Consider the following 57,671-nt stretch of genomic DNA (forward strand, 5'->3'; position numbering starts at 1 on the left):
TGAGGCAGTGGTTGTGCCTTCCGCCGTGCAGCTGTTTGACGCGGGAGGCATTGACGCGCAAAACTTCCGGATAGGTTTGCGACAGCCAGGCCGGACGGGCTCCGCTCGGTGTTGCTAATATGACCCGGCCGCCTATACTGTGAATCCGCTCAAAAATATCATCCAGCCATTCAAATTGATATACGCCCTCCTCCGGCTCAAGTGCGCTCCATGCAAAAATGCCGACAGAAAACGTATTCGTATGAGAAAGCTTCATCAGCTTGATATCATCGGCTAAAATATCGGGCCGATCCAGCCACTGATCGGGGTTGTAGTCTCCCCCATGGAGCATAAATTTTGCTTTTGTTACGTGCGTTTTTTCAAGCTTTGACATCACATTCTCCTCCTTGTTCTTTTAGCCCTTCGTTCCGCCTGCGGTTAATCCGGACACAAAATTCTTTTGCAGCATGATAAAGATGACGGCAACCGGTATGCTGATAAGCAGGGCTCCGGCCGCAAATGTCGTATAGCTGGCCCCCATGACATCATTCACTAAATTGAATAGACCGACGGGCAATGTATATGATTCAGGCGTTCTCAATATGGTTGAGGACAACACAAAATCTCCGAGCGGACCGGTAAAGCCGTTCATGGCCACGACTGCCGCCATCGGTTTTGATAATGGCAGAATGATCTGGAAGAAGATTCTGGTGCTGCTGGCTCCGTCAATCTTGGCGCTTTCGTCTAAATCCATCGGAATGGAATCCATGTACCCCTTCATCAAATATGTATTCATAGGGATCAGGCCGCCGATATAAAGCAAGATTAGCAGCCAGTGGCTATTGATCATTCCCAAGATTTGCGCCAACACAAACAAGGCAATTAAAGCTGAAAACTGAGGAATCATCTGCAGCAATAAAAAGAGCGTTAAAGCGTATTTCCTGCCTTTGAAGCGAAAGCGCGAAAACGCATAGGCTGTAAACGTCACACAGAGCAAAGACCCTGCCATTGTAAACAGGCTGATCTTCATTGAGTTGAGATACCACTGCACATATTGAAGGCTTTCTTTGCCCGCAAATAATGCTTTGTAATGGTCGAATGTTGGATGCTTCGGAATGATGGATGTACTGATTAAGCTGTTGCCAGGGTTAAAGCTTGCGCCTGCCGTCCAAAGGAGAGGATAAACAATGATGACCGCCATAAAGGCTAACAACAAGTAAGAGAAAAGGAGACGGATATATTTCCTGACCTTCATATCTGCCAGCATGCCTTATGCCTCCTCTTTAAAAGACTTTGTCTTTCTGAACTGCCACAATGCGATGGAGATAACAAATACAGATAATAAAATGGTTAAAGCCGCAGCAAGTGAATATTGGCTTGACTGCATTGTCAATTTATAAATCCATGAAACGAGGATATCTGTCCCGCCGGCTGTTGATCCGGTTACAGCCGGACCTCCGCCATTGAATAGATAGATAATATTAAAGTTATTAAAATTAAACGTAAACTGGGTAATGATAATCGGAGCCATTGCAATGAACACCATCGGAAGCGTGATGTATCTCAGCTTTGAAAAGACAGAAGCGCCATCTATCGTAGCTGCTTCATACAGATCGTCCGGGATGGATTGCAATACGCCTGTTGAGACGAGAAAGATGTACGGAAACCCAAGCCAGCCCTGCATGAGAATCAACGCAAGCCTCGACCAATTGGCATCTGTCATCCACGGAAGCGGATCTATCCCGAAGAAAGCCAAGATGTCGTGATTCATCGCACCGAAGCTATCATTAAACAGTCCCGCAAAAATTAAAATTGTCACAAAACCGGGAACGGCCCATGGCAAAATCAGAATCGTCCGGAAAAAACGTTTAAACCGAAGGTCTTTCTGGTTAACAATGATCGCGAGAAAAATCCCCAAGCTGACTTGCAGTGTGGATGCAGCAAGTGTCCAAACCACCGTCCAAGCCAGTACATCAAAAAAAGTCGACCTCCAAATATCAACTGTGAAAATATTTGCGAACGTTTGAAAACCGACCCAATCAATTAATTTTGCAGGAGGAGAATGATACAAATCATAGTTTGTAAACGCTAATGCAAAGCTGAATAAGATAGGAAAGATCACGGCGAAAATTAAAATAAACAAAGATGGGCCGCTGACGACATATGGATAGCCCTCAGAAATGATATGCTGGTATTGTTCCTTTAAGGAACTTAATGGCTTGTTTTCATCACGCTGTTTTCCGCTTTGGAACGCATCGCGAAGATTCACGTAATACACCGCAAGGCCAAAGCAGGTCACGATGACAGCAATAATCCCTTCCGCCAGCAGAAAAACGGAATTATCCCGCGGCACTTCTGTTCCCAGTGTAAAGATTCCCCAAAACCCCATACTGAGCAGATCTCCAAAGACCGCAAAAAACGATGCGCCTAAGAAAAGAAAGACAATACCTTTTATCCATTGCTTGTTATAAAATTGCCCGAGTCCCGGAATGATAGAAAGCAACAAAGCGACTTGACGATGCTGCACCGTTTTCACCTCTCTTACAATACAAATCTAGCTTTCTCTTTATTTTCCGCTATGCTTTGCCTTAATTTGTCCTTTGGCCGTTTCAGCTGCTTGGTCCAATGCTTGTTTCGGATCTGCCTTCCCTGTTGCAACCGTCTGTAATGCTGAATCAGCCGGCGTCCATATTTCATTCATTTCCGGAATATTTGGTGTTGGCTCTGAGAAACGGGATTGTTCAGTAACAGCCCGTGCCGCCTCGCTTTTCATAATAGCCGGGTCATTGGCTAGGGATTTCACAGCAGGAACTTCTTTCGTTTCTTCATATCGTGTTTTAGAATTTTTTTCATTTGCCAGGAAAACGGCTAATTCTTGCGCCAGCTCTTCATTCTTTGAAAATGCACTAACGTTGTAGCTTTTGACGCCGATAAAGGAGCTCATGTTTTTCCCATTTTCCAGCTTCGGCAGTTTCGTAATGCCATAATTGATTCCTGCTTTCGAAAAAGCTTCTACATTCCATGGACCAGAAATAATTGCGGCGGCTTTTCCTTCTGTGAACAGCGATTCCAATACGTTAATCCCTTGTTCTCCAATAATGCCAGCCGGGAACAGACCATCTTTGTAAAACTTCTGAATCAGCGCCGCACCTTTGACAGCTCCTTCATTATTGATTCCAATGTCTGACGGGTTATAGCTCCCATCTTTGGCCTTTCCAAAAATGTATCCGCCATATCCGCTCATCACACTTTCTGCATAATAAATTTGATCGAATAGGGCTAAAAAGCCAAATTTGCTGCCATCAGCAGTCTTTTTGGAATAGCCGTACCACTCTTCCAGTGTTTTGGGCAATTCCTTTTCGGAGATGAGATCTTTGTTGTAAAAAAGCACAGTCGTTTCGACCGCTTTTGGCAGTCCATAAAGCTTTTGATCTACCATTTGAGACTGAATGGAAGCGTCAGTATAAAGTGATTGAACGTCTTTTTTGACATGTAATTCCTTGAGTAATCCTTCCGTGACAGCGGTTCCGATTTGGTCCCCTGGCATTGTTAACACGTCAGGGCCTGTGCCGGCCGGTCCGTCCATTCGCAAATCTTCAATCTGCTTGGCATACGGTTTTTCAACGACTTTTACCTTCACATCATGCTCTTTTTCAAACGCAGCAACGGCGTCTTTAATGCCGATGCTCTTTTCTTTATCCTCCCATACAACAAGCTCTGACCCTTTTGAACTCGATTTGGCGCTGCTGCTTTCCTTTGGGCCGCAAGCCGCCAAGGATAAACTGACAGCTGCGCAGAGCATGAATACGGAACACTTTTTTGCCATTTTCATTGATTGTCACCCTTTCGGTAGGAATGAAAGCGCTTTAAAGATAATATAGCACGCCTGAGAAAATGTGTAAACAAACTATTTACCTCTTTGAGTAAATTTTTTTACCTAAATAAAAAATGACTTAGTTGTCCTAAGTCATCCTTCATTCATACTCTTCCTGACGATTAATTCTGCGCCCACATATAATGTTTTTACCGTTCTTCTCTTGTCCTGCACTTGTTCAAGCAGTAATTGAACAGCATTTTTACATAATTCATGTATATCAATATGAAACGTCGTCAGAGGAGGCGAGACATACTTCGCGAAGCTGATGTTGTTGATACTCACAATGCTTACCCTGTTTGGTATGGCAATTCCTTTTTCGTTCAGGGCTTGCAGGCAGCCCACTGCAATCGGGTCCGCTGCAATCATAAAAGCAGTCGGAAGCTGATCGCCTAATGTGTCGATCGCTGCTGACATCAGGCGGTAGCCGTTTTCTACAGAGAATCCGCGATGACAGAAAATATAGCGCTCGTCCAGCATGGCTTTTTCCCTCATATAGGATCTGAAGGTTTGTTCACGGATGTCCATTTCATCCTGATTGGTATTCGGATTTTTGTATGTGCCGCCGATAAAACCGATGCTCTTATGCCCCTTCTCAGTCAGGATGTTTACCGTCTTCTTTGTCATTTGTGCCAAATCGGGCCTTACCGAGTCAAAATGATCGGGATCAGGAGTTGAATCGATGAACACGCCATTTTCAGTGAGATTTCTGAGGAAAGCCAGCTCTTCATCTGAAAATGTGCCAACGGCAATAAACCCTTCCGTATGTTCAGGAATGCTCTCGATTCCATCCGCTATTTTATAAGTGGTCATATCGACATTGAATGCTTTCGCCAGTTTCTCTACTTCTAATCTCATCGTTTTAAAATAGACATCTTCTAATTCTTCTTTCTCTGTCAGCCAATATAAAAACGCAATATGTTTCACCAGCGGCCTTACTGTTTTTTTGCGGTAATTGAGCTTTTCCGCCGCTTCATAGATTTTCTCCCGTGTCTCATCAGGAACAGAAAGGCTTTCATCGTTATTTAAAACGCGGGAAACGGTTGAGATTGAAAATCCCGCTTCCTGCGCGATATCTTTAATTGTCGCCATTGCATCTGCCTCCATTATTCAGCTCGCATTGATTTAGTAAAATATTTTACTTTCTTTTTCACAAATGTCAAGTGCACAAAGCTCTCTGGCTGCCTCATGTAAAAAGACTGAACCATTTGCGGCTCAGTCTCAGTTGTTCGTATCATTCGGAACCGGCGGAATTGCCCGGGAAATGAGTTGGTTATTGCACATTTTCCTCGAAATATCCCGAAAGCACATCTTCCACATTCGTCAAATGCGCCAGCATGGCGGCTTCCGCCTGTGCACCGTTCCCGGCAGCCACAGCATTGTAAATCCGTTCGTGCTCCTCATACAGCCGCTGAACGGAGGTCTTCTTGGAAAACAGCCAGATTTTCCTCGTTTCCCTCATTGTTTCCAGCAGCAATGATGACACGTGATTCATCAAGTGTTTAAGAAGTTCATTTTGAGAAGCGTCCGCAAGCGCAAGATGAAATGCAAAGTCTGCTTTCTCTCCCAACTCCCCGTCCGCTTCAATGCTGCCCATTTCCTTTAGTGCATCCTGAATTCTTTCGAGATCTGCTTCTGTCCTTTTTTCAGCCGCTAGTGAAGCCACGCCGATTTCAAGCAGTTTTCTGACCTCGAGCAGCTGCTTGACGTCCTCTTTTTTCATCAGAAGGGCGGCTGAGAGCGGCTGAGAAATTTGATTGAGCTCAAATTCCTTCAGATACGTGCCTTCTCCCTGTTTCATTTCGACAAGCCCCATCGCCTTTAGCGCAGAAAGTGCTTCGCGAACCGCTGAACGGCTGACTTGAAAGCTCTCAGCAAGCGCCTGAACAGAGTCCAGTTTATCCCCTGGCTTCAATTCGCCGTTTTTGATCATATCTAATAGTGCATCCGCTACTTCTTCATATATTTTTTTTGTTTTAATCTGTTTGTATTTCAATGCAATTCACCCCGTAACTTGTAGGTCTGGCTGTTTACGATCTATTATACTCTGTTTTGTGGGCCGCCAAAAGATTTTGACTATTTTGTCAAAAAGTCTTGTACTTTGATTTTTTTCAAAATATAATGCTAGGTAACTGGTCTTATTACCCAGTCATCAGATGATCATATCATCTATAGAAACCGCTTACATATGGCGCCAGTTTATGTTTCAAGGAGGGGTTTGGGATGCAATGGACACAGGCATATACGCCTATAGGGGGAAATTTGCTATTATCAGCGCTTGCCGCACTTGTACCGATTATTTTCTTTTTTTGGGCACTCGCGATTAAACGGATGAAGGGGTATACAGCAGGCTTGGCCACATTGGGGATCGCCCTTATCATTGCTGTATTGGTTTATCGGATGCCGGCGGAAAAAGCGCTGATGTCCGCGACACAAGGAGCCGTATACGGATTGTTGCCGATCGGCTGGATCATTGTGACGTCTGTTTTTTTGTATAAAATCACTGTGAAAACGGGACAGTTTGATATCATTCGCAGCTCTGTTCTCTCGATTACTGATGACCGACGGCTTCAAGCTCTCTTGATCGCTTTTTCATTCGGGGCTTTTTTAGAAGGGGCAGCAGGCTTTGGAGCGCCGGTCGCCATTTCTGCCGCGCTGCTGGTCGGTCTCGGCTTTAATCCTCTTTATGCTGCGGGGATCTGTTTGATCGCCAATACGGCGCCGGTTGCCTTTGGGGCAATTGGGATTCCAATTACAGCCGTAGAAGGGCCGACAGGGATTCCGGCGATGGAGATTTCGCAAATGGTTGGGCGGCAGCTGCCGTTTTTATCCGTATTTATTCCTCTTTATTTAATCATCATCATGAGCGGGTTCAGGAAAGCCTTGGAGATCTGGCCGGCGATTCTCGTATCCGGTGTTTCCTTTGCTGTTGTTCAATATCTCAGTTCCAATTTTTTAGGGCCTGAGCTGCCCGATGTTTTGTCAGCTCTTGTTTCAATGGCTGCGCTTGCTGTGTTTTTGAAATGGTGGAAGCCGAAAACAACATTCCGGTTTGCCGGTGAACAAGAGTCGGCCGCCTCAATTGAAACGGCGCGCACAAATCCGGCAGCGCCTGCATACAGCGGCGGACAGATTTTTAAGGCTTGGTCGCCATTTCTGCTGCTGACGGCGATGATTTCCGTATGGGGCATTCCATCTGTCAAATCTGCACTGACCGGGCATTATGAAGGCTCTGCGGTGTTCTTGAAATGGCTGAATGCTGTTGGAGAAAAACTGACTTTTGCCCCCGGTGTGCCTTTTTTGAACAATCAGATTGTCAATGCTGACGGTACGCCGATTGAGGCGGTTTACAAGCTTGAGGTGCTTGGTTCGGCCGGCACCGCGATATTGATTGCCGCAGTGCTGTCAAAGTTCATCACGGCGATTTCGTGGAAAGACTGGGGAGCCGTTTTTAAAGAAACAGTCCAGGAATTGAAGCTTCCGATTTTGACCATCGCTTCTGTCGTTGGTTTTGCCTATGTCACCAACTCCTCGGGAATGAGCACGACACTCGGGATGACACTCGCGCTGACAGGTTCGATGTTTACCTTCTTTTCGCCCGTTCTCGGCTGGCTCGGCGTCTTCATTACCGGCTCGGATACTTCCGCCAACCTGCTGTTCGGCAACCTGCAGAAAGTCACCGCATTATCAGTCGGCATGGACCCCGTTCTGTCTGTGGCCGCCAATTCTTCAGGCGGTGTCACAGGAAAAATGATTTCACCGCAGTCGATAGCGGTGGCGTGTGCCGCCGTAGGACTCGCCGGAAAGGAGTCAGATCTTTTCCGCTTTACCATTAAACACAGTCTGTTTTTGCTGCTGCTCGTTTGTATCATCACCTTTTTGCAGCATCACGTATTCAGCTGGATGATTCCTTAAAAAAATCCTCCCGTCTAGGGAGGATTTTATTTATATCGCTTTCTCGCTGCCGATGACGGAATATTCATTTGATCGCGATATTTTGCCACGGTGCGTCTCGAGATTTGGATGCCGTGTTGTTCATACAGCAAATCGACAAGCTTTTGATCTGAAAGCGGTTTTGTTTTGTCCTCTTGATTGATCAGGTCTTCAAGATGCATTTTGACTGCATAATTCGACGCATCTCCCTCTCCAGAAGCCTCGGCTTTTGCTGAGAAAAAGAGTTTCATCTCAAACAGCCCGTAAGGCGTTTGTATTGTTTTCCCTTTAATGGCCCGGCTCACAGTTGATTCATGAAGGCTTAGACAGTCCGCCACCTCTCTGAGAGTCAGCGGCTTCATTGCGCTTCGCCCTTTCATAAAGAAATCCTTTTGGCGTGTGATCAGTTCATTGATAATTCTCGTGATTGTCTGTTTTCGCTGCCGCAGCGCGCGGCTCAGCCAGCGCCACTCCTGATATTTCGCAGATAAATAGGAGACAGTATCCTGACAAGAGCCGGATGATAAAAGCGTTCTGTACTGCGGATGCAAATCGATCTCGGGAAACGAGCGGGTATTCAGTTCCGCTGCGATGTGCCCGTTTTTTACAGTGATAAAAATGTCAGGCTCAATATACACATCTTGCTCTGGCCGGGCAAACAGAAGACCAGGTCTAGGATGAAGAGCCGCGATATCATCTGAGATATCTTGAATGGTATGAAGCGGAATTCCTGTCTCCACTGAAAGCGCTTTCCATTTTTTTTGCGCAAAAGCATCAAAATGAGCTGAAACCAGCATTTCCGCTTGTTCATTTCTGTTCGGCAGCCGCTGTAATTGAAGAAGGATGCATTCCTGCAAAGATCTCGCGCCGATTCCAGCCGGTTCTAATGACTGGAGTTTTGCCAAAACAGCCTCCGCTTCCTTGGCCGATACAGATAATCGCCGTGCTGCCTCCTCTATATCTTCTTCCAAGTACCCGTTTGAATCAAGCGAATGAATCAGATAATTAAAAATCTTTTTTTCAGTGTTTGTCAGATTCATATCGAGTGACTGCTGTTTTAACGCATCCTGCAATGTTTTTTGCGGATCACTTAATTGAAGGCCCGCTTCCTGTGCATTCATCCTGTTTTTGTTTGTTTTATGGTAAGATAGTGGCGGTGTGTCTGTTTCCTTTCGTTCAATAAGAGGGTTTTCCAGTGAGAGCTCATCAATGTACTCGGCGAGTTCTGCCGAATGATAGCCAAGCAGCGTGATGGCCTGCCTGAGCTCCTGTGTCAGTTGAGGCTTTAATACTTGTACTTGCTGAAGTTTCATATCCATCTTGCTCACTCCCCTTTCTTCATTGTACATGATTGAGATCACACCGTATACATTTATGAAAAAGGAGCTGCCAAAGAAATGTCTGAACTTTTTTCCGTCCCTTATTTTATTGAGAATTTAAAACAGCATATTGAAATGAATCAGTCTGAGGATAAAATCCACGCGATGAACAGCTACTACCGTTCCGTCGTCTCAACACTCGTGCAGGACCAGCTGACGAAAAACGCAGTTGTCCTGAAACGGATTCAGCATTTAGATGAAGCATACAACAAAGTCAAACGTGGAGAATCAAAATAAACCTTCCGCTCACATGTGAGCAGGAAGGTTTTCCTTCTTTGAGGCGTTCTGGATGAGCCGGGTGCTTGGCACTCCTTCCATCCAGGTATGAAAATAATTGGCGTTTTTCCCATAGGAATTATCAATGACCGTATTTTCTTTTTGAAGAAGAGAGGACAAGATGTGTCCGTGCAGCCTTGACGTTTCCACCGATTCGTAACGGCTGAAGAACCGAATCGCTTTTTGGACGATATAATCCGAGTATTTTTCCCATATAAACGCGATCGGCAGAGGGTTGCCCGCTTTTTTGTTCAGGACGTTCAGCGTTTGGAGAAAAGCGATCGTCCGGCGGTCTGAAGCTGACAGGACCGTGCGCCAGTCGTAGCTTTCCGCTTCTGCGTGTTCCTGGAGCGCCTGGTTTGCTTCATGATCTGTTCGGATAAATCTCAGCTTTTGATTGGACGGCTGCTGCGTGGGAACGACGGGAAACAGCTGATGAGCCATATCAGGCAGAAGCTGAATGTGATTTCTTGTAAAATAAGCCTGCGCCGTAGCATAGGAGGCTTTTTCCCTTGTCATGATGTGAAGGTTCGCATGCTTAGAAAATATCTCTGCCGTCCGTTTGAGGTTGTCTTTGTCTTGAAAATAAATCGATTGCGGCAGGATCACAATTTTGTGGTTCGGATAGGTTTGGACGATTTTCTCTCTAAAGCCTTGATAATACGGATACAGATCCCCGAAGTTTCCGCCTCCCTGGCAGACGATGATGAGATTAGGATCCAGCTTTCGCCCGACTGGAAAATTGTCAGGATTCCAGCGTTTTCTGACCCGAATCCCGTATTCTTTAAAGAAGGCTTCTGTTCCTTTCATAATAAATAAATCCCCTACATTCCCATATAGAGGATAGTCAGCATATATAATCTCTGATTGTTTCGGAATGACGTCGAGCAGCCCGGACAGTTTCTGTTTCAGGCCGATCATCGAATGCTTGCTGTCCATTTCTTCACCTCGGCAGTTTGGAATAAGTGCAGTAGCACATCAATGACCCGGTCTTGCTCATCTTCTGTCATATTTGACCCTGAAGGGAGACAGATTCCCCGCTTGAACAAATCTTCGCATACGCTTCCTGTATCTTCATGAGAATAAAATAAAGCCGGATCGAACAGCGGCTGGGTATGGAGCGGCTTCCACAGCGGACGGGCTTCAATGTTTTCTTCAGCAAGACGTTGAACTACGTCATATGGGCTGAGCCCGTTATCAAGTGTGAGCGTGGTGAGCCAGCGATTGGATACGCCGGCTGCGTACTCCGGCATAAAGCGGACGCCGTCTATGAGACCAAGCGCATTTTTGTATCTCGTGAAAATGGTCCTTCTTTTCTCCACACGCTCATCCAGCACCTCAAGCTGGGCAATGCCGACGCCGGCTAAGATATTGCTTAGCCTGTAATTATGTCCCATTTCACTGTGCTGATAATGAACAGCCGGCTCTCGTGCCTGCGAAGCGAGAAATCTTGCTTTTTCAATTGCTGCTTCATCATTTGAAACGAGCATCCCTCCCCCTGATGTGGTAATGATTTTGTTCCCGTTAAATGAAAAAATGCCGAAGCGCCCGAAAGTTCCGCTTTGCTTCCCTTTATAGAGTGTACCCAGAGATTCGGCTGCATCCTCAATGACAGGAACTCCGTATGCATCACACAGGCTTACGATTTCATCCATTTTCGCACTCTGCCCATATAGATTGACGGCAATAACCGCTTTTGGCAGTGTTCCGTTTCTTTTCGCTTCCTCCAATGCTCTTTCAAGGGCTGTCGGCGACATATTCCACGTATCAGGCTCAGAATCAATAAAGACGGGCACCGCTTTTTCATATAAAATCGGATTGGCGGTTGCTACAAATGTGAAGGACTGGCAAAACACGCTGTCACCTTCTTTTACCTCGAGTAAACGCAGCGCGAGATGAATCGCCGCCGTTCCTGAGCTGACCGCAGCTGCTGCTTTTACACTGACTCGTTCTGCCAGCTGTTCTTCAAATGAATTCACGAGCGGCCCAAGCGGCGCAATCCAGTTTGAGCGAAAGGCTTCTGAAATATAGTGCTGCTCCCTGCCGCTCATATGAGGGGGAGATAAGTAGATTTTTTTATGCATAGAATCATCCTTTGTTTGATGTTTGAATGGAAGAAATGATGCGTGCCGGAGCACCGGCCGCCGTTACCCTGTCCGGTATGGGACGGATCACCGCGGAGCCGGCTCCGACAATGCTCCAAGCCCCGATTGTGATCTGCGGTATGACGGATGCACCAGTTCCGACGTGAGCGCCTTCCTGAACGGAAACCGCTCCTGACAGCGTGACACGCGGGGACAGATGAACGTAATCGCTGATTTGATTATCGTGCTCTGCCACTGCACCCGTATTGATGATGCAATGAGCGCCGATGCGCGCATCCGCCTGAATGATCGCGCCCGCCATAATTACTGTCCCTTCCCCAATGACAGCCGACCTGCTGACGATGGCTGACGGGTGAATCAATGTAATAAAATCATCTTTCCTCAGTCCCAGTCGCTCCGCCAGCTGTTTTCTGACACTGTTATTCCCAACAGCAATCAGAAACAGCACATCAGGAATGAGCCTGCGTAGTTCAGTAACGGCTTCCGGCGGTCCTGTGTACCATTCTTTTCCGCCTTCGAACGTTTTGAATTTATCATCCAGCACCGCGGCTAAGCGCGTATCTGAGCGGGCGTTTATCAGCTCTCTGATCACCTTTCCGTGTCCGCCGTCACCCACAATGGCCACGTTTTTCATGAGGACACATCTCCGCTTCCGGTAAACCGTTCCGCGGTCACATGATTGGTTTGCTGAATCCCTTCTGAAACAAGGACCTTTCGCACCGTCAAACATAAAATTTTCAAATCGAGAAAAAATGACCGGTTGTCAACGTACCAAACATCTAATTCAAATTTCTTTTCCCAGGAAATCGCGTTTCTGCCATTGATTTGCGCCCAGCCTGTGATACCCGGCTTCACCTCATGGCGCCGTGCCTGTTTTTCTGTATAAAGAGGCAGATAGTCCATCAAAAGCGGCCGCGGCCCGACAAGGCTAAGATCGCCCTTCAGGACATTCAGGAGCTGCGGAAGCTCATCAATGCTCAGCTTTCTGATCAGCCTGCCCGTTTTCGTCAGCCGGACTTCATCGGGCAGCAGATTTCCCTCACTGTCCCGTTCATCCGTCATTGTCCGGAACTTGTATAGGGTGAACGGTTTGCCGTTCAGGCCTGGCCTTACTTGCTTAAAGAAGACAGGTGATCCTATTTTCAGCCTGACAACGGCGATGGTGAACAGAATGATCACACTCGTACAGCACAACAAAAAAATGGCGGCCGTCAGATCAAAAAGTCGTTTCAGGATCAAAGATTCACAGCTCCTTTCGTTTTTCGAAACCGTTTTAATACCAGCTGTCTTTCCTCTTTTGTACAAACGAGCATAAAAGCGAAAACAGCGTAGCAAAAGCTGACTGCCACTCCCGTCGCTATCAGTGACGGCCAGCCGTCAATCTTCACAACGAACTGAATTGTCTTACAGACCGTCCAGGCAAATACAGCGGCTGAAAGAGGCCCGATTATGCCTTTAAAGAACACGTGCTTTTTGTAGCCTGTAATGCGGGATACGTAAAGCGGCGTAAAGATGGCATTTTTTAAAATAAGAGAAATGGCCCCTGCCAATGTTATGCCGTACAGACCGAGATGAGCTGGCCCGCTCAGCGTGACCGCCAGCACCACATTCACCGCACCTAACAGCAGGGTAACAATTGCCGGTGTTTTTTGTTGATTAAAAGCGGTCCATATATAAAACAGCGGCATAAAGGCGAGGCTGACAACCAAGTATCCGGCATGAATAAATAAAAGCGGTGCTATCGACGAAAAGGACGGTCCGAGCCAGATTGTCAAAAAAGGCCCCGCCAATCCGCCCAATAAGGCAGCAGGAAGTGCAAGCAAAAGACCATTAAGCCTTACTGCCTTATTTGCGTAATTCATCAATCCTTCCATATCGCCTTTTGAATAATATGAAGTCATGATAGGCGCAAACAGGGATGCGACCGTTCCGGCCAAGCTGCGCAAAAGCAGCGGAAACTGGATAATCGCCGCGTATTTCCCGGAGGCGGACGCCCCAAGCATCAAATTGGCGGTTAACAGATCAATCTGCAAAAAAAGCAGGACGCCGATTTGATTGACGGAGCTCCATGCGCCCGCTTGAAACAGCTCCTTGCTAGTGCGGAATGAAAGATCCTTCATACGAAACGAAAACCATGGAATCAGCTTTTTGAAGAAATAGAAAGACAGCACAGACGCAATAACAGCACCAGCTAAAGCTGCAAGCTGGATCTGCCAGATTTTCGGCGCAAAGTATGCAAACAGGAGCAGCACAGACAGCACCCGTATAAGCATTTGCACCGCCTGAATGGAACTGGTGATATAAAGACGGTTGGCATAAAATGGTGCAGCGCCGAAGCCGGCCATCAGAAATGTTAAAATAAACAGCACACTGCCGATCAAAATCGACAACCGCACATCTGCCAAAAGCGCTTGCGGCACATTCATGACGCGGTCAATAAAAAAAGCCGAACCCGCAAGCGGCAGCAAGAGCAGCAATGAAATCAAAACAGAGGCCGCTAAATAATTGCTGATATACGCATTTGCTTTCTCCCGCTCTCCCCTGTGGGCAGCAACAGAAAAGAACCGAACGACAACCGAGCTGAGCGCCACGGTGATAACCGAAAAGTAATTAATCACATTTTGTGTCAAGTGAACAAAGCCAAACGCTTCCACACCGAGCGTTTTGACAATAAAAGGCGTCATCCAAACCGACAGGAAAACGGACAAGAGAAAAGCCGTGAGATTAGCACTGAAATTTATCGTGAATTTCATGCCTGCTTCGCACTGCCTTTCATTGTCCCCCGCTGCTCGAAAAACAGCTTGATGAGAAAAGTGAGCCGCCATTTACACAGTGCTAATACCAAACGCTCTCCTCTTAATAATTTCTCATGCTGAAACGGTGTATGTCTGACAGCCTGCCGCACCATGTCATAGGATAAAATCTGTCTGATCTTCTTTTTGATGTCTCTCGGCGAATTCGGAGAAGCACAGGCATTTGCCAAAAGCATCGGAAGCTGGTGCCTGCAAATGTACACATTCAAATCTTCTTTGCATGCGCCTGCTAAGCCGTAGTGATTGTAGAATGCGATTTTAGCCTGATATTGTTTTTGAAGATGTTCATCCATCGCCGGCTTATAAGGAATTTCTGTCAGGCTGTTCGGGTTTTCACGATAAATGTACAATCCTTCATCAAGCATTTTTACCCGCTCCGCTTCGCAAAAAGCGGACAAATTGAAGGGAGAGTCTTCAGCAAAACGGATGTCTTCATCAAACATCAGATTCGCCCTATCAAAAAGCTCACGGCGGTAAAGGTAACGCCATACATACCAGATAAATCTCGTTTCGTGAGCATGTTTAAGCCGTTCAGTCATTTCTCGTTTTGTCAGCACGCGGTTTGCCTCAAGCTGCGGCGGCACATATGTCCGCCTGTCCGATGACTGCTTGTAAAAACCGCATCCGACGATGTCGAGCCGATTTTGCTCCGCTTCTTCAGCCAGCCTCTGGAACATGGAGGATGATACATAATCGTCTCCGTCTACAAAGCCGATGTAAGTGCCCCGCGCGGCCTTTATTCCCGTATTTCGCGCTGAACTAAGCCCGCCGTTTGCCTGATGAATGACCCGGATTCTCGCATCCCGTTGTGCATAGTCCTCTGCAATTTCGCCTGAACGATCCGGTGTTCCGTCATTCACGAGGATGATTTCAATATCAGAAAGCGTTTGGCAAAGCAAAGAATCAATGCACTCCCCTATAAATGGTTCAACATTATACATCGGGACAATAATGCTGACGAGCGGGGTCATTGCGCTTCACCGCTGATTTTGTCACGCAGACCTTTAAAATACACATCTCTCTGAAAGCCTGCACGGGGTGTTTCTTTTGTTAAAAGCTCATTGACTGCGGCTGTTACGCGCTCTGGCTCCGGATGTTCTATCAGCTTCATGAACGGGATGTCTTTAAGCCATTGATAGCCCTCCATTACTTTATGGTCAAAGGAGCGAATGACAACACACGGCGTTCCTGTCAGCGCGCAAAAAATCATGCCATGAAGCCTGTCAGTGACGACGGCTTCTGCGCTTTGCAGCTTAGACCACAGTGCTTCAAGTTCTTGTTCGCGTGTATCGCGGCTGACCCGGCGCCCGATCGTTGTCGTAAAGGATTTGATCTCGCCGAATTCCTCAAATAACGCAGCCTTGACCCGGTTCCTCTGGTCCTCCTGAAGCACGCTTTCCTGATCCTCGCGCAAACACATATAAACCCCTTCGCGTTCTGCGGGGGCCTTGCTTCTGTCTAAATACAGCACCATGTCCGGCTGCTTCAAAATTGTTTTTTCTTGAAAATGCTGTTTCATAAATTGATACGTTGTTTCATCCCGCGCCATCAGCAACAAGCCGGGGTGCGCATTATAAATTTTCTGTGCCCGTTTCAGCTCTTTGCGCCCTTTTTTCGTGTCAGAAAAATGGGCCGTTGCCGGAAGCTGGACAACCCGATAGTCATGGAATGTGTTAATGATGAAGCGGCGCGTCCACTCCTCATAACGGTATAAATCCCCCATGTTTCCGCCGCCGATGATAAAGACCATATCCTCCGGATGGCGCGAGCGGATCAGGCTTTTTGCTGATTTGTAAATGTCCTTCATATCGACCTCGACGATGTCAAAGTCCGAGTATTCTTGCTCAAGAAATGCCTTGCTGGCATAAGCAATTGCATGATCTCCCAAATTGTCATGGGACGGCAGCAGGGTCAGTATGATTTTTTTCTGATGTGCTGCGGCCTTTACCGGCTGATCTGCCGCTCCCAGCCAATATTGGGACGGGTATTTGACCTTTAGCAGCAGCCATTCTGCAAAATTGATTTTCAACGATTGTAACGACATGTCCTCACCCTCTGTTTCTCATTTTGTACTCGATCACCCGCTGATACACAGCCGATGCCATAGCGACGAACGGAATCATTCTGTATTTCGCCATCAGAAGCAGGCATGACCGTTTTGCGTCAAAAGGAGCAGTACCCGTTTTTGAAAGACTTTCTTGAAACACCGGGTCCGCGCATATCACGCCAACATTTCTAAGCTTTTCAAACAGCCGGCGGCTACCGCTCGTTTTCCATTCATTCAGCATACAGATGCTGCTGTGAAGAACGATAAAGGTATCAAGCTCCTTGCGATACTCCTCCAGTTTGTTGTTCTCCTGTAAAAACGCCGCATTCGCCTCATACAGCGCAAGTCCTGATTCAAACAATTTTTTCTGATAGCGCTGCACAATGGAGGAAAGGTGAATTCGGTAATGATAGAGCGGCGTTTTTACGTAGGATACTGAGCGGGCGAAAAAATGAGCCCTGAAGCTGAAAAACTGATCCTCGACATGCTCCAGCTCGCCTCGGAGCGGAAACGATAGCCGATGGGCTTCAATCATGCTTCTTCTGTACAGTTTGTTCCATGAAAACCCTCTGACCTTCCCTTCGAATAACGCCTTGATATAGTGCTCCTTCGGCCGATCCTGATAGGTTTGGGCAATGTCTGAGTCCATGGTTTTGCCAGTGTCCTCAAACTCTGCGGCGTAATTGCAAATGACCAGATCAGTTTCATCGCCTGCTGCCCGGAGCATCTGCTCGCAATAATCAGGTTCGATCCAATCGTCTGAATCGATAAACGCGATAAATTCGCCGCGTGCTGCCTCAATGCCTTTATTCCGAACCGCACCGAGACCCTGGTTCTCTTGATGAATCACCTTGAACCTGTTGTCCATATTGGCGTATTCTTCTGCGATATCCGGGCTGGCGTCTGCTGAACCGTCATTAACAATGATGATTTCTATATTGTCCACTGTCTGGTTCCGCAGTGATTCGAGACACGTTCTGATATATGTTTCTGTGTTATAAACAGCGACTAGCAGACTAACCGCAGGTGTTTCCATAATGACCGGCTCCTCTTGCATAAATTACCGGGAAAAAATCGTTCTGTAAGGCAGAACGGATGAATCAACCGGCATAAGCAAATAACTGTAAAGAAAATAACAAACAATGATAGCAATATAGATAAGGGCATTCGATTTTTCATCAAATATCCTGACGAAATAAGGGACTAAGATCATTTGATACAGACCGAAATAAATATTGAATCTGGCAAAAATCACGTCCTTTGTGGCCAAAAGGCCGAATAAAAAACCAAGCAGGCACAAATTTACGACAATATCGATTTGCGGCCATAGACGCCGCAGTCGTTCTTTATAGCAAAATGCAAGAAACAGCGGCAGAACCAAAACAGCGATTTTGATCACATTCATTCCATTTGTGTTCGTCATGAGCCATTTTTCATAATGGCTGTATGAGCTGTTTTCAAGTACAACAACAAAAACAGAAATAAATTTTTGATATAAAAATGTCATGCCGAGAAATAAAGCGGATAGGCCAAATATCGCCGGTGACCAGGCTTTTCTTCTGACAATAAAGTACACTGGAATCATAATTAGCGCCGACGAATGAAAGAGCGAGCTGACCAGCACAATCAGGAAATATCGCTTCCAGTTCCCGCTGATGATATAACGGATCGCCCAAAACAAAGCAGCTGCGACCATGTATTGCCTGATGCCGTTAAAAGACGCGTAGTAATGAAAGGTTCCCAAAAATAAAAAGACACTCAGCTCAAACGGCCTGCCATAGTCGGCGAGTGTCTTCATAATAAAGCTGTAGGTCACGACCGCCACCGTAAAATACATGATTTGAGGATCTTCCGTGATGAAATTCATCAGCCAAAGGAGTGCGGTAAACCCCGGATCTGTCGCTGTTTTTGCTGTGCCGAAACCGAATATCTGCCACACATTTTGATAATCGCCCGCCAATTCGTACAGCAGCGTGTACGTCTGAAAATCCGTGCCGACTCGATAGCGGAGACCTGACACGAGCACAAGTGAAGCGAGCGGAATCCAGATCAAAAGCTTATTCGGCCGATACCCCGTGGCAAGCGAATCGTCACGGCCGCCGCACATTTTAGCGAACCAAGACCAAATAAATACAATCCCCATATTGACGGCATATACAATCATCGGTTATGGTCCTTTTCCGTGCTGATGTTGTATACATTCAGCAGCGCTCCTACATTTTGCTGTGCATCGTAGCCAAGTTGAGCGAGTGTTTCTTTGATGAACTCACGCTTCGGCCTGCCTGCGGCGGCCGCCCTCGCAATGGTTTCAGCCCAGACGCTGATCGGCTCAGAAAGGCTTAATCTTGTGACAAGCCCGAGACCGGCGTCGACTTTTTCTGTAATGCTGTCTGAAATGATGCATGGAAGCCCCGACGCCTGCGCTTCCACAAGCACAACCGGCAAGCCTTCGTACAGAGACGGCATGACAAATACATCGAATGTTCGCATCAGTTCATGGATCCGTTCTTCCGTGCCTAAAAAGAGGACGTCTGAAAGCAAATTCTGATGCCGCGCCTCCTCCTCTATCTCCCCGCGCAACGGCCCGTCTCCCGCCAGAACGAGCTGAAAGCGAACGCCTCTTTCTTTGAGATGTGCGGCAAGTTTCAGCAGGAACGCGTGGTTTTTCACTTCATGAAACCGGGCCACATGGCCAATGATGAGCCGGTCGGCTGCAATGCCGCGTGCTGCTTTTTCTTCATCAGCCGCCTGCCCATTTGGGGCGAACAACTCAAGGTCAATCCCGTTAGGAAGAAGGTGAACACGCTCCCGCTCCATATTGGACTGTCCAAATAAAAACCTGCCCGCATCCTCTCCGCAGGCACACAGCGCTGTCGCATTTGCCAAAATGAGCCGCCTGAACACCATCAGCTGCAAGCGATCCTTCCAATTGAAGCCGGTCTTCCAAGACGTATTGTGGGAGTGGCATACCCTGACCGGCACTCCGGCGAGCCTTGCCGCAAGGGCGATAAAACCCGTTTGGAAATCCGTGTGCGCATGAACGGCGCTGAACGGCCCGTTTTCTTTTATCGCGTTTCTCACATTCCTCACAAATGTAAGGGGATTGCTTTGCCCAATGCTCGGGACATAAAAAAGCCGCCCGCCTAAAGATAAAATCTCTTCATCGTAAGCGCACGGATCATTTCGATGCGTTAAAAAGTCAAATTGCACTTTGCTTTTGTCCATCTTCCGATATAAATTCATTACCATGGTTTCCGCGCCGCCCCTGTTCATGCCGCTGAGAACATGGAGCACGCGCTTTTGGCTGCTATTCATGCTTGACAAGCCCTTCCTTTTGGTTCATCACTCTTTTTTTATGGTAGCGATTCATCACGGCTGCAGGCATAAACGCGCGGATTAACGGTTTTGCGATATATATGTAATCAGATAAAGGAAGCTTCAAGCGTCTACACGCCTGATAGACAAGAATGGCATTGTCGATTGAATACGTAAATGACCGCCGTTTGAATGCATCGCTGTCTTCCCTCACTTTATACAAGGCTTCCTGAAGATTATAGCCCCTGAAGCCCTCTTCAAAAAAGCGAAGCCACAAATCAATATCTTCCATTCGTCTCGTCCGCCGCACCGACCGGTAGCCTTTCAGACTGCGGTAGGCACTCGCTCTCATCATAATCGTGCCGTGGCAAAATGGGGTCCCTTTTGCCATGATGCCCGGCTCCGGAACAGAAGGCAGAATGCGGGTGCCTCTTACGCCAAATTCATCAAACACAAGCATGCCGGTGCCAACCACCTGATAATGTCGGTGCTTTTCTAAAAACGCGACCTGCTTTTCCAGACGGCGCGGAAACGAAAGGTCATCTCCATCCTGACGTGCGATATAATCGCCTGTCGCATGCGAAAGACAATGATTTAATGATGCGGCAAGCCGCTTATTTGTTTTGTTTTGAATCAGTTTGATGCGGTCGCTGTAATGAGCGGCATACTGCTTCGCGATGCGGAGCGTGCTGTCTGTTGACGCATCGTCGCACAAAATCAGCTCCCAATTTTTATAGGATTGGCTGAGTATGGATTCTATGCTTTCTGCCAAAGTGCGTTCGCAATTATAAATGCCCATAATGACAGAAACTTTCGGTCCTGAGTTCATACGCTTTTCTCCTTTGTATCCATATCCATGTAGGCGGAATAAATATCTGCCATTTCTTCCACCGTTCGCGCCTCCGAGAAGCGCAAGGCTGTTTTTCGGCCTTCCTGTCCCAGCTTTCGGCAGAGTACCGGCTTATGGTAAAGCTGTTCAATCCGGCGGGCAAAAGCAGCACTGTCACCGATTTTGATCAGAAAACCGTTTTTTCCGTCGCGGATGATTTCCCGATGCCCGCGATTATCTGTGGCGATCGCCGGTTTTTCTGCCGCCATTCCCTCAAGCACATTCATGCCGAGGCCCTCTCTAATGCTGGATGCGACAGATACATCCGCAAGCTGAATCAGCTCATGTATGTCGCTGCAAAAGCCGTAAAAACAGACATTGGCGGAAGCGCCAAGCTTTTCAGCTAACGTTTGATACGTTTGTTCCATGGCCCCTTCCCCGGCAAACACAAGGCGAAGCGAAGGAATTTTTTCTTTTAGCAAGGCTGCGGCTTCAATTAACTGCTTCTGGTTTTTGTTCAGATTGAGCTCAGCCGGATAAACCAATATAAAATCATCTTCACGGAATCCGTGCTTTTCTCTGAGTCTTTGCTGCTCTATCGGACTGACAGGCCGGAAACGCTCGGTATTGACACCAATGCCGTGAATTTTCTGCGTCCTTCCGCCCGGCCTTTGAAGTCCTTTCGCCCGTGTGTAATCCTCTTCATTAATCGTAATCAGACAGTCCGTATATGCTGAAAGCCATTTCTCGACCGGATAGTAAAGAAGCCAATTTTTCATTGGTGCTCCTTTGCAGAAGTGAAATCCGTGCGCTGTGTACAGCACCTTTGTTCCGTGCCGCCGTGCCTGCCTCGCCGCCAGTCTGGCGAGAACACCGCCGACCGGTGTATGGCAATGGACAATGTCGTATTCATAGGTGTCGATCACTTTCTTCAGCTGCCTATAAACGGCCAGGTTCTGAGGGTCAAAAGGTGACCTGCGAATCGGAATGGAGAATTTCTCATCCACATACGGCAGCTTGGTTTGTCCGTTCGCGGCGACATGAACCTCCCAGCCCATTTGCTTGAACCATTTAAAATAAGGGAGGTGAAAGGCCTTAAAATGATAATCAACAGTCGCGCAAAACAATATCTTTTTCGTCATTTTCACACCCCCTAATGAACGCTAGCAGCCGTCATTTCTTCTGATGTATTGATTGCCGCAAACAACCTCGCTCTCAGGTCGGCTTCCGGCAGCTCATGAAAATCCTCGATAAAGCGCATCAGCACCGGCCAATCGCCGTCCACCGCTTTACCGATGTGAATTTTTGGAAAGATTTGTTCAGCATGGACTTCATTTTTGTTCAGTAATTCTTCATACATTTTTTCGCCCGGACGAATGCCTGTGAATTCGATCGGAATCTGCTCAGTCGTGTAGCCGGACAAATGAATGAGGTTTTTGGCTAGATCCACAATCTTTACGGGCTCTCCCATATCGAGAACGAAAATTTGACGCCCTTTCGCCAGTGCCCCAGCCTGAATCACAAGCCTTGATGCCTCGGGAATCGTCATGAAATAGCGGGTCATTGCCGGATGTGTTACTGTCACCGGGCCGCCTTTTTCAATCTGTTTTTTGAAAATCGGAATGACGCTGCCGCGGCTCCCGAGTACATTGCCGAAGCGAACAGCGACAAATTTGGTTCTGCTGACTTTCCCAAGATTCATAATAATCATCTCTGCGAATCGTTTTGTCGCCCCCATTACATTGGCTGGGTTCACCGCTTTGTCAGATGAAATCAGCACGAATGTCTCTGTTCCCGACATATCGGCTGCTTCCGCGACATTTTTTGTTCCGATAATATTGTTTTTGACCGCCTCTTCAGGGTTGTGTTCCATTAAAGGCACATGCTTATGGGCAGCTGCATGATAGACAACATGCGGCTCGTACTTTTTCATCAAGGTAAACATTTTATCGCGGTCCTGCACATCAGCGATTTCCGTATGGAACACAATGTGTTTGCCGAATCGTCCGTTCAGCTCTGTATAAATCGAATGAATGCTGTTTTCCCCATGGCCGAGCAGAATGATTTCCTTAGGCTGAAACGCGCTGATCTGACGGCAGATTTCTGAGCCGATTGATCCGCCCGCTCCCGTGACGAGAACTGTTTTTCCTTTGATGCGATTCGAAATTTCGCTAGTGTCGAGGGTTACCGGCTTTCTGCCGAGCAAATCCTCAGCTTTTACATCTCTGATTTGTCCGGCAGTTCGCGTGCCAAGCAGCATTTCATCAAAATGAGGCATAATTTTAATGCTTACTCCGGTTCGCACACATTCTTTATATAACACCTGAAGCTCATGGGTGCGGAGTGAAGGAATGGCAATAATAATATAATTAATTTTGAGCTTTTGCACCGCAGGCATGATACTTTCTTTTCCGCCGATTACGGGCAGCCCCATAATTTCTAATTTATGCTTCGTTTGGTCGTCATCAATAAAAGCGACCGGTATGATATCAGGTTCATCTTTCGAAAGCAGCTGCCTGACCATCAGAGTCCCACCTGAACCCGCCCCGATAATCAGCGCGCGGGACGAGGCGCAGCGTTTTTTTCTGATGCTTTCGTTTAATACTCTGGATAAAATACGGGTACCTCCAATAGACAAAAGCTGAAGCACCCAGCACGCGGTTAACAGACGGAAGAACATTGTATGATACACAGCATACTGAATGACGCCGGTCACAGCGGCGGAAAGCGTAATGCCCTTAAGCAGGACAATCAGCTCGCCGAGTCCGGTGTATGTCCACACCTGTTTATACTGATTGAACAGGAAAGCACACACATGATAGCTGAGGAGCAAGCTGACAGCGGTAAGCAGTAATGCTCCGGAGTCATAAAATTGATAGGAATCTTTTAAAAATTGATATCCTGCAATAACTGAATTTAAAACGAGGTAAGTATCCAGCGCAATAATCATTGACAGTCTTCTCCGGTAACTCAACCTTTTCCCCCCTAATTCTTTTATCGGTTTAGCTGCGGCGGTTTTCGTCTCTCCAAAAAATCGGCAGCAGCTAAACCGACAATACGTCCTATGTATATATCAGATAAGTGGGCATTTAACCCATCCTCACGCCCCGCCAGCGACGACCAGCATCTAAGGCAGCAACTTCAGCTGCCCACAGCAGAGCCGAGTGCCTCCATTGATACAGGTCAGGAGACATCACCTTTACAAAAACTAGTAGGAATAGTGTTCCGATTTTTTCATTTTCTTTTTGTTTAAAAGAGCGCCTAACAGCTTCGCATTGGATTGTTCCAGTGCATCCTTTGCTTTTAGAACGGTATCGGTTTTTGTTTTTCCGCTTAAAACGACGAGCACGCTGCCGTCTGTCTGATTTGCTAGAATCTGAGCATCCGCAACAGCCAAAAGCGGAGGGGAATCAAAGATGACGAGGCTGAATTGTTCATAGATCTCAGATATTAAATCTCCCATTGCTTTTGAAGACAGCAGTTCTGCCGGGTTTGGCGGGGTCGGCCCGCTTGTCAGTACATATAAGTTATCGATCGGCGTCTTTTGCACCGTCTCACTGAGTGAAGCATTGCCGACCAGCACATTTGTCAGCCCGGTTACATTATCAACCTGAAACGTCTGATTGATGGTCGGCTTTCTTAAATCGGCATCCACCAGCAGTACTTTCTTTTCCTGCTGCTGCGCAAAGACAGCCGCAAGATTCGCTGCACTGAACGATTTACCTTCACCAGGCACAGAGGAGGTGACGAGGATAGATCGCAAGTTGGTCTGGACAGATGAGAACTCAATGTTTGTCCGAATGGTGCGATATTGTTCCGCAACAACTGATTTATTGTGTAAAACAGATATTTGAGCCAAACCTCGCCTTGCTTTCTTTTTTCTAAAGATCACTCGCTTCACTCCCCGAAATGTTTTATCCCGCGATTCCGCCCTTTGTGGACATCAGGAACGGAGCCTAAGCATGGCAATCCGGTTCTCTCGCTGAGCTGCCGTGCGCTTTTGCACGTATCATCGAGAAAATGCAGAAAAAATGCCAGTGTAATGCCGCCCATGACAGCAGCGCCAAAAGCCATGACCATATTTCGCAGCCTGGCCGGCTTGATCATCGGGCTTTCAGAAGCCTTCGCCTCTGATAATATATGTACGCCTTGTACATTCATTCTTTCATCTACTTCTTTTTCAAACTTGTTCACTAATGTGTTCGCAATCTCAGCTGCTTTCGCCGGATCGTGATCCTGAACGGCAACGTTGATTATTTCTGATTCATTTTCACTGCTGGTAACCACTTTTCCTTTCAGCGAGGAAGCCGATTCAGATAGGTGCAATTCCGCCTTAACTTCTTCCATCAAGGCAGTGCTTTTCATAATCGATTGGAACGTGCTGCTATACTGAAGATTTCGCTGGATGTCACTGAGATTCGAGTTTTCTTCACCGTCTGATTCATGAACCAGCACCTGTGTCGACGCCTGGTAGGTCGGTGAAATGACCTTAAATTGCACAAAACCCATAATAAGGGTGACGCCGATTGTGATGAGCAGAATCAGCACGAATCTGTGTCTGACAATCGCATATAATTCTTTGAAACTCATATTCTCATTCATGTATTCATAGCCTTCAGCCTTCCCGCGGCTGGCTTCCCGCGCCCCTTTCTGTTAATGATTGGATTATAAAAGAAAACGTTATTATTTAAAAATTGCAAAATAAGCCAATAAGTTCTCTTTAGAGAACAAAATCATGATTTTCCTCTAATTTACTGCACTTCCCTTATTATTTTAAATTTTATAAAGAACGAAAAATTCCTTATAATGAACGAAATAATGACAGGAATAGAGGAGAATTTCATATTATGATTGGAAGAATTATCCGTTTGTACCGTAAAAGAAAAGGCTATTCTATTAATCAGCTGGCTGTTGAGTCAGGCGTATCCAAATCCTATTTAAGCAAGATTGAAAGAGGCGTTCACACGAATCCGTCCGTTCAATTTTTAAAAAAGGTTTCTGCCACACTGGAAGTTGAATTAACAGAATTATTTGACGCAGAAACAATGATGTATGAAAAAATCAGCGGCGGTGAAGAAGAATGGCGCGTACATTTAGTGCAAGCCGTACAAGCCGGGATGGAAAAGGAAGAATTGTTCACTTTTACGAACAGGCTGAAGAAAGAACAGCCTGAAACTGCCTCTTACCGCAACCGTAAACTGACGGAATCCAATATAGAAGAATGGAAAGCGCTGATGGCAGAAGCAAGAGAAATCGGCTTGACTGTCCATGAAGTCAAATCCTTTTTAAAAACAATGGGAAGATGATGATCGGTTAAGGGCTAACGTTCGCATCTATAGGGTAAATCTGTTTATAATGGGGGAAAAAGGGAGAGAACACAATGACTCATCAAATAGTAACGACTCAATACGGCAAAATAAAAGGCACAACGGAAAACGGCGTGCATAAGTGGAAAGGCATCCCCTATGCCAAGCCGCCTGTCGGACAATGGCGTTTTAAAGCACCTGAGCCGCCTGAAGTGTGGGAAGATGTCCTTGATGCCACAGCGTACGGCCCTGTTTGCCCGCAGCCGTCTGATTTGCTCTCACTGTCGTATGCCGAGCTGCCCCGCCAGTCCGAGGATTGCTTGTATGTCAATGTATTTGCGCCTGACACTCCAAGTCAAAACCTGCCTGTCATGGTGTGGATTCACGGAGGCGCTTTTTATCTTGGAGCGGGCAGTGAGCCATTATATGACGGATCAAAACTTGCGGCGCAGGGAGAGGTCATTGTCGTCACACTGAACTATCGGCTGGGGCCGTTTGGCTTTTTGCACTTGTCTTCATTTGATGAGGCGTATTCCGATAACCTTGGGCTTTTAGACCAAGCCGCCGCACTGAAATGGGTGCGAGAGAATATCTCAGCGTTTGGCGGTGACCCCAATAACATAACAGTATTTGGAGAATCCGCCGGCGGCATGAGCATTGCCGCGCTGCTCGCTATGCCTGCGGCAAAAGGCCTGTTCCAGAAAGCGATCATGGAAAGCGGCGCTTCTCGAACAATGACAAAAGAACAAGCGGCAAGCACTGCGGCTGCCTTTTTACAGGTCCTTGGGATTAATGAGAGCCAGCTGGACAGATTGCATACTGTAGCAGCGGAAGATTTGCTTAAAGCGGCCGATCAGCTTCGGATCGCAGAAAAAGAAAATATCTTTCAGCTGTTCTTCCAGCCCGCCCTTGATCCGAAAACGCTTCCTGCTGAACCAGAAAAAGCGATCGCAGAAGGGGCTGCTTCCGGCATTCCGCTATTAATCGGAACAACCCGTGATGAAGGATATTTATTTTTCACCCCGGATTCAGACGTTCATTCTCAGGAAACGCTTGATGCAGCGCTCGAGTATTTACTAGGGAACCCGCTGGCAGAGAAAGCTGCCGATTTGTATCCGCGTTCTTTGGAAAGCCAAATTCATATGATGACTGATTTATTATTTTGGCGCCCTGCTGTCGCCTATGCATCCGCACAGTCTCATTACGCCCCTGTCTGGATGTACCGGTTCGATTGGCACCCGGAGAAGCCGCCGTACAATAAAGCGTTTCACGCATTAGAGCTTCCTTTTGTCTTTGGAAATCTGGACGGATTAGAACGAATGGCAAAAGCGGAGGTTACGGATGAGGTGAAACAGCTTTCTCACTCGATACAAACAGCATGGATCACATTCGCCAAAACAGGAAACCCAAGCACCGAAGCTGTGAATTGGCCGGCGTATCAGGAAGAAACAAGAGAGACGCTGATTTTAGATTCAGAGATTACGATCGAAAACGATCCCGAATCTGAAAAAAGGCAGAAACTATTCCCTCCAAAAGGAGAATAAACATGGGGAAAACAGGATACATTGGTGCTGCCATTGTTGTGGCCGCTTGTATCATTATTTTATCGGCCGTGATATGTTTACGGGACACAGTCTATTACCAGCCTATGCGCTGGACTGGCATCATACTGTTTTTCACGGGAATTGTGATGGTTCCCGCATACTCAGCAAAAAGAAAACCCGGAAAAGAGAAGTAATTCTCTTTTCCGGGTTTTTATGTTTATTATAATTTTCCCGCGCGAATATCGTCTGTCATTCCCTCATAAGGAGCCTTCGAAATCACTTCTTCGTTGTCGACTCCTTCATTTTTCAGAAATGTAATTTCCGCAAATTCAGGTACAACGTATTTTGGATACGTTTCATATTTTTCGCGGGATTCTTCCATCAAATCAATGTGGTCATTTTGGTAGCAAACCGTAATTTCAGGATGTTCATGCACCCATTTCGGGAAGAAAATAATGCCGTGCATGCGTTTTTCATTTGGCATAAAGTTTAATGAAACATCCGTGCCAGTCGGCTCTGTCCAAGACACTTTATATACGCCTTCTGTCAGTTTGACAATATTCACTTCCTGATCCCGAACCCAGCGTCCGGCAACCATTCCGCTATGAATTCTATAATCAATTGTATGGTCATTTTTAATATAAATCTCGTATTCCCAGCCGTTTTCATACGTATAAATCATGTGGCTTCCGATAAAGTTTTCCATTTTTCACACTCTCCTTAGTCTTTTACTGCACTTCATAAATGTCTAGTCGAACGTAATCAGGGGTTCTTTCTGCGGAACCGATAAACAAGCGGTCATGGAGCCATTGATAGGCTTCACTGCCTGTTTCAAACGTCGGTACCGTACGGAAATAAACATGCTCAGGATCAATAATTTCCCCGGCTGCCGCTTGTTTTCGAAACGGCTCGCTGACTTGCCGTAGTCCATTGTTTTCAATGTAAATCAGTTCATGATCTGCTGTTTCAATCACATACCTGGCAGATAAATCGGTTCTGCCGTCAGCGCGAATCATTTGTGAATCGGCACCGCCCGGCAAAATACGTCCCTTTACTTCCCCGGTTATTGTTCCCGAACGAATCGGAATGAATCGTCTCAGTCCCAGGCCTGTCTCACCAATCGTGATAGGCGGATCAACCTTGATTTCTAAAGAGGCGAATGGTTTTAAAGCCGGCTTCTTCACGAGAACCACCTCACCTCCAGAAAAAAATCATGTAACTATTTACATGTTTACTTTAACACTATTGCAGTTAACTGTCAAACAATAGGAACATAAAAAAACAAGGACTGTTTGAAGACAGTCCTTGGCTGAAGCTAGCTTTGATAAGCAAGATATGTGCTGACAGTGCTTTTGGCAAGACAGGCAGAGGAATCTATCATCGGAATCTCACTTTGAATATGATTTAACAACGCATTTAAATCCGTGCAGGCTGAAATGATGATGTCTGCATGCTGACTGATTTCTTCATATAGCGTCTGCCACAATACTGGTGTATGCTGCATATGATTTGGCTGTTTGATTGCGGCGATTAGCTGGTTCACAGCCTGCTGCCAATGGTCCTTGTGAACAACTTCTTTTCCATTTTCCTTCAGAACTTTTTGGTAGATGGCGGATTGGATGGTTGGCTCTGTTCCTAAAACAACCGCTTTTTTTGCAGGCTGCGGAATCTCTTTTATCGTTTCCTCAACAATATGTAACATAGGAACCGACAGTGCCTGCTGAATCTCTTCATAGTAGACATGCGCCGTATTACAAGGCAGCGCAATGAAATCAACGCCTGTTTTCTCGAGCTTTACCGCCCCGTCGATAATCGCTTTTTTCATCTCAGCATGGTCAATTGGACGATCTGCATAGAAGGGCGTCGGGCATGAATAGATCATCATGTGCGGGTAGTCAATATCGTTTGAAGCCCCATACAGCTTCTGACAGTAATCAATCACCTTATCAATAAACGGCGAGGTCGATTTCGGCCCCATTCCGGCTAATATTCCGATCATCAAATTCATTCCTTTCTAATTCGTACGGACTGCTTCTTCCTCTGAGCCATCCTCATAGAGGATAAAGCTTTTCGCAGCATCCTCACCTAACGTAAACTCGACTTCAACAGACAATGATCGCAGAAAGAAACGTGTTTCCGAGAAAGGAAATAACTCCAGTCTCAGCTGTCCGGTGATCTCCAAATAAAGCCGTTCATTCTCGGCTGTCACCTGTGCAGCCGTCCCATCCTGCAACAGGTAGCTGCCAACATAGCGGCTGTATATCGCCGTATCAATAGCTTTTTTCTTTTTATCAGCAGGACGTTCCGGGACCTCATATGGCTGGCCAAATAGAATATGTTCCGCCGCCTTCAGAATCGCTTGTTCATATTCAGTATCCTCTTCCTTATTACTCAAATAAATCAGCGTTTTACGATGATCGATATATCGGATCATCATCGTCGAATAGCCGGGCCATCCTCCGCTGTGGCTGACAATCCGCCCTTTTTCAGGACTGTTTTGCAGTACCCAGCCAAAGCCATAATCAATTGTTTCTCCATTGTTGAGGCGCACTGGAGAAAACGCAGATTCCTTAGAAGCCTTGCTGATTAAATCGTCCTGATATAAAGCCTGATCAAATCGAAACAAATCGCTTGTGACAGAGTTCACAGTCCCGTCTCCCTGTATGCCATCGAGATACACAACATAGTCCGTTTCCTCTAAATCATCAGGGAGGACGTATGTTTCGGAGTGTACATCATACACATATCCATATGCATAATGATCTATTCGCTCAGGCGAAAGCCTCCTGTTATACACTCTTGTTTCATTCATGCCGATTGGTGAAAAAATACTTGTTTTCATAAAATCCGCATAGCTCATGCCAGATGCTTTTTCAATGATAACCGCCAGCAGCACATACCCCGTATTGCTGTACATCCAGCCTTCATTCGGCTCAAAATAACCGGGCAGCCCCTCATTCATCAGCATATCGACAATATCCTGATTCACCGCAATCTTGTGTGAATCCCAATTGGCAAAAAACCATCCCATATAATCAGGAAGCCCTGACGTATGGTTCAATAAATGCCGAATCGTTACGCCCTGATACGGAAAACCGGGCAGCCAGCGATCCACTTTATCCTCATAGCCAAGAATCCCCTTCTCCTCCAGCAAGATGATTCCCAATGCTGTAAAAGGCTTTGACAAAGACGCTAACTCAAACAAAGAGTTGGTTTTCAACGGGCGTTTTTCCGTCATTTCCGCATAGCCAAAAGAGTGGTGATATAAAATATCGCCACCCTCCGCAGCCAGAACCGTCCCGTTAAACTGATGTTTTTCGCCTAATGTCTCAAATAACGTCTGAAGATTCTTTCTTTTATTCTGCTTCATTCCTCCACCTCCCATATCTCTGTACGTAACTAACCTACTAACGTTTCAAATATTTTGAAAACAATAAAAAAAGCCGATTAATCCTCAAATAGGAAAAATCAACTTTAATATAGCGGTATTAGATCTGCATGAATCAAAAAATCCTCTTTTATGAAGTCGGAGAAGGAACTCTAGCGGCTGCAAAATGGGTTCTCGCAGTCGCTTGAATGACTCCTGCGGCAGTACTCCTCATTGCAACTGTCACCGTATCTCCGGCGTTTAACTGAAGAATTTCCGTAATGGCTACGACAGCGGGGAGATTCCCTGCTTGAAATTGGTTATTTCCGCCGCCTACCACATCTTGATTCACGAGAAATACGACTTCTAAGTTGAAGCCAACATTCGCATTCGCTTGAAATTCAACTGATGCATTAAGAGAATACACGCCTGCTGTTCTCGGGGAAAATATAGATGTGCCGGGGTTATATTCATTCGCCAAATCAAATTGCACATTTTGAAAAAGGACTCCGCTAGCTGCATTTGCAGCCACTGACAGATTCGCATTGCTGGTAGCTCGGAAAGCAGAAATAGGCTGGTTACTATTTGCCGTAATTGGTGCGAAGAGCTGGTTTTGTTGAGCTGGCGGGGTATTTCCATTTCTGCCTTGCATGACACTTGGTGATAAAAGAGGTTCCGGTCGATCGTTCCTCATAATCCATTTAGTTGGCCGTGGCGGCATAACTTTTTCCTCCTTATAAGCCTTAAGCTTCTATCTTTTTTTGCTAGTTAATACATTATTATATTGATCGTTACAGACATTGAAACGGTATCTGCCCGGACTGTACTCAAAAATAGAAATAACAGCAGCATGTTCCCAAAACGAATTACTGCTTTTTAATCCAAGAGGCATGCTTCACCAAGCATCAGCTAATCTTATATGAAAAACCTCAGTTAGAGATCCTTTTTAATCGATCAATAGAAAAATGAGATATTGTCATATTTTCTGAATTATGATGAAAAAGGCAACTTTATGCCCATGCAACAGAAGCTATAAAAAATACAGAGAATGAAAAGAAACAGATAGATTTTTTAGTTCTTTAGGCCCGTAGTCCACAAATCCTTTTATGATTTACTATCAAACAAAAGAGGAAAATAGACCAGTTGCAATCCAAACGAGAGTCTAATAGAATGAGGTCGAAAAGTAAATCGCGCGGGTTTGTTACTGATAAAGCAGGCAAGACCTAAAATGTGTAAAGGGCAAAGTGTATACTTTGGCGCCACCCCTTACATATTTTAGGTCTTTTTTTATTGTGCGTAACTAACTTGCCATCTTCAAACAGGAGGGCTGGAAGAAGCAGACCGCTAACACAGTACATAAAAAAGGAGACATGAACGATGAACATCAAAAAGTTTGCAAAACAAGCAACAGTATTAACCTTTACTACCGCACTGCTGGCAGGAGGCGCTACTCAAGCGTTTGCGAAAGAAACGAACCAAAAACCATATAAGGAAACATACGGCATTTCCCATATTACACGCCATGATATGCTGCAAATCCCTGAACAGCAAAAAAATGAAAAATATCAAGTACCTGAATTCGATCCGTCCACAATTAAAAATATCTCTTCTGCAAAAGGCCTGGACGTTTGGGACAGCTGGCCATTACAAAACGCTGACGGCACTGTCGCAAACTATCACGGCTACCACATCGTCTTTGCATTAGCCGGAGATCCTAAAAACGCGGATGACACATCGATTTACATGTTCTATCAAAAAGTCGGCGAAACTTCTATTGACAGCTGGAAAAACGCTGGCCGCGTCTTCAAAGACAGCGACAAATTCGATGCAAATGATTCAATCCTGAAAGACCAAACACAAGAATGGTCTGGCTCAGCGACATTCACATCTGACGGTCACATCCGTTTATTCTACACTGATTTCTCCGGTAAACATTACGGCAAACAAACACTGACAACTGCACAGGTTAACGTATCAGCATCAGACAGCTCTTTGAACATCAACGGTGTAGAGGATTATAAATCAATCTTTGACGGTGACGGCAAAACGTATCAAAATGTACAGCAGTTCATCGATGAAGGCAACTACAGCTCAGGCGACAACCATACGCTGAGAGATCCTCACTACGTAGAAGATAAAGGCCACAAATACTTAGTATTTGAAGCAAACACTGGAACTGAAGATGGCTACCAAGGCGAAGAATCTTTATTTAACAAAGCATACTATGGCAAAAGCACATCGTTCTTCCGTCAAGAAAGTCAAAAACTTCTGCAAAGCGATAAAAAACGCACGGCTGAGTTAGCAAACGGCGCCCTCGGCATGATCGAGCTAAACGATGACTACACACTGAAAAAAGTGATGAAACCGCTGATTGCATCTAACACAGTAACAGATGAAATTGAACGCGCGAACGTCTTTAAAATGAACGGCAAATGGTATCTGTTCACTGACTCCCGCGGGTCAAAAATGACGATTGACGGCATCACGTCTAACGATATTTACATGCTTGGCTATGTTTCTAATTCTTTAACTGGCCCATACAAGCCGCTGAACAAAACTGGCCTTGTATTAAAAATGGATCTTGATCCTAACGATGTAACCTTTACTTACTCACACTTCGCTGTACCTCAAGCGAAAGGAAACAATGTCGTGATTACAAGCTATATGACAAACAGAGGATTCTACGCAGACAAACAATCAACGTTTGCGCCAAGCTTCCTGCTGAACATCAAAGGCAAGAAAACATCTGTTGTCAAAGACAGCATCCTTGAACAAGGACAATTAACAGTTAACAAATAAAAACGCAAAAGAAAATGCCGATATCCTATTGGCATTTTCTTTTATTTCTTATCAACATAAAGGTGAACCCCATATGAACTATATAAAAGCAGGCAAATGGCTAACCGTATTCCTAACCTTTTTAGGAATATTGCTGTTTATCGACTTATTTCCAAAAGAAGGACATGACCAAAAAACAAAATCAAAACAGAAGCCGGACTACCGGGCGGCATATCATTTTACGACGCCGGATAAATGGAAAAATGACCCTCAAAAACCGATCTATTTTGATGGCAAGTATCATTATTTCTATCTATATAACCGGGATTACCCAAAAGGCAACGGCACAGAATGGCGCCATGCCGTCTCAGAGGATTTGGTGCACTGGACCGATGAAGGCGTGGCGATTCCGAAATATACGAACCCGGACGGTGATATTTGGACCGGTTCCGTCGTGGTGGATAAAGAGAACACAGCGGGCTTCGGGAAAAATGCGCTTGTCGCGATTGTGACACAGCCCTCAGCCAAAGACAAAAAACAGGAGCAATATTTGTGGTACAGCACAGACAAAGGAAAATCATTCAAATTCTACAGTGGCAACCCCGTTATGCCTAATCCGGGCACAGACGATTTCAGAGACCCGAAAGTGATATGGGATGACCAAGATAACAAATGGGTCATGGTTATGGCTGAAGGATCAAAAATCGGCTTTTATGAATCCGATAATCTTAAGGACTGGCATTACACAAGCGGATTCTTCCCAGAACAGGCGGGAATGGTGGAATGTCCCGACCTCTACATGATGCGGGCAAGCGACGGAACGAATAAGTGGGTTCTCGGCGCCAGCGCGAATGGCAAACCGTGGGGCAAACCAAATACGTACGCCTACTGGACCGGAAGCTTCGACGGAAAAGAATTCAAAGCGGATCAGACTGAAGCCCAATGGCTTGACTATGGCTTCGACTGGTATGGCGGTGTGACGTTCGAAGACAGCAAAAGCACAGATCCATTAGAAAAACGGTATGCGCTTGCCTGGATGAACAATTGGGATTATGCCAACAACACCCCGACAATGAAGAACGGCTTTAACGGCACAGATTCTGTCATACGCGAACTCCGGCTGAAGGAGCAGGATGGAACATACAGCCTCGTCTCACAGCCGATTGAAGCTTTGGAGCAGCTGACTGTTTCAACTGACGAAATAGAGGATCAGGATGTGAACGGATCAAAAACATTGTCGATGACAGGTGATACGTACCAGCTTGATATGGATCTTTCTTGGTCAGAGCTAAAAAATGCAGGCGTCAGGCTCAGAGAATCAGAAGACCAAAAACGCCATATTGATGTCGGCATTTTCGCCGAAGGCGGCTATGCATATGTCAATAGAGCAGCCACAAATCAGCCTGACAAAAGCAATACCTTTGTCGAAAGCAAAGCACCTTACGATGTAAGCAAACATGAAGCACATGTAAAAATTCTCGTCGATAAGACAACGATAGAAGTATTTGTAGGCGACGGGAAAACCGTTTTTTCAAATGAAGTCTTCCCAAAGCCTGAAGATAAAGGAATTACCCTTTTTTCTGACGGCGGCACAGCCTCCTTCAAAAATATAACAGTGAAACACTTTGATTCGATTCATGAATAAAAACAGGGGCAGCGCAGGCTGCCCTGTTTTTTTATTAGGAGCGGTATTCTCTGTTACATATTGGGCATTGTAAGAAATATAAGGCTGGTTTCAAAGGAGGAAGCGAATGTCTAAACAAGGAAATTTTCAAAAATCAATGTCGCTGTTTGATCTGATTTTGATTGGGATGGGAGCCATCTTTGGATCAGCGTGGCTGTTCGCTGTCAGTAATGTCGCTTCAAAAGCAGGGCCCTCCGGCGCTTTTTCCTGGATCCTCGGAGGAGCCATTATTTTGTTAATCGGGCTCGTATACGCAGAGCTCGGAGCCGCTCTGCCCCGTACCGGAGGCATCATTCGATACCCCGTTTATTCACATGGCCACCTTGTCGGCTACTTAATTTCGTTTGTCACGATTGTCGCTTATACAAGCTTGATTTCAATTGAAGTGACCGCTGTGCGCCAGTATGTGGCCTATTGGTTTCCCGGCCTGACCATTAAAGGGTCTGATTCGCCGACCATTTCCGGCTGGATCTTGCAGTTTGCCCTATTATGCTTGTTTTTCCTGCTGAATTATTGGAGCGTCAAAACCTTCGCTAAGGCGAATTTCATCATATCGATTTTTAAATATATTGTGCCGATTACCATCATTATTGTGCTGATCTTTCATTTTCAGCCGGAGAATTTATCCGTTCAAGGATTTGCACCGTTTGGATTTACAGGTATTCAGGCTGCCATCTCGACAGGCGGCGTCATGTTTGCGTATCTCGGCCTGCACCCGATTGTATCAGTAGCAGGTGAAGTCCAAAATCCAAAACGCAATATCCCGATCGCTTTAATCATTTGCATCATCGTTTCTACCATCATTTATACTGTTTTGCAGGTCACCTTTATTGGTGCAATCCCGACAGAAACACTGAAACATGGCTGGCCGGCAATTGGCCGGGAGTTCTCATTGCCGTTTAAGGATATTGCGGTCATGCTCGGGTTAGGCTGGCTTGCAACGCTTGTCATTTTAGACGCCATTTTGTCTCCCGGAGGAAACGGGAATATCTTTATGAATACGACATCCCGCCTTGTTTACGCCTGGGCGCGTAACGGCACATTATTTGGCATATTCTCAAAGGTCAATAAAGATACGGGGACACCCCGCGCTTCACTTTGGCTTTCGTTTGCCCTGTCCATTTTCTGGACACTTCCCTTTCCTTCGTGGAACGCGCTCGTCAATGTCTGTTCAGTCGCGCTCATTCTTTCATATGCGATTGCACCCATTTCTTCAGCTGCGCTGAGGGTCAACGCGAAGGACTTAAACAGGCCGTTTTATTTAAAGGGAATGAGCATTATCGGGCCGCTTTCCTTTATATTTACAGCGTTTATCGTGTACTGGTCAGGATGGAAAACAGTCTCCTGGCTGCTCGGTTCACAGCTCGTGATGTTTTTGATCTATCTCTGTTTCAGCAAATATACGCCTAAAGAAGATGTCAGCCTCGCTCAGCAGCTGAAATCAGCCTGGTGGCTTATCGGGTTTTATATTATGATGCTGATCTTTTCCTACATCGGTTCTTTCGGACATGGTTTAGGGATTATCAGCAATCCCGTCGATCTCATTTTAGTCGCGATCGGCTCACTTGCGATTTATTACTGGGCAAAGTATACCGGGCTCCCAAAAGCCGCCATTGATTACGATAAATAAAGAAGCAAGAGGTTTCTTGCTTCTTTATTCTTTACAAACATACATACACGCGATAAAATGAATGAGAGTCAGTCATTATTGGAGGTGTTCCTCATGCCAAAACAAACATCAGGCAAATATGAAAAAATTCTGCAGGCTGCCATAGAAGTCATTTCTGAAAAAGGCCTCGACAAGGCTTCTATTTCTGATATTGTCAAAAAGGCCGGCACTGCCCAAGGAACATTCTATTTGTATTTCTCATCTAAAAATGCCCTCATACCGGCCATTGCAGAAAATCTTCTCACCCATACACTTGATCAAATCAAAAGTAGGCTGCATGGGGACGAGGATTTTTGGACCGTTTTAGATATATTAATTGATGAGACTTTTCTCATTACAGAACGCCATAAGGATATTATTGTCCTCTGTTATTCCGGGCTTGCGATCGACCACTCCATGGAAAAATGGGAGACGATCTATCAACCTTATTACTCCTGGCTTGAAACAATTATCAACAAGGCCATTGCAAACCATGAGGTAACGGAAGGAATCAATTCAAAATGGACGGCCAGAACAATTATCAACTTGGTCGAGAACACTGCGGAACGATTCTATATCGGATTTGAACAAGATGAAAATGTTGAAGTGTATAAAAAGGAAATTTTTACTTTCTTAAAACGGAGCTTAGGCACTGCTTAAAAAATGACTGGGTAACACCGCTCATTTTTTAATGTTCTAAAAATGACTGACGTTCATTCATAAAATAGAGAGGTGTTTCATTTGAATTGGGTTCTTGTTTTTATTGCAGGGCTTTTAGAAGTTGTTTGGGCCTCTTCCCTCAAACATGCTGATTCGCTTTTGGATTGGATCATCATTTTTATCTTAATCGCGGTCAGCTTTATCCTGTTGATCCGCTCTTATCAAAAAATCCCGATGGCCGCGGCGTACACTGTGTTTGTGGGAATCGGAACCGTCGGAACATATCTGACTGGAATTGTTCTGGGCGAATCCTTCTCAGCAGCCCAAATGTTCTTTTTAGCTTTATTGCTGGCTGGCATTTTAGGAATGAAATTATTTACGAAAGAAAGCAAATCTCAGCCGGGAGGTGAACAATAATGGCATGGTTTTTATTAGTGATTGCCGGCATAGAAGAAATTATAGCTGCCATTGCCATGAAATATATAGACGGAACAAGAAAAAAATGGCCGATCATTGTGATGACTGTTGGATTCGGCTTATCCTTTTACTGCCTTTCCCAAGCAATGATGGTCCTGCCTGCCGGAGTCGCTTATGCCGTCTGGACTGGCATTGGAAGCATTGGCGTTTCGGCGGTCGGGCTCATCTGGTTTAAGGAGCGGTTTCAGCTTTCACAGGTGATTTCACTTTGCCTTATTCTAGCCGGCGTCATCGGCCTGCGTCTTACGTCATCTTCATAAAATAAAGGCATATACAGCTGTATATGCCTTTGCCATTAAGCTTCGTGATGTTTTTGAAGATGAAGCGGCGGCGGGATGAGCCAGCCTTTGTTTTTTAGCAGCCTTAAGTATTTTGCGCCGGTTGCCGCTTTCGACATATGAAATTGCCCAAACATCATCGCAATATCCTCACGAATCGATTGCCCCATCATTTTGCTGCATGTCACAAGACCTGCAGCATTTGCTGCTGCCGCGGAGGCCGCCACATCCGGATCGAGAAACCGTGCGCCAGGCGGAATATCGTTAAGATCTGCTGTCGGCGGTTCAGGAGAAGCCGGCGGCAGCGCCACCCCGTTTTCTTTCAGGATCGTGCTGACCTGTTTGATTTCATCTTGGCATTTTTCAATAGACTCACGAAGCAGCTTCTTCAGGTCGTCATCACCGACATGATTCAATAGCATTTGGTAATTGCCGACCATTTTATTGCCCGCCATCACATAACTCCACAAGCCGAATACCTCACCATAATGCATCGGTTCATCCTGCGGATTTCCGCTTAAAATACCCATGTTCATCCTCCTCGCAAATTCATATCGCATACATTCCATAACGTGCCCGGTAGGAGGAAAATTTATGTTTCAGCAAGAAAAAGATTTATGAAACAAAACAAAAAAGACAAGAGCGGCAAATCGCCAAACCCTTGTCTTTCCTGTTGTTCTATTGGACGCGCTCGGAGGGATTCGAACCCCCGACAGACGTGGTACCGGAAACCACCGCTCTATCCAACTGAGCTACGAGCGCAGAATGACTGCGTTATGAGAACGTCAGCACAACTTATTATACGATAATTCCATTCAAATAACAACCCTCTATTTCGAGAGGCCGTTTTTTAAATAGACAAAGCATCTTAATTGGCAATCTGACATACGATGGTTTGAACCCCTGTATTTTTGGGGAAAATGGGAAAAAGAGACGACTTTGCATATCAAGCCAGCTTTTTGTTTGACCTTTATTGACCAAAAATGTATCATGTAACTACATACTTACCTAAAAGGTGAAGGAGGAGCATTATGAATTTAATACCTACAGTCATTGAACAAACGAACCGCGGGGAAAGAGCGTATGACATTTATTCTCGTCTATTAAAGGATCGTATCATCATGCTTGGATCTGCGATTGATGACAACGTTGCGAACTCCATCGTGTCACAGCTTTTATTCTTAGCAGCAGAAGATCCTGAAAAAGAAATTTCTCTTTACATCAACAGCCCGGGCGGCTCTATTACAGCCGGTATGGCGATCTATGATACCATGCAGTTTATTAAGCCGAAGGTATCTACAATTTGTATCGGCATGGCTGCGTCAATGGGCGCGTTCCTGCTTGCAGCCGGCGAAAAAGGCAAACGCTATGCGCTTCCAAACAGTGAAGTCATGATTCACCAGCCACTTGGCGGTGCGCAAGGTCAGGCGACAGAAATTGAAATTGCCGCGAAACGCATTCTCTTGCTTCGCGACAAATTAAACAAAGTCCTTGCTGAACGTACTGGCCAGCCGCTTGAAGTGATCGAACGCGACACAGACCGTGATAACTTCAAGTCTGCTGAAGAAGCGCTTGAATACGGCCTGATTGACAAAATTTTGACTCACACAGAAGACAAAAAGTAATAACACAACCTGCAAGAGCTGCGTCTCTTGCAGGTTTTTTTCATTTCAAGGAATTGACTCCCTTAAACACTTTTTATTCTATACTGCTCCCATTCCTCATGTAACAGCTCAAGCGTCAAATCATTCGTCTGCCTCACAACCAAATCAGCACCAAGCATCGGCTGTCCTTGACCGACACCAACCGCAAACATCCCCGCAGATTTGATTGCAGAAATGCCTGCTTCTGCGTCTTCTATTGCCGCGCAATCAGCAGGGGAAACATCGAGCATCGCTGCAGCTGTTAAAAAGATGTCAGGATCAGGCTTCCCCTTCGCAAGAGCCGTCGGATCAACAATGGCATCAAAATCATCGATAATTGCCAATCGTCTTAAAATCTCGGGGGCATTGCGACTTGAAGATGCTAACCCGATTTTTATATTTTCGTTTTTCAATTGACATAGGAGCCTGCCAATCCCCGGCAAAAGATCTTCCGGCGTCAATTTGCTGATCAACGTTTGATAATCGTGATTTTTCTGATGCATAAGTTCTTGTTTCTCCGCATTTGTATACTTTGTTTCCGCACCGCCAGAGATCAATATGCTTTCAAGTGACTCTTCTCTGCTGATTCCTTTTAGCCTTTCATTCATGTCTCTGTCAAAGGGGATATTGATTTGTTCTGCGATGTGCTTCCAAGCGAGAAAATGATATTCAGCCGTATCTGTTATCACTCCGTCTAAATCAAAAATGACCGCTTTCATATACTAATGACCATCACAGCTTCATAAGGTTTGAGGCTAATACTCTTTAAGTCAGCCCGCTCCTGCGGATAGTTTGAAATCAGCACTTTCCAACGCTCATGAATCAGTTCTGGAGGCGCTTCGAACAGAGCCTTTTCTTCCGATAAATTCACAACGACAAGAAGCTTTTCCCCTCGATATTCTCGGAGGTAAGAAAAGACCTGCGGATCATTCTCCTGCAACAGCTGATAATCGCCATATATCATAATCTTATATTGCTTTCGTAATTGAATGAGCTTCTGATAGTAAAAGAAAATCGAATCTTGATCTTCCAAGGACTCTTTCACATTGATATCTTGATAGCGGGAATTTACCGGTATCCATGGGTCTCCGGCTGTGAATCCCGCATGTTTTCCGGCATCCCACTGCATAGGTGTTCTCGCATGATCCCTTCCTTTTATCATCACGGCTTTGACAAACTCTTTTTCTGACATCGTTTTGTTTTCGACGACTAGTTCACGATATGCATTCTTTATTTCAAGATCATCATACATCTCCAGCGGCATATCGCTGTTGACCATGCCGATTTCTTCTCCCTGGTAAATAAACGGCGTTCCTTTCATGCCGTGCAAAACCGTTGCAAATGCCTTCGCACATTCCTTACGCAGTTTCCTGTCATTGCCCCAGCGGGAAATAACCCTCGGCTGATCATGGTTCTCAAAATAAAGGGTATTCCAGCCGACATTCATTAACCCGGTCTGCCACCTTGTCATCGTCTTTTTTAAAGCAATCAAATCAAACGGCTTGATCTGCCATTTCCCATTTGGCGAGTTTTGTTCTGTATCAATATCCATATGTTCAAATGTAAAGATCATATTCAGCTCTTGCCTGCTTGCATCTGTGTACTTTTTCGCCTCTTCAATATCAGAGCCGTTTGCCTCTCCGACTGTCATGCAGTCGTAATGAGAAAGCACTTCCCTGTTCATCTCTTGAATAAACTCATGAAGACGTGGGCCGTTAGAGTGATAACGGCCGACAATATAGCTGCGGCTATGATCCGTTTCGTAGTCCGGAAAATCGGTGTATTTAGAAATAGAGCCGATCACATCCATCCGCCAGCCGTCAACGCCTCTATCCATCCAGAATCTCATTACATCATAAACTTCCCGGCGAACGGCTTCGTTTTCCCAATTTAAATCAGGCTGTTTTTTCGAAAAGTAGTGCAAATAATACTGCCCTGTTCCTTCATCGTATGTCCACGCTGAGCCTGAAAAGATCGATCCCCAATTATTCGGCTCTGAGCCGTCCGGTTTAGGATCTTTCCAAAAATAATAATCCCGGTAAGGATTGTCCTTCGACTTGCGGCTTTCAGCAAACCAAGCATGCTCATCTGATGTGTGGTTCACGACCAAATCCATGACGATTTTCATTCCGCGTTTATGGACTTCATCAATCAGCTGAAACATATCTTCATTTGTCCCAAACTTTTCATACATGTTTTTGTAATCGCTGATATCATATCCGTTGTCATCCTGCGGGGAATCAAATACCGGGGAGAGCCAGATGACATCCGCCCCGAGATTTTTGATGTAATCCAGCTTTTGAATCACACCTTGCAAATCCCCGAATCCATCTCCATTGGCATCATAAAAACTGCGCGGGTAAATTTGATAAACGACAGCTTCTTTCCACCATTCACTCATTAGGCGTTCTCCTTTCACATCGTCCCTGTAGGACAACTGGTTCCTCATAAACGTTCATGTGCAGCGGCTCGCCTTTTACAAGCTCAAAAATAACGCGCTTTTCGTCAACCGTCACATTGATTAATCGATTTCGATAATTGATGTTGAATGAATATTCGTCCCATTCTTTCGGCAAAAACGGAGCAAATGACAGCGTCTCATTCGCGGTGCGCATGCCTGCAAAGCCATGAACGATTGCCAGCCAGCTACCCGTCATTGAAGTAATATGCAAGCCTTCTTCCGTATCATGATTGTAATTATCAAGATCAAGCCTTGCTGTGCGCTTATATAATTCGAGCGCTTTCTTTTCCAGCTTGAGTTCGGCTGCGAGAATCGCATGGACAGAGGGCGATAGGCTTGATTCATGAACAGTCATCGGCTCATAAAATTCAAAATTTCGCCGTTTTTCTTCTATTGTAAAACGGTCATTAAAAAGATAAATGCCTTGGAGAACATCTGCCTGCTTAATAAAATTGGAGCGGAGAATCTTGTCCCATGACCAATTCTGATAAAGAGGCCGCTCCGCTGGATCTAATTCGTCAACTGCTTGCAGGTCTTTGTCCAAGAACGTGTCATGCTGAACGAAAATTTGCAGTTCTTCACTAAATGGATAGTACATGTGCTGGATGATTTCTCTCCAGACTTTCAATTCTACTTCCTGCACATCCAGAAGGCGGCGTTTCTCCGCTGAGATACTTTCGAGACTTTGTAGAGTATACTCCAACGTCCAAGCCGCAATGACATTCGTATACCAATTGTTGTTAACGTTGTTTTCGTATTCATTCGGCCCTGTGACGCCATGGATCATATACTTATTTTTTCGTTTCGAGAAGTGAACACGGTCGGCCCAAAATCTGCTGACTGCCACAAGAACGTCTATCCCGTATTCTTCCATATAGTTACGGTCGCCTGTATAATTGATATAATTGTAGATCGCATAACAGATCGCGCCATTGCGGTGAATTTCTTCAAAGGTGATTTCCCATTCGTTGTGGCATTCATCACCGGTGAACGTCACCATCGGATAAAGTGCCCCCTTCATCCCCAATTTTGCCGCGTTGCGTTTAGCAGCCTCCAACTGATGATAGCGATACAAAAGCAGGTTTTTCGTCACCTCCGGCTCGGCTGTCGCCAAATACATCGGAACGGCGTACGCCTCAGTATCCCAATATGCTGCACCTCCATATTTCTCGCCAGTAAATCCTTTCGGCCCGATATTCAAACGGGCATCGCCCCCGTAATACGTCGAGAATAACTGAAAGATATTGTAGCGGATTCCTTGTTGTAGCTCCTCATCTCCTTTAATCTCAATGTCCGCTTTTGCCCATCTTTCCTTCCATCGATCAGTGTGCCTCCGTTTTGCATCTTCATAGCCGTTCTCTACCACTTCCGCCAAAAGCTCCTTGGCTTTCAAAAAAAGCTCTTCCTCCCGAAAATCACGGGAAGTCGTGACAATCACAAACTTTTTCAATGATGCCTTCGTTTGGTAGCTGTAACGATTCTCAACAAACATTTCAGTCGTTTTAAAGCTTTCATGGACAAAACCTTCTGTCACGTTTGCCATTGCGGTTAAAATCGTGAAGCGCGGTGTTCCAAATGGATTTTCGATCGTTTTTGCTGCTAAATGGCCGCTGTGAGAATCAGCACCTTTCGCTTCCTCCTGCCAAAACTGTTCTTGGTAGTTAGAATCTTCATTTGCCACATTTCCATCCAGGTAAGGAACAAGCGTAATGACAGCATCTCCCGTCAGGCACTCCGCTTCATAATGAATCGCACAGAGTTCTTTTACGGCAAGGCTAAGAAACCGCTCTGACCTGATTCTGACGGATTTATCCTGAATGCGGACAACAGCGCTTCGACGCAGAATCCCCTCTTTCATATTGAGTTCTACCTCAAATGATTCGATTGGGTTTTGATGGAGATCGATTTTTTCACCGTCAACATATAAGCCTATGCCCATAAAGTTCATCGCATTGATCACTTTTCCGAAATATTCTGGATACCCGTTTTTCCACCAGCCTACTCGCGTTTTGTCGGGGAACCACACGCCTGCAATATATGTGCCTTGGTGACTGTCGCCTGAATAGCCTTCTTCAAAATTCCCTCTGACCCCCATATAACCATTGGCAAGAGACGTCAGGCTTTCCAGCAGCCGTGTATGCTCCTTATTAAATGTATTTGTTTTGATTTTCCATTCATCAATCTCAAATAACCGCTGATTTATCATCATTTCCTCCCGAATGTAAGTTTCCATTATCACGGCGGATTTTGGTCAAATATCTAAATGCAAAAGAGATCATCAAAGTAACGCCACACGAATGGATCATCAATACAGTAATCAAATCAAAATGAACCATGCCGATAGCAGCTGCCGCAAATGCCGGCAGTGCTGATGCGCAAATCGCTATAGAGGCCGCTTCCTTGAATGATGCAATAGAGACCATGTTTGATATTTTTGTGATCCAGAGGCCTCCGGCAAGAACAAACGTTAACAAAAGCTGGATCATAGAAACCACCGTATATGCCAGCATCATGGTCATCGGCTTATACTGTGCCAACCATAATGTATCGATCAAAACCTCTACATCATGGACGTTTGGTTTCTCGAGCTTAACGTCCATTTTCGCATAGCCAACAGAAAACCCCGTTTCGTTTTGATCGGTGATCACCAGTTGATCAGGTTGAAATATGATGGCGTTTTCAAATCCAGTTACTTTCAATCGCCCATTTTCACCGCTTGTCTCATATTCATGCTTCATATCGACTGCCATCACATTCTGCCCATCTTCAACCCTCTCAGAGCTCTTCCCGCCTGTTAGTTTTCCGTTCCTGATTTGAAACCCCTGTAATTGATCAGCAAATTGATCATTAACTCCTTGAACCGCTGACGGCATAAAAGATGCAACGCTGAAGCGATCCATTTTCACAAACGAAACCGTTAACGGCGCCATTAAGCAGGCCGTTAAAAACATAAAGAGAAAAGAGAGCTGCATCCAGCTGAAGGTATTCCCGTAGCGGCAAACACCTGATGGAGATGCAGCCGCTTTCAGGCAGCGGATGATAAAGCTTTTATTCTCCAGATTCTTCATTGAATTACCCCTTTGTTCCGCCGGCTGTCAAACCGGACACAAAGTTCTTTTGGAGAAAAAAGAATAGAACGCATATCGGCAGTGCGGCAAGGATGGCACCAGCCGCAAATAGAGCTACTTTTTGCTGCTGCGGATTAGAAATAAAGGATTGTAATCCTACAGCAATGGTCAGCCTTTCCGGTGAGCGAAGCAAAAACTTCGCCAGCAAATAGTCGCCAAACGGTGCCATAAACGCCCAAAGCGCTTGTACCGCGAGCATTGGCTTAACAAGCGGCAGAACAATTGAAGCGAAAATCCTCAGATGTCCCGCTCCGTCAATTCGCGCGGCTTCATCAATTTCTCTCGGCACAGTATCAAAATAACCTTTCATCAGCCACGTGTTCATCGGAATTCCGCCGCCGATATAGATCGCTGTTAAAAACCAGTATTGATCGAGTGCGCCTATTAGCATCGCCAAGACATAAAAAGCAGTCAGCGCCGCCATTGTCGGCACCATTTGAATGATTAAAAAGAATACCAGGCTCTTTTTTCTGCCTGCAAACCGATAGCGGCTGTACGAGTATCCGGCAAGTGTCACGATTGTAACCTGCAAAACCATGACCGATAGCGCGATGACAAGTGTATTGCTGTACCAATTGAGATAAAGCGTCTCGTCAAATAGCCGCTTAAAATGACCCAATGTCCAAGAACCCGAAAAATCGAGCTGAAAAGCCGCCGAATTCCCCACACGGAATGCTGATGATGCCGTAATCAGCAACGGATATATAATGACAATACTTAAAAGCGTCAAAAAGAAATACGTACAGATTTTATTAAGCATTCTGGCAGTGCTCGCGTTCACCTACATAACCTCCTCATTCCCAAAAGCATTCGATTTTTTGAAAGCAATCAGTGAAATTCCAATGACAATGAAAGAAATTAACAGTGTCACAGCCGCCGCAACGGAATATTGGGGTGATGTGCCTGTTGTCAGTTTATAAATCCACGAAATTAAGATATCGGTCGATCCGGCCCCGGCTCCCACACTGCCTGGCCCTCCCTCATTAAATAAATAGATGATCGAGAAATTATTGAAATTAAACGTATACTGAGTAATCATCACGGGTGCTGTGGCAAATAAAATCATAGGGAATGTAATATGCCGAAAACGCTGAATAAAAGTGGCCCCGTCAATCTTTGCCGCTTCATACAATTCACCTGGAATCGCCTGAAGCACTCCCGTTACCATGACATAAATATATGGAAAGCCAAGCCACGTCTGAATCATAATGAGGGCTGTCTTTGTCCAGAAAGGATCAGTCTTCCACGCGATCGCAGGCAGCTCAACAAACGGCAGGTGATTGAATAGTGGAATCACCTGTGCATTCACCGCTCCTATGCTGTCGTTAAACATGTTGGAAAAACTCATGATTGTAATAAACGCCGGAACAGCCCATGGAAATAAGAAAATCATTCGAAATATCCGCTTGCCTTTTATAAAACCCTGATTGACGAAAAGGGCCGTCACAATACCTAAAATGATTTGCAGCGTTGTTGCACAGATTGTCCAGATAACCGTCCAGCCCAGTACATTCACAAATGTTTCACGATAGGAGCCAAGGAAAAAAATATTTAAGAAATTTTTAAACCCGACCCAGTCAATCAGACGATTAGGCGGAATATGATAAAAATCATAGTTTGTACATGCAACAAACAGAGTCACCAAAACCGGAAAAATAATCACAAACACCATCATGATATATGCCGGAAGTGTAAATAGATATGGAAACCCTTTATCGCCCGCATGACAGATCATATCCTTGGCTGTTGTATTGACTTCCAAACCCGCCGCTTTCATTGCGGCGGTCTTACGCGAATCATGAATATTAAAGATATAGAACATGAGGAAAATCATTGTCACGATCAATTGCAGCGTGCCTTCAATCAGCATAAACAGCGAGTGATCTTCACCGGGAACACTTCCCAATGTCATCAATCCGGTTAGCGCCTGTATACCGAAAACGCATAATTCAAAAGCAAACAAGCCTGTGATGGCAAGAAATAAGAGCCCCTTTGACAATTGCTGATTCGCAATCTGCCCAAGTCCTGGAATGATCGATAAAAGCCCTGCCTTTCGTTTTTGCTTTGCAAGTGTGTGATGTTTATTCATTTTTTTCCGCCCTCTATTCTTCCGGACGCTATCCCGCCGTTTTATTTCACATACTTTTCTTTAATATTTTCCTTTATGACGTTTACAGCATCATTCGCTGATGTTTGTGTCGATTTTTTTCCTGAAGCTGCATCAAAAATCAAACTTTCCGCTCCTGTCCATACTTCAGCCATTTCCGGAATATTTGGAGTCGGCGTCGCTGTTTCATATTGTTTAATCACAGCTGACGTCAGTTCATTCTTTTGCTCATCGGCTTTCTTCCTTGCAGCAGTGTTGGCCGGAACTTCGTTTGTATCCTCATAAAAAGCGTAAGCATTGGCATCATTTGCCGCATACTCAAGCCATTTTTCAGCCAGCTCGGGCTCTTTTGTATATTTTGAAGCTACCCAGCCTTTACCGCCCGCAAAAGGGGCATATTCTTCTCCATTGGGCAATGTCGGGATGGGAGCCGCTCCGTAGTTCAATTTAGCCTCTTTATAGTTGGCAGCTGACCAAGGACCGCCAATGATCGCAGCCGCTTTGCCTTCTAAAAACATCTGCTGAATAAAGTCGTCTGCGCTTGAATTGTCTTGCATTCCTTTCGGCCAATATGTTTCAAACCATTTCTCCGCATATTTCACCGCTTCTACAGCCCCTTTATTGTTCAGGCCGATGTCCCCGGAATCTGTGCCGTTTTTCCCAAACACATATCCGCCGTATCCAGCCAATAAGCCGTACGACATATAAAAGTCAGTCCATTTTGCTAAAAATCCGGTTGATTTTCCTTTTTCCGAAGCAAACGCGAATCGAGGATCTTCCGTTAACTTTTCAAGGTCTTTAAATGTTTTTGGCGCTGTTTTTAAAAGATCTTTATTGTAATACAAAATAAGTGTCTCAATGACTAGCGGCATTCCGTAGACTTTGCCGTCAACTGTCACCTGCTGCATTTCTTTATCACCAAAGCTTTTTGTATGAGATGGCTTAATGTCAAGCAAATGTCCTTGCTGTCCCAAACCGCCGATCCGGTCATATGCAGAAAGCATAACATCAGGCGCATTACCCGCCGGGCCATCAAGGGGAAGCGCCTCCAACTGTTCGAACATTTGCTTTTCAATAATTTTTACTGTGACATCATTCTCTTTTTCGAACTTTGTTTTTATGCTTTCAATGTATTCTTTATACGTTTCTTCGACAGACACAGTCAGCACCTTTTTGCCATCAGCGCTTGCTGGATTTTTTGAACTTGAGCAGGCGGCAAGGCCAATTGCCAGGAATGATGCCGCCAATATGGCGAACCCCTTTTTAAAAAGAACCATCTCTTTTCCCCCTTCTATTTACGAAACTATAACAATTGTATTGTCCTGTAGAAAGCGGTTACAACAACTTTTGATTTGTTACCGATAACAGAATGTTATACAGGGGCGGCAGCACTCAAAATCAAAAATTCTCCCGGCTGAACGGCAATGACATCGTGATGCTGAAGCGGTTGCTCTGTCCATGCATCACAGATCCTCTTATTCCTTTCAATATTCAAATCCAGTAAACTGACATGTTGAACCGCATTTCCTTGATTAAAGAAATAAATCAGTATTTTTTCATCAAGAGTCCGTGAAAAGCTAATAAAATCGTTTTGGTCATCCAGCAGATTCCACTCAAGATTTCCTTCTGTCAATAAAGTGTTTTCCTGCTTGCGTAAAGCAATTAACCGCTTCATAAATTGCAGCATGTCTTGGTTTTGCTTCTCCTTTTCCCAAACCATACATTTCCGGCATAATGGATCATTTTCGCCGTTCAGCCCGATTTCCGTTCCGTAATAAATGCATGGTGAGCCTGTCTGGGCAAACATAAAGGCCAGCAACGCGCGTGCTTTCTTCTCATCATTGCGGCATCTCGTCAAAAGGCGCTTTGTATCATGGCTATCCAGTAAATTAAACATCACCTCATTGGCTTGCTTTATCCCATTCATCAAATGCGCATTGACACGGTAGGCCATACGTGAGGCTGAGATCGTCCGGTCAGCAAAATATTCAATCATAGGCTCTGTAAAAGGGTAATTCATCGCCGCATGAAATTCATCCCCTCTAAGCCAAGGTTCGGCAGAATGCCAGATCTCACCTAAAATATAAACGTCAGGCTTTTCAGTAGATACAGCCTGCCTAAATGTCTTCCAAAAAGCGTGATCCACTTCATTTGCGACATCCAAACGCCAGCCGTCAATGTCAAATTCGCGTATCCAGTACAAAGCAATATCAAGCAAATATTTCTGCACCTCGGGATTAGCCGTGTTTAGCTTCGGCATATCAGCTGTAAAAGCAAATCTGTCATAATTGTCGTCTGTAACGGGAAAAGAGTGAATATGGAACCAGTCCTTATAGCGGGATTGATCTCCATTTTTGACGACATCCTGCCATTGCGGAGACGCGCTTCCTATATGGTTAAAAACCGCATCAAGCATAATTCTCATCCCCCGCTGATGCAGCTGGCTGACCAATGTACGAAAAAGCTCAGGGTCCCCGAAATGCGGATCAATAGAAAAGTAATCCAGCGTGTCGTATTTATGATTAGAAGGTGCGGAAAAGATCGGTGTCAGATAAATTCCGTTCACCCCTAAATCCTCTAAATAATCAAGCTTGTCAACAATCCCTTGTAAATCCCCTCCAAAAAAATCATTGACGTCCGGGTCCTTGCTCCCCCACGGCAATGCATTCTTCGGTGACAAGTCTTCTCTTCCATTTGCAAAACGCTCCGGAAAAATTTGATACCAAACTGTTGACTTGACCCATTCAGGCGCTTGAAATGTATCAGCCTCGTGAACAAACGGAAATTTAAAGTAATAATGAATCGTTTCCAGTGTTTTTTCGTTATAAGGGCATACATCCGAACTTCCGAAAAAGATGTCTTCATGATCGTCTGTTACAACAAACGCATATTGTAAACGCCTAAATGGCGGCACCACTTCAGCAAACCAATAGTCATGCATTTCTGTAGCAGCAATTTTCCTCATCGGCTGCTCGTTTGCCGACCACTTGCCGTCGTTGTACTCATAGGGATCACCCCAAATGAATCGAATGTGATCTGCATCACCTTTTTTCGTCCGAATCTTGATATGCACAGTCCGCCCATCATAAGAATAAGCATCGGTGCTGAATGGCTGGTGGTGAATCGCTGCATATTCCATCATGTTTCCCCCTTTGATTTCCGTTATATTGAAGCCGGCTCATAGTTTGAAAATATCATGATGAAATTGTGGGAACAATCCTTTTCACCCTGTTACCGATAACAGAATAAGGCGCTTACAGCGTTGATTGTCGTACAATTAGCTCTGGTTCAAAAAATAGGCTTCCTTGTGCAGCACCGTCTTCATTCATTTTTTTCAGCAACATTTTCGCACAGGCTTCCCCCATTTCAACAACAGGCTGTCTGACCGTAGTCAAGCGCGGCGAGGAGATGCGATCAAGAAACACACCGTCATTCCCGGTAACCGCAACGTCTTCTGGAATTCGCTTTCCAAGGGATTGCGCCGCACGAATGACGCCGAGCGCGATTCGATCAGATGCGCAGACAAATGCGGCCTGATTGTCCATGGATTTCAGCAGTACTCTTGCAAGGCATTCACTTTTCTTAGAACTGTTGTCGATCCAAAACATATTCGATTTTTTAAAGCTTTTATTCATCGCCCGTATATACCCCTGTTCTCTTGCACGTTCGAAAGGCTCATCTAAATCAATGCCAAAAAAGACAACTTCCCGCTCCCCCAGCCCCATAACATGGCGGGTTGCCATAAAAGTGCCTTTCTCGTTATTCACATCGATAAAGTCATAGCCCATTTCATTTTGCCCAAATACGACGAGTGGCTTCTCAAAGGCTTTTATTACACCTTCAAAATCGTTCTTTCTCAAGCCGGTGGCAATAATGCCGTCACATTGGCCAATATTAAGAGAATTTCTTGTCACAAGCTGGAGAGCATAGTGATTGCGATCCAGCTCCCTGCTGATTCCTGTCAGCAGGTTCATGTAATATGGTTCTGTCGTATCCATTTCCTCAAGTATCAATAGTTTCACAACCTGTGTTCTGTTTTGCACGAGCGCTCTCGCCGCATAATTAGGGATGTAATTCAGCTCTTTCATCGCAGAATGAACAAGCTTTTTCAATTCATCTGTCACCGTCTCAGGGTGATTGATCACTCGTGATACCGTCATTTTCGAAACATTTGCTTTTTTCGCCACATCTGACAATGTTGCCATTTTCATCCCCTCCTTATCTGTGCTTATTATCCAAACTAGTGATAAAGTCCTCTATTACTGCTAAATATACGATGCAGGCAAAAGAGAAATAAAAAAGAGATTTCCCTTAAGGAAACCTCAATTTGTTAAAAACACTCGATTTTTCATGGATTCATACGCTAGGTGGCAGACTCATTCTCTCCACTTCCACGAGAAAGTCTGTTTTTTAAATTTCTGTCCACTTTTTTTCTAAAATCGGATAAGAATAACTTTGCATTTGCTCAATTAACTCATCCGGCCGTGACGAGCTGTGAATCAGTTTTAGGTGCGATTCGTTAGAAAACCCTTCTTGAATGCTGTATTTCACCATTTTCATCATTGGTTCAAAATATCCGTTTACATTGTACAGTCCGATTGGCTTTTGGTGGATGCCGATCTGTGCCCAGCACAGCACTTCAAATAATTCTTCATATGTACCGAAGCCGCCCGGCATCGAGATAAAGCCGTCCGCCAGCTCGCTCATTTTAGCCTTTCGTTCATGCATCCCGTTTACTTCAATCAGCTCAGTCAGATTTTGATGGACAACCTCCCCGCTGAACAAACCGCTCGGCATGACCCCGATTGCAGTTCCGCCGTTTTCCATAATCGCGTCAGCAATCGTGCCCATCAAGCCTACGCGGGAGCCCCCATAGACAAGGCCGATTCCCTGCTCAGCCATATACACGCCAAGCTCTGCCGCTTTTCTTTTATACGCTTCATTTCCCCCAGGGTTTGATCCCGCAAATACACAAATGGTTTTCATCTTGTCATCTCCGCATCTATATATCGTGTTGAATATTCAAAAACACACTATATATTGTCCCATCTTCATGTGATAATATCAATATGAAATACATAAAGAATGCAGGAGTGATGAGGTTGCAGCTGGCTGATGCAGAAAAATGGATGAAAGAGTTTTACGAGAAAAGAGGCTGGACAGAATACGGACCTTTTATTCGCGTCGGCTTTTTAATGGAGGAAGCCGGAGAACTGGCCCGGGCTGTCAGGGCGTATGAAATCGGCAGAGACCGGCCGGATGAGAAAGAATCGTCACGCGCTGAGCTAAAACAAGAATTGATTGAAGAAATGGGAGATGTCATCGGAAATATCGCCATTCTTGCTGATATGTATGGTGTCTCTTTAGAAGACGTCATGAAGGCCCACCAAGAAAAACTGACAAAACGATTTGAGCATGCATAAAAAAGCGGCCGCGATGGCCGCTTTTTTTAACCTGTGATTTCATCATGGTGATCAAAGAAATGCTGCTTTCCTATTTTGTGAAAAAGGCCTGTTTTATGCAGCAGCTCCTTCGGCTGCGATTGCAATCCTACAATCATCAGCTTTCCATTGTGGCGCTTAATTCGATTCATAATGTTCCCAAGCACCGCTTCAGCTGACGTATCCATATAGTGCACCTTATTCATGAGCAGAATGAGGGTTTTCGGTTTTTTCTGTACATGCTCCAGCAATGACGATTCAAGGGAATCAATTGATCCGAAAAACAGCGGCCCTTCTATGGCATACATGCTGACAGATGGATCTTCTCTCTTCGCCAGAACAGGATGCGATTCCTGATTGTGGATGCGGGTCGCTTCGCTCATTCTTCTGATAAAGAACACAAATGCAAGCAGCAATCCGGTTGCCACACCGATGATTAAGTCAAACAGAACTGTAAGGGCGAAGGTCGCCGCCAAAATAAAGGAATCAGCATTTTTCAGTCTCAGCATGTTTGCGACTTCCTTGCGCTCACTCATATTCCATGCGACCACCATGAGAATCGGTGCCATACTGGCGAGCGGCACATGGGACGCATAAGGCGCAAATACAAGCAGGACAAGGAGAACGACTACGCCGTGAACGACGCCGGAAACTGGGGAAACCGCTCCGTTTTTTATATTGGTCGCCGTTCTCGCAATCGCTCCTGTAGCCGGGATTCCGCCAAACAGGGGCGCTGCCATATTCGCAATCCCCTGGCCGACAAGCTCCTTGTTGCTGTCATGCTTTGAGCCCTTCATGTTATCAGCGACCATTGCGGACAAAATCGACTCAAGTCCTCCAAGAAGCGCGATGACAAGCGCAGCTGGAAACAGCATAACCATTTTATCGAAAGTAAGCTCAGGAAACTGAAATTCAGGCAAATGGCGGGGGATTTCTCCATAAGTTGACCCAATCGTTGCCATGCGGTCAGGGAAAAAGACAACCGCGACCACTGTGGAAATAAGAAGCGCCAACAAAGCGCCCGGCACTTTAGGCATCACCTTAGCGGATACAAGCAAAATGACGAGCCCGATCACAGCTGTCAAAATGGCATACACGTTAAAGGTGCCGAGCTGCTGCACAATTTCAAACATGTTGTGATGAAAGTTCTCATGTTTTTCAACATTTCTCAATCCGAGAAAATTAGCGATTTGTTCCGTAAAGATCAGCACGGCAATTCCGGCTGTAAAACCGACGATAACGGGTTTAGGCACGAATTTCATTATTTTTCCGAGCTTAAACAGCCCAAACAGTACCAGCATTACTCCTGCCATAAACCCCGCAATCAGCAGATTTTCCAAGCCGTACTGCATGATAAGGCCGAATAAAATCGGGACAAAGGCGCCCGTCGGACCGCCAATCTGATATTTTGATCCTCCAAACAAAGAAATACAAATCCCTGCTATAACAACAGTGTATAGCCCATATTCAGGCTCGACTCCCGAGGCAATGGCAAACGCCATTCCTAAAGGAATTGCCACGACACCTACTACGATACCTGCAATCAAGTCTTTCTGAAATTTCTGCAAATTGTACCCCTTGAATCTCCCTGAGAATCGCATATTTTGTTATAACCTCCCTTATGAGTGATTGTTTATAAGCTCAGTTTCATAACCGTTAATGACCACATCAAGTTTTCCTGTTTCAGGATGAATGACAAGTCCGTGAACCGGCACTTTTTTCGGAAGCAGCGGATGATTCTTAATCATGTTCACACTGTGGGAAACGCTTTCTTCCACGCTGTGAAAACCGGTCAGCCACGTTTTCAAATCGAGTCCGGCGCTCGTCAGCAAATTCAGGCAGCTATCCTCCACCCCGCGTTCCTTTGCTTTCTCAAGAATCGAGGACGCATTCAGCCCTGACATTCCGCATTCATGATGGCCGACAATGCATACCTCTTCAGCCTGCAATTCATAAATCGCGACCAGTATGCTTCGCATCACGCTTCCAAATGGGTGAGAAACGATGGCTCCCGCGTTTTTTACAATTTTAGCATCACCGTTTTTAAGCCCCATTGCTTGCGGAAGAAGTTCTGTAAGCCTTGTATCCATACAGGTGACAATGACGAGCTTTTTCGAAGGAAACTTTGTCGTTTTGTACGGTTCATACTTCTTCTCACTGACAAACCGCTGATTGTGTTCCAAAATTGATGTTAAAGAAACCATTTGATTCATCTCCCATCCATATGATTTTGCAAGCCTTCTTACCCAGCTTACAGTAAGGAATTATAGCATAGGAATAAGCCAAGAAAAGGCTTTCAAAAAAAGACACTATAATTGGACTGTAGAATCAAAACATAAACATTTATATCTTTCAAAGATAATAAAATTTATATTTAATGAATCCTATAATCCGGCTGCAGCTCGCATATTGATGATTTGTCTGACAAAAAATATGGGTGAATTCTGATAATTAAAAAACTTTTTTAAGCAGATTTAGCTGTTCGATCTCCATTTTAAGTTCAAAAGAACCAGAAAATAAAAAGAACGCAGCTATATTTTTAACATCTATTTATTTCCGCTATAATGAAATAGACAACAGCCATAAAGGGGGAGCCTTGTTGAAACCATTTGTATTTATCACAAAACCGATTCCTGAAGAGATTGAAGCATTCATCGGTGAACATTGCCGTTATGAAGTATGGCAGGAGGATACGCTTCCGAGTGACGTGCTATTTGAAAAATTAAAAGATGCGGAAGGGCTTTTAACGTCAGGGACTTCCGGCCCGTCAATCAATCGTGAGTTGCTGGAACACGCGACTAAGCTCAAAGTGGTCAGCAACCAATCAGTAGGCTACGATAACTTCGATATAGAAGCAATGAAAGAAAGAGGAGTCATCGGCACTCATACACCTTATACACTGGATGACACAGTTGCAGATCTGGCTTTTTCACTGATTCTGTCTTCCGCCAGACGTGTTGCCGAACTGGACCGTTTTGTCAGAGCAGGAAAATGGGGAACCGTGGAAGAGGAAGCGCTTTTCGGAATTGATGTTCATCATCAAACGTTAGGCATTATCGGCATGGGCAGAATTGGAGAACAAGCAGCGAGACGCGCCAAATTTGGTTTTGATATGGAAGTGCTTTATCATAACCGACATCGCAAACAAGAAACAGAAGACAGCATCGGCGTTAAATATGCAGAGCTTGATACATTGCTGGAGCAATCTGATTTTATTCTTCTCATTACGCCGCTGACTGATGAAACCTATCACATGATAGGAGAACGTGAATTTAAGTTGATGAAGGATTCAGCAATTTTCGTCAATATTTCCCGGGGAAAGACAGTCGATGAAAAAGCACTGGTTCGCGCTCTTCAGGAAGGCTGGATCAGGGGAGCCGGCTTAGATGTATACGAAAAAGAGCCTGTCACCCGAGATAATCCGCTCCTGCAGCTGGATAATGTCACGCTGCTTCCTCATATCGGTTCAGCAACAGCTAAAGTGCGCTTCAACATGTGCAAACAGGCCGCCGAAAATATGATCGCAGCCATTCAAGGACAAACACCGAAAAATCTCACAAGAGAATTTCAATAAATCAAAAATCCGGTCTGATAACAGACCGGATTTCTATTACATACGCTGAAGAACAGCACGCTTATAAATATGGCGGGTGACGATATAATAAACAGCCTGGAATACAAAATAAATGAAGATGACAATTACGGCCTCAAGAAATAAATTGGAATTCAGCATATTACTTAACGCTGCATACGCAAAGCCGGCGTGAATCGTACCTGCGATAAATGGGATGAAGAATAAAAATCCTATTTGCTTTCCAAGGATCGAGTGAACCTCTTTGTCCGTAACCCCTATCCTTTTTAACGCTAACACCTGCACTCTCGTATCTTCTATTTCCGTAAACATCCGCAAATACAGCATGCTTCCTTGCACGATAAAAAACAGCACGCTGACAAACAGACCAATAAACAGCATTAATGCAACTCCCTGCTTCACAATTTGATAACTAGGAGCACGTGTTTGAAAATCAGATGTATGTTCTTTCGGCACCATGTTTTCAAGCTTTTCAGAGACACCCACCGTCTCCTGCCAATGCTCAAGCTCATAACCTACCATTCTCATCTGTTCCTTCAGCGGCACATCCTGTGACAGACTGTCAAAGCTCTTTTCGCTGACAACCAATAAACGGCTGACTCCATCGACAGACATCAATATCCCTTTGTTTTGCTGCTTTTTCATGACGTAGGAAAGAGTTTTTCCTGACTTCATATGAAATGCTGCTGTTTCCCCTTCTCCAAATGTGTCTTTCACCATCATTTGAAAAGAAACATTAATAAATGCTTCATTTTCTTGTAAATGAATAACTGGGAACCCTTTTTCCTTTGCGACTTGATTATAGACTTTTTCTGAAATCAGCAAAGCTTCCGCTTCCATCTTCTTATTTCCATACGGCAAGTCTGACTGAAAAGTGACAGGAATCCCTGTGGCATCCACCTTATACTTGATAACAGCATGAGCTTTTTTCAATGTATTCTCAGCCGTCTCAGGCTTCATGACCTGAAAGCGGGAAGCATCCTTTTCCACCCAGGAAACAGACTGAG

At 45.3% G+C, this 57,671-nt stretch carries 55 protein-coding genes and 1 tRNA gene (2 of these 56 running past the window's edge); 14 read left to right on the forward strand and 42 right to left on the reverse strand.

The window, feature by feature from the left end:
• The 6 genes from ganA to lutR all read right to left on the reverse strand — a co-directional run.
• Positions 1 to 376, reverse strand: partial view of a beta-galactosidase GanA gene (gene ganA, locus NYE49_RS17490; protein ID WP_080344229.1) — the 5' end (the start) only. 1,688 nt of this gene lie to the left of the window's left edge; the window shows 376 of its 2,064 coding nt (coding positions 1–376); its start codon is at positions 374 to 376; its stop codon lies off the left edge, out of view.
• An 18-nt stretch (positions 377 to 394) separates the two neighbouring features.
• Entirely contained in the window at positions 395 to 1,246 is an 852-nt protein-coding gene (gene ganQ / locus NYE49_RS17495) for an arabinogalactan oligomer ABC transporter permease GanQ (RefSeq protein WP_080344230.1), read from the reverse strand.
• A gap of 3 nt (positions 1,247 to 1,249) precedes the next feature.
• Positions 1,250 to 2,506 (reverse strand): arabinogalactan oligomer ABC transporter permease GanP, encoded by a 1,257-nt coding sequence (gene ganP, locus NYE49_RS17500; RefSeq protein ID WP_047183217.1) that lies wholly within the window; start codon positions 2,504 to 2,506, stop codon positions 1,250 to 1,252.
• Between the two features lie 39 nt (positions 2,507 to 2,545).
• A complete protein-coding gene (gene ganS, locus NYE49_RS17505) occupies positions 2,546 to 3,811 on the reverse strand; it encodes an arabinogalactan oligomer ABC transporter substrate-binding protein GanS (RefSeq protein WP_047183218.1) in 1,266 nt (421 codons plus the stop codon).
• 135 nt (positions 3,812 to 3,946) lie between these two features.
• Positions 3,947 to 4,945 carry a galactan degradation operon transcriptional regulator GanR gene (ganR, locus tag NYE49_RS17510; RefSeq protein ID WP_047183219.1) on the reverse strand — a complete coding sequence of 333 codons (999 nt, stop codon included), beginning with the start codon at positions 4,943 to 4,945 and terminating at the stop codon, positions 3,947 to 3,949.
• A gap of 181 nt (positions 4,946 to 5,126) precedes the next feature.
• Positions 5,127 to 5,849, reverse strand: coding sequence for an L-lactate utilization/bacilysin biosynthesis transcriptional regulator LutR (gene lutR, locus NYE49_RS17515; protein WP_003228277.1), 723 nt, complete (start codon positions 5,847 to 5,849; stop codon positions 5,127 to 5,129).
• 227 nt (positions 5,850 to 6,076) lie between these two features.
• Here lutR and lutP point away from each other — a divergent pair, with 227 nt between their 5' ends.
• The gene (gene lutP, locus NYE49_RS17520) at positions 6,077 to 7,768 is read left to right on the forward strand and encodes an L-lactate permease LutP (RefSeq protein ID WP_015384690.1); all 1,692 of its coding nucleotides are present in this window, start codon (positions 6,077 to 6,079) and stop codon (positions 7,766 to 7,768) included.
• 26 nt (positions 7,769 to 7,794) lie between these two features.
• Here lutP and rpoN read toward each other — a convergent pair whose 3' ends face one another.
• Entirely contained in the window at positions 7,795 to 9,105 is a 1,311-nt protein-coding gene (gene rpoN / locus NYE49_RS17525; RefSeq protein WP_041518055.1) for an RNA polymerase factor sigma-54, read from the reverse strand.
• 78 nt (positions 9,106 to 9,183) lie between these two features.
• Here rpoN and yvfG point away from each other — a divergent pair, with 78 nt between their 5' ends.
• A complete protein-coding gene (gene yvfG, locus NYE49_RS17530) occupies positions 9,184 to 9,402 on the forward strand; it encodes a protein YvfG (RefSeq protein WP_003219905.1) in 219 nt (72 codons plus the stop codon).
• 9 nt (positions 9,403 to 9,411) lie between these two features.
• Here the strand turns inward: yvfG and NYE49_RS17535 are convergent, their stop codons facing one another.
• From NYE49_RS17535 to NYE49_RS17605, 15 genes are all read right to left on the reverse strand, one after another.
• A complete protein-coding gene (locus NYE49_RS17535) occupies positions 9,412 to 10,380 on the reverse strand; it encodes a polysaccharide pyruvyl transferase family protein (RefSeq protein ID WP_047183220.1) in 969 nt (322 codons plus the stop codon).
• Positions 10,359 to 11,525, reverse strand: coding sequence for an aminotransferase class I/II-fold pyridoxal phosphate-dependent enzyme (locus NYE49_RS17540; protein ID WP_047183221.1), 1,167 nt, complete (start codon positions 11,523 to 11,525; stop codon positions 10,359 to 10,361). The genes NYE49_RS17535 and NYE49_RS17540 overlap by 22 nt, the downstream gene beginning before the upstream one ends.
• 4 nt (positions 11,526 to 11,529) lie before the next feature.
• Positions 11,530 to 12,180, reverse strand: a complete 651-nt coding sequence (locus NYE49_RS17545; RefSeq protein WP_014480944.1) for an acetyltransferase — start codon at positions 12,178 to 12,180, stop codon at positions 11,530 to 11,532.
• Positions 12,177 to 12,785, reverse strand: coding sequence for a sugar transferase (locus tag NYE49_RS17550; protein ID WP_047183222.1), 609 nt, complete (start codon positions 12,783 to 12,785; stop codon positions 12,177 to 12,179). The genes NYE49_RS17545 and NYE49_RS17550 overlap by 4 nt, the downstream gene beginning before the upstream one ends.
• The gene (locus NYE49_RS17555) at positions 12,782 to 14,299 is read right to left on the reverse strand and encodes an MATE family efflux transporter (RefSeq protein ID WP_015483720.1); all 1,518 of its coding nucleotides are present in this window, start codon (positions 14,297 to 14,299) and stop codon (positions 12,782 to 12,784) included. Before NYE49_RS17555 ends, NYE49_RS17550 begins: the two co-directional genes overlap by 4 nt.
• Positions 14,296 to 15,330 carry a glycosyltransferase gene (locus NYE49_RS17560; protein WP_047183223.1) on the reverse strand — a complete coding sequence of 345 codons (1,035 nt, stop codon included), beginning with the start codon at positions 15,328 to 15,330 and terminating at the stop codon, positions 14,296 to 14,298. The genes NYE49_RS17555 and NYE49_RS17560 overlap by 4 nt, the downstream gene beginning before the upstream one ends.
• Complete coding sequence (locus NYE49_RS17565; RefSeq protein ID WP_047183224.1) at positions 15,327 to 16,403, reverse strand: polysaccharide pyruvyl transferase family protein; 1,077 nt, start codon at positions 16,401 to 16,403, stop codon at positions 15,327 to 15,329. Before NYE49_RS17565 ends, NYE49_RS17560 begins: the two co-directional genes overlap by 4 nt.
• A gap of 4 nt (positions 16,404 to 16,407) precedes the next feature.
• Positions 16,408 to 17,442 carry a glycosyltransferase family 2 protein gene (locus NYE49_RS17570; protein WP_015483722.1) on the reverse strand — a complete coding sequence of 345 codons (1,035 nt, stop codon included), beginning with the start codon at positions 17,440 to 17,442 and terminating at the stop codon, positions 16,408 to 16,410.
• A 24-nt stretch (positions 17,443 to 17,466) separates the two neighbouring features.
• Entirely contained in the window at positions 17,467 to 18,570 is a 1,104-nt protein-coding gene (epsG, locus tag NYE49_RS17575) for a biofilm exopolysaccharide biosynthesis protein EpsG (RefSeq protein ID WP_015384700.1), read from the reverse strand.
• Positions 18,567 to 19,721: a glycosyltransferase family 1 protein gene (locus NYE49_RS17580; protein ID WP_047183225.1), complete on the reverse strand. Its 1,155-nt coding sequence runs from the start codon at positions 19,719 to 19,721 to the stop codon at positions 18,567 to 18,569. The genes epsG and NYE49_RS17580 overlap by 4 nt, the downstream gene beginning before the upstream one ends.
• Positions 19,714 to 20,550, reverse strand: a complete 837-nt coding sequence (gene epsE, locus NYE49_RS17585; RefSeq protein WP_047183226.1) for a glycosyltransferase EpsE — start codon at positions 20,548 to 20,550, stop codon at positions 19,714 to 19,716. The genes NYE49_RS17580 and epsE overlap by 8 nt, the downstream gene beginning before the upstream one ends.
• On the reverse strand, positions 20,547 to 21,692 hold the full coding sequence (locus NYE49_RS17590) for a glycosyltransferase family 4 protein (RefSeq protein ID WP_047183227.1): 1,146 nt from the start codon (positions 21,690 to 21,692) through the stop codon (positions 20,547 to 20,549). The genes epsE and NYE49_RS17590 overlap by 4 nt, the downstream gene beginning before the upstream one ends.
• 11 nt (positions 21,693 to 21,703) lie before the next feature.
• Entirely contained in the window at positions 21,704 to 23,524 is a 1,821-nt protein-coding gene (locus NYE49_RS17595; protein ID WP_174616672.1) for a nucleoside-diphosphate sugar epimerase/dehydratase, read from the reverse strand.
• Between the two features lie 234 nt (positions 23,525 to 23,758).
• A complete protein-coding gene (gene epsB / locus NYE49_RS17600) occupies positions 23,759 to 24,442 on the reverse strand; it encodes a protein tyrosine kinase EpsB (protein ID WP_003228249.1) in 684 nt (227 codons plus the stop codon).
• 5 nt (positions 24,443 to 24,447) lie between these two features.
• Positions 24,448 to 25,152: a YveK family protein gene (locus NYE49_RS17605; RefSeq protein ID WP_003228247.1), complete on the reverse strand. Its 705-nt coding sequence runs from the start codon at positions 25,150 to 25,152 to the stop codon at positions 24,448 to 24,450.
• 245 nt (positions 25,153 to 25,397) lie between these two features.
• Here NYE49_RS17605 and slrR point away from each other — a divergent pair, with 245 nt between their 5' ends.
• From slrR to NYE49_RS17620, 3 genes are all read left to right on the forward strand, one after another.
• A complete protein-coding gene (gene slrR / locus NYE49_RS17610) occupies positions 25,398 to 25,856 on the forward strand; it encodes a transcriptional regulator SlrR (RefSeq protein ID WP_003228245.1) in 459 nt (152 codons plus the stop codon).
• A gap of 74 nt (positions 25,857 to 25,930) precedes the next feature.
• Entirely contained in the window at positions 25,931 to 27,400 is a 1,470-nt protein-coding gene (gene pnbA, locus NYE49_RS17615; protein WP_047183228.1) for a para-nitrobenzyl esterase, read from the forward strand.
• A 2-nt stretch (positions 27,401 to 27,402) separates the two neighbouring features.
• Positions 27,403 to 27,594 (forward strand): hypothetical protein, encoded by a 192-nt coding sequence (locus NYE49_RS17620; protein WP_047183229.1) that lies wholly within the window; start codon positions 27,403 to 27,405, stop codon positions 27,592 to 27,594.
• A 26-nt stretch (positions 27,595 to 27,620) separates the two neighbouring features.
• Here NYE49_RS17620 and padC read toward each other — a convergent pair whose 3' ends face one another.
• The 5 genes from padC to NYE49_RS17645 form a co-directional block, all read right to left on the reverse strand.
• On the reverse strand, positions 27,621 to 28,106 hold the full coding sequence (padC, locus tag NYE49_RS17625; RefSeq protein ID WP_015384708.1) for a phenolic acid decarboxylase: 486 nt from the start codon (positions 28,104 to 28,106) through the stop codon (positions 27,621 to 27,623).
• A gap of 22 nt (positions 28,107 to 28,128) precedes the next feature.
• A complete protein-coding gene (locus NYE49_RS17630) occupies positions 28,129 to 28,584 on the reverse strand; it encodes a DUF3237 domain-containing protein (RefSeq protein WP_047183587.1) in 456 nt (151 codons plus the stop codon).
• Positions 28,585 to 28,715: 131 nt separating this feature from the next.
• Positions 28,716 to 29,399, reverse strand: coding sequence for a broad specificity amino-acid racemase RacX (gene racX / locus NYE49_RS17635; RefSeq protein WP_015483727.1), 684 nt, complete (start codon positions 29,397 to 29,399; stop codon positions 28,716 to 28,718).
• A gap of 15 nt (positions 29,400 to 29,414) precedes the next feature.
• Positions 29,415 to 30,770 (reverse strand): serine hydrolase, encoded by a 1,356-nt coding sequence (locus NYE49_RS17640; protein ID WP_047183230.1) that lies wholly within the window; start codon positions 30,768 to 30,770, stop codon positions 29,415 to 29,417.
• A 148-nt stretch (positions 30,771 to 30,918) separates the two neighbouring features.
• Positions 30,919 to 31,488, reverse strand: a complete 570-nt coding sequence (locus NYE49_RS17645; protein WP_047183231.1) for a hypothetical protein — start codon at positions 31,486 to 31,488, stop codon at positions 30,919 to 30,921.
• Positions 31,489 to 32,144: 656 nt separating this feature from the next.
• Here NYE49_RS17645 and sacB point away from each other — a divergent pair.
• The 6 genes from sacB to NYE49_RS17675 all read left to right on the forward strand — a co-directional run bounded on the left by sacB (position 32,145) and on the right by NYE49_RS17675 (position 38,274).
• Positions 32,145 to 33,566 carry a levansucrase gene (gene sacB, locus NYE49_RS17650; RefSeq protein WP_046340268.1) on the forward strand — a complete coding sequence of 474 codons (1,422 nt, stop codon included), beginning with the start codon at positions 32,145 to 32,147 and terminating at the stop codon, positions 33,564 to 33,566.
• 73 nt (positions 33,567 to 33,639) lie between these two features.
• Positions 33,640 to 35,190 (forward strand): 2,6-beta-fructan 6-levanbiohydrolase, encoded by a 1,551-nt coding sequence (levB, locus tag NYE49_RS17655; protein WP_047183232.1) that lies wholly within the window; start codon positions 33,640 to 33,642, stop codon positions 35,188 to 35,190.
• A gap of 106 nt (positions 35,191 to 35,296) precedes the next feature.
• The gene (aspP, locus tag NYE49_RS17660; RefSeq protein ID WP_003228228.1) at positions 35,297 to 36,859 is read left to right on the forward strand and encodes an aspartate/proton symporter AspP; all 1,563 of its coding nucleotides are present in this window, start codon (positions 35,297 to 35,299) and stop codon (positions 36,857 to 36,859) included.
• A 93-nt stretch (positions 36,860 to 36,952) separates the two neighbouring features.
• Positions 36,953 to 37,537 carry a TetR family transcriptional regulator gene (locus tag NYE49_RS17665; RefSeq protein ID WP_047183233.1) on the forward strand — a complete coding sequence of 195 codons (585 nt, stop codon included), beginning with the start codon at positions 36,953 to 36,955 and terminating at the stop codon, positions 37,535 to 37,537.
• Between the two features lie 81 nt (positions 37,538 to 37,618).
• Positions 37,619 to 37,954, forward strand: coding sequence for an SMR family transporter (locus NYE49_RS17670; RefSeq protein WP_014480966.1), 336 nt, complete (start codon positions 37,619 to 37,621; stop codon positions 37,952 to 37,954).
• A complete protein-coding gene (locus NYE49_RS17675) occupies positions 37,954 to 38,274 on the forward strand; it encodes a QacE family quaternary ammonium compound efflux SMR transporter (RefSeq protein ID WP_021480661.1) in 321 nt (106 codons plus the stop codon). Before NYE49_RS17670 ends, NYE49_RS17675 begins: the two co-directional genes overlap by 1 nt.
• 35 nt (positions 38,275 to 38,309) lie before the next feature.
• On the opposite strand, the gene NYE49_RS17680 is transcribed toward NYE49_RS17675, so the two are convergent.
• Complete coding sequence (locus NYE49_RS17680; RefSeq protein WP_015384719.1) at positions 38,310 to 38,822, reverse strand: DUF3231 family protein; 513 nt, start codon at positions 38,820 to 38,822, stop codon at positions 38,310 to 38,312.
• A 156-nt stretch (positions 38,823 to 38,978) separates the two neighbouring features.
• A tRNA-Arg gene (locus tag NYE49_RS17685) sits at positions 38,979 to 39,054 on the reverse strand.
• Between the two features lie 269 nt (positions 39,055 to 39,323).
• On the opposite strand from NYE49_RS17685, the gene clpP reads away from it, so the two are divergent.
• Positions 39,324 to 39,917 carry an ATP-dependent Clp endopeptidase proteolytic subunit ClpP gene (gene clpP / locus NYE49_RS17690; RefSeq protein WP_003228214.1) on the forward strand — a complete coding sequence of 198 codons (594 nt, stop codon included), beginning with the start codon at positions 39,324 to 39,326 and terminating at the stop codon, positions 39,915 to 39,917.
• Positions 39,918 to 39,979: 62 nt separating this feature from the next.
• Here the strand turns inward: clpP and pgmB are convergent, their stop codons facing one another.
• The 10 genes from pgmB to NYE49_RS17740 all read right to left on the reverse strand — a co-directional run bounded on the left by pgmB (position 39,980) and on the right by NYE49_RS17740 (position 52,617).
• Positions 39,980 to 40,654 carry a beta-phosphoglucomutase gene (gene pgmB, locus NYE49_RS17695; protein ID WP_047183234.1) on the reverse strand — a complete coding sequence of 225 codons (675 nt, stop codon included), beginning with the start codon at positions 40,652 to 40,654 and terminating at the stop codon, positions 39,980 to 39,982.
• Positions 40,651 to 42,336 (reverse strand): oligo-1,6-glucosidase, encoded by a 1,686-nt coding sequence (gene malL / locus NYE49_RS17700; protein ID WP_015483736.1) that lies wholly within the window; start codon positions 42,334 to 42,336, stop codon positions 40,651 to 40,653. The genes pgmB and malL overlap by 4 nt, the downstream gene beginning before the upstream one ends.
• On the reverse strand, positions 42,329 to 44,602 hold the full coding sequence (mdxK, locus tag NYE49_RS17705) for a maltose phosphorylase (protein ID WP_047183236.1): 2,274 nt from the start codon (positions 44,600 to 44,602) through the stop codon (positions 42,329 to 42,331). Before mdxK ends, malL begins: the two co-directional genes overlap by 8 nt.
• The gene (locus NYE49_RS17710) at positions 44,580 to 45,464 is read right to left on the reverse strand and encodes a DUF1189 domain-containing protein (protein ID WP_047183237.1); all 885 of its coding nucleotides are present in this window, start codon (positions 45,462 to 45,464) and stop codon (positions 44,580 to 44,582) included. The genes mdxK and NYE49_RS17710 overlap by 23 nt, the downstream gene beginning before the upstream one ends.
• 4 nt (positions 45,465 to 45,468) lie before the next feature.
• Positions 45,469 to 46,305 (reverse strand): maltodextrin ABC transporter permease MdxG, encoded by an 837-nt coding sequence (gene mdxG / locus NYE49_RS17715; protein ID WP_015384725.1) that lies wholly within the window; start codon positions 46,303 to 46,305, stop codon positions 45,469 to 45,471.
• The gene (gene mdxF, locus NYE49_RS17720) at positions 46,306 to 47,613 is read right to left on the reverse strand and encodes a maltodextrin ABC transporter permease MdxF (protein ID WP_047183238.1); all 1,308 of its coding nucleotides are present in this window, start codon (positions 47,611 to 47,613) and stop codon (positions 46,306 to 46,308) included.
• 41 nt (positions 47,614 to 47,654) lie between these two features.
• On the reverse strand, positions 47,655 to 48,908 hold the full coding sequence (gene mdxE, locus NYE49_RS17725; protein WP_047183239.1) for a maltodextrin ABC transporter substrate-binding protein MdxE: 1,254 nt from the start codon (positions 48,906 to 48,908) through the stop codon (positions 47,655 to 47,657).
• Positions 48,909 to 49,003: 95 nt separating this feature from the next.
• The gene (gene mdxD, locus NYE49_RS17730; RefSeq protein WP_047183240.1) at positions 49,004 to 50,773 is read right to left on the reverse strand and encodes a maltogenic alpha-amylase; all 1,770 of its coding nucleotides are present in this window, start codon (positions 50,771 to 50,773) and stop codon (positions 49,004 to 49,006) included.
• 112 nt (positions 50,774 to 50,885) lie between these two features.
• Positions 50,886 to 51,836, reverse strand: a complete 951-nt coding sequence (locus NYE49_RS17735) for a LacI family DNA-binding transcriptional regulator (protein ID WP_047183241.1) — start codon at positions 51,834 to 51,836, stop codon at positions 50,886 to 50,888.
• A 205-nt stretch (positions 51,837 to 52,041) separates the two neighbouring features.
• Positions 52,042 to 52,617: a TIGR00730 family Rossman fold protein gene (locus NYE49_RS17740; protein WP_015384731.1), complete on the reverse strand. Its 576-nt coding sequence runs from the start codon at positions 52,615 to 52,617 to the stop codon at positions 52,042 to 52,044.
• Between the two features lie 116 nt (positions 52,618 to 52,733).
• Here NYE49_RS17740 and NYE49_RS17745 point away from each other — a divergent pair, with 116 nt between their 5' ends.
• Positions 52,734 to 53,054 carry a MazG-like family protein gene (locus NYE49_RS17745; protein ID WP_015483742.1) on the forward strand — a complete coding sequence of 107 codons (321 nt, stop codon included), beginning with the start codon at positions 52,734 to 52,736 and terminating at the stop codon, positions 53,052 to 53,054.
• A gap of 26 nt (positions 53,055 to 53,080) precedes the next feature.
• On the opposite strand, the gene NYE49_RS17750 is transcribed toward NYE49_RS17745, so the two are convergent.
• Both NYE49_RS17750 and NYE49_RS17755 read right to left on the reverse strand, forming a co-directional pair.
• On the reverse strand, positions 53,081 to 54,673 hold the full coding sequence (locus NYE49_RS17750; protein ID WP_047183242.1) for a SulP family inorganic anion transporter: 1,593 nt from the start codon (positions 54,671 to 54,673) through the stop codon (positions 53,081 to 53,083).
• A gap of 18 nt (positions 54,674 to 54,691) precedes the next feature.
• The gene (locus tag NYE49_RS17755; RefSeq protein WP_010886620.1) at positions 54,692 to 55,285 is read right to left on the reverse strand and encodes a carbonic anhydrase; all 594 of its coding nucleotides are present in this window, start codon (positions 55,283 to 55,285) and stop codon (positions 54,692 to 54,694) included.
• A gap of 383 nt (positions 55,286 to 55,668) precedes the next feature.
• Here NYE49_RS17755 and NYE49_RS17760 point away from each other — a divergent pair, with 383 nt between their 5' ends.
• Positions 55,669 to 56,646: a D-glycerate dehydrogenase gene (locus NYE49_RS17760; protein WP_080344231.1), complete on the forward strand. Its 978-nt coding sequence runs from the start codon at positions 55,669 to 55,671 to the stop codon at positions 56,644 to 56,646.
• 36 nt (positions 56,647 to 56,682) lie between these two features.
• Here NYE49_RS17760 and psdB read toward each other — a convergent pair whose 3' ends face one another.
• A protein-coding gene (psdB, locus tag NYE49_RS17765; RefSeq protein WP_047183244.1) for a lantibiotic ABC transporter permease PsdB crosses the window boundary here: on the reverse strand, positions 56,683 to 57,671 show its 3' portion. The gene runs 952 nt beyond the window's last position; 989 of the gene's 1,941 nt are visible here — the last part of the coding sequence; its start codon lies beyond the right edge, outside the window; its stop codon occupies positions 56,683 to 56,685.

Source organism: Bacillus sp. FSL L8-0358 (genome assembly GCF_038593095.1).
GTDB classification, from domain to species: domain Bacteria; phylum Bacillota; class Bacilli; order Bacillales; family Bacillaceae; genus Bacillus; species Bacillus subtilis.

Coding starts and splice junctions, on each gene's coding strand:
- racX (WP_015483727.1), bottom strand. CDS start 29,399: ATGATCGGAATATTAGCCGGAATGGGGCCGAAATCGACCTCGCCGTTT.
- NYE49_RS17605 (WP_003228247.1), bottom strand. CDS start 25,152: ATGAATGAGAATATGAGTTTCAAAGAATTATATGCGATTGTCAGACAC.
- NYE49_RS17540 (WP_047183221.1), bottom strand. CDS start 11,525: ATGCATAAAAAAATCTACTTATCTCCCCCTCATATGAGCGGCAGGGAG.
- NYE49_RS17570 (WP_015483722.1), bottom strand. CDS start 17,442: ATGGAAACACCTGCGGTTAGTCTGCTAGTCGCTGTTTATAACACAGAA.
- aspP (WP_003228228.1), top strand. CDS start 35,297: ATGTCTAAACAAGGAAATTTTCAAAAATCAATGTCGCTGTTTGATCTG.
- NYE49_RS17680 (WP_015384719.1), bottom strand. CDS start 38,822: ATGGGTATTTTAAGCGGAAATCCGCAGGATGAACCGATGCATTATGGT.
- NYE49_RS17580 (WP_047183225.1), bottom strand. CDS start 19,721: ATGAATAGCAGCCAAAAGCGCGTGCTCCATGTTCTCAGCGGCATGAAC.
- NYE49_RS17755 (WP_010886620.1), bottom strand. CDS start 55,285: ATGAATCAAATGGTTTCTTTAACATCAATTTTGGAACACAATCAGCGG.
- pnbA (WP_047183228.1), top strand. CDS start 25,931: ATGACTCATCAAATAGTAACGACTCAATACGGCAAAATAAAAGGCACA.
- NYE49_RS17535 (WP_047183220.1), bottom strand. CDS start 10,380: ATGGACAGCAAGCATTCGATGATCGGCCTGAAACAGAAACTGTCCGGG.
- pgmB (WP_047183234.1), bottom strand. CDS start 40,654: ATGAAAGCGGTCATTTTTGATTTAGACGGAGTGATAACAGATACGGCT.
- NYE49_RS17640 (WP_047183230.1), bottom strand. CDS start 30,770: ATGAAGCAGAATAAAAGAAAGAATCTTCAGACGTTATTTGAGACATTA.
- rpoN (WP_041518055.1), bottom strand. CDS start 9,105: ATGGATATGAAACTTCAGCAAGTACAAGTATTAAAGCCTCAACTGACA.
- NYE49_RS17710 (WP_047183237.1), bottom strand. CDS start 45,464: ATGAAGAATCTGGAGAATAAAAGCTTTATCATCCGCTGCCTGAAAGCG.
- levB (WP_047183232.1), top strand. CDS start 33,640: ATGAACTATATAAAAGCAGGCAAATGGCTAACCGTATTCCTAACCTTT.
- NYE49_RS17560 (WP_047183223.1), bottom strand. CDS start 15,330: ATGACCCCGCTCGTCAGCATTATTGTCCCGATGTATAATGTTGAACCA.
- NYE49_RS17555 (WP_015483720.1), bottom strand. CDS start 14,299: ATGAAATTCACGATAAATTTCAGTGCTAATCTCACGGCTTTTCTCTTG.
- epsG (WP_015384700.1), bottom strand. CDS start 18,570: ATGATTGTATATGCCGTCAATATGGGGATTGTATTTATTTGGTCTTGG.
- NYE49_RS17675 (WP_021480661.1), top strand. CDS start 37,954: ATGGCATGGTTTTTATTAGTGATTGCCGGCATAGAAGAAATTATAGCT.
- NYE49_RS17735 (WP_047183241.1), bottom strand. CDS start 51,836: ATGGCAACATTGTCAGATGTGGCGAAAAAAGCAAATGTTTCGAAAATG.
- sacB (WP_046340268.1), top strand. CDS start 32,145: ATGAACATCAAAAAGTTTGCAAAACAAGCAACAGTATTAACCTTTACT.
- NYE49_RS17565 (WP_047183224.1), bottom strand. CDS start 16,403: ATGTCGTTACAATCGTTGAAAATCAATTTTGCAGAATGGCTGCTGCTA.
- slrR (WP_003228245.1), top strand. CDS start 25,398: ATGATTGGAAGAATTATCCGTTTGTACCGTAAAAGAAAAGGCTATTCT.
- NYE49_RS17665 (WP_047183233.1), top strand. CDS start 36,953: ATGCCAAAACAAACATCAGGCAAATATGAAAAAATTCTGCAGGCTGCC.
- mdxF (WP_047183238.1), bottom strand. CDS start 47,613: ATGAATAAACATCACACACTTGCAAAGCAAAAACGAAAGGCAGGGCTT.
- NYE49_RS17590 (WP_047183227.1), bottom strand. CDS start 21,692: ATGACGAAAAAGATATTGTTTTGCGCGACTGTTGATTATCATTTTAAG.
- NYE49_RS17740 (WP_015384731.1), bottom strand. CDS start 52,617: ATGAAAACCATTTGTGTATTTGCGGGATCAAACCCTGGGGGAAATGAA.
- NYE49_RS17545 (WP_014480944.1), bottom strand. CDS start 12,180: ATGAAAAACGTGGCCATTGTGGGTGACGGCGGACACGGAAAGGTGATC.
- malL (WP_015483736.1), bottom strand. CDS start 42,336: ATGAGTGAATGGTGGAAAGAAGCTGTCGTTTATCAAATTTACCCGCGC.
- ganR (WP_047183219.1), bottom strand. CDS start 4,945: ATGGCGACAATTAAAGATATCGCGCAGGAAGCGGGATTTTCAATCTCA.
- yvfG (WP_003219905.1), top strand. CDS start 9,184: ATGTCTGAACTTTTTTCCGTCCCTTATTTTATTGAGAATTTAAAACAG.
- NYE49_RS17750 (WP_047183242.1), bottom strand. CDS start 54,673: ATGCGATTCTCAGGGAGATTCAAGGGGTACAATTTGCAGAAATTTCAG.
- NYE49_RS17645 (WP_047183231.1), bottom strand. CDS start 31,488: ATGCCGCCACGGCCAACTAAATGGATTATGAGGAACGATCGACCGGAA.
- padC (WP_015384708.1), bottom strand. CDS start 28,106: ATGGAAAACTTTATCGGAAGCCACATGATTTATACGTATGAAAACGGC.
- mdxE (WP_047183239.1), bottom strand. CDS start 48,908: ATGGTTCTTTTTAAAAAGGGGTTCGCCATATTGGCGGCATCATTCCTG.
- epsE (WP_047183226.1), bottom strand. CDS start 20,550: ATGAACTCAGGACCGAAAGTTTCTGTCATTATGGGCATTTATAATTGC.
- clpP (WP_003228214.1), top strand. CDS start 39,324: ATGAATTTAATACCTACAGTCATTGAACAAACGAACCGCGGGGAAAGA.
- ganQ (WP_080344230.1), bottom strand. CDS start 1,246: ATGCTGGCAGATATGAAGGTCAGGAAATATATCCGTCTCCTTTTCTCT.
- lutP (WP_015384690.1), top strand. CDS start 6,077: ATGCAATGGACACAGGCATATACGCCTATAGGGGGAAATTTGCTATTA.
- NYE49_RS17620 (WP_047183229.1), top strand. CDS start 27,403: ATGGGGAAAACAGGATACATTGGTGCTGCCATTGTTGTGGCCGCTTGT.
- mdxK (WP_047183236.1), bottom strand. CDS start 44,602: ATGATAAATCAGCGGTTATTTGAGATTGATGAATGGAAAATCAAAACA.
- mdxD (WP_047183240.1), bottom strand. CDS start 50,773: ATGATGGAATATGCAGCGATTCACCACCAGCCATTCAGCACCGATGCT.
- ganS (WP_047183218.1), bottom strand. CDS start 3,811: ATGAAAATGGCAAAAAAGTGTTCCGTATTCATGCTCTGCGCAGCTGTC.